This is a genomic window from Kocuria soli (genome assembly GCF_003797835.1).
GTDB lineage: Bacteria > Actinomycetota > Actinomycetes > Actinomycetales > Micrococcaceae > Kocuria > Kocuria soli.
On sequence record NZ_RKMF01000003.1, the window covers coordinates 170,898 to 228,568 of the forward strand.

The following is a 57,671-nucleotide window of genomic DNA, read 5'->3' on the forward strand; positions in this document are numbered from 1 at the left end:
CGTTGCGCCAGGGCGAACTGACCACCCAGGTGGTCCTGGGCCTCGAACAGATCGACCCTGTGCCCGCGCCGTGCCAGGGAAACCGCGCAGGACAGCCCAGCCGGGCCCGCGCCGATCACGGCGATGTGCTTGACCCGCCGGGTCGGACTCAGGATCAGGCTGGTCTCGTTCCCGGCGCGTGGATTCACCAGACAGGTGGCCCGCTTGTGCGCAAAGGTGTGGTCCAGACAGGCCTGGTTGCATGCGATGCACGTGTTGATTTGGTCTGCTCGCCCCGACCCGGCCTTGTCCACCCATTCCGGATCCGCCAGGAACGGGCGGGCCATGGAGATCAGGTCCGCCTGCCCTGCGGCCAGGATCTCTTCGGCCGTCTCCGGAATGTTGATCCGGTTGGAGGCCACCACGGGCACGGAAACGGCCGCCTTCAACTCACCGGTGACTTGGGCGAACGCTGCTCGGGGCACCGAGGTCACGATGGTGGGAACCCGCGCCTCGTGCCACCCGATCCCGGTGTTGAACACGTCCACCCCGGCGCGCTCGAGGTCCCGGGCCAGCGCCACGACATCGGGCCAGCTCTGCCCGCCCTCCACCAGGTCCTGCAGGGAGATCCGGTACATCACCAGGAACTCCGCCGGGACAGCCGTCTTCACGGCCTCCGCAACTGCCACCGGGAATCGGCGACGCCGCTCGGGATCACCGCCCCACTCGTCCACCCGATGGTTGGTCCGCTCCGCCAGGAACTGGTTGAGCAGGTAGCCCTCCGATCCCATGATCTCCACGCCGTCGTACCCGGCCTGGTGCGCCAGTTCGGCCGCCCGGCCGAAGTCGCGAACCGTCCGGTCGATCTGCCCGGGCGTCATTTCCGCGGCGTGATACCGATTGATCGGCGCCTGCGACGACGACGGTGCGACGGCCCCCTCGTGCGCCGCGTACCGGCCGGCGTGCAGAAGTTGCAGCAGAATCTTGCCCCCGGCCTGGTGCACGGCCGAGGTGATGACGTGATGCTCGGCGGCCTCCGCCGTCGTCGTGATGCGTCCGCCACCGGGGTAGAGCACTCCGGCCTCGTCGGGGCTGAAACCGCCCGTGACCATGAGAACCGCACCGCCGCGGACCCGTTCGGCGAAGTAGGCGGCCAGCTCCGGGAACTGGGCGGGGTCGTCCTCCATCCCGGTGTGCATCGAGCCCATGATCACGCGATTTGGGAGGGTGACCGACCCCAGAGTGATGGGCCGGAACAGGTGGGTGTACGTGGTCATCGCGGTCCTGGAAGCCGTGGGGACAATGAAGAACACCACGTCATGGATGTGATGCGAGTCACCACTGTACGCAAGAAATCACAAATAGTGAGACTCCGGGTCTCGATAACTTCCGGTCCCAGGTTGCCGAGTGCGCAGTTTGATTGCCCCTGTGCCATTCAGGGGCGATCAAACTGCGCACTCGGCTGCTCAGGGTCAGGCGATCAGGACTCCCGCGATGGCTGCGCTCATGAGATTGGCCAGGGTGCCGGAGAGCACCGCGAGCAGTCCGAGCCGAGCGATACGGCTGCGTTGGGTGGGGGCCAGCCCACCCAGTGCACCGATCTGAATGGCCAGCGTGGCGAAGTTGGCGAACCCGGTCAGCGCGAACGTGACGATGACCTGCGTCTTGGGGGAGTAGTTGCCGATCTCTGGGCCGAAGGCGCTGAAGGCCACGAATTCGTTGAGGACCAGCTTCTGACCCAGGAAGCTTCCCGCGGCAACGGCCTCGTTCCACGGGACGCCGACGATGAACATCACCGGGGCGAAGATCCAACCCAGGATCTGCTCCATGGTCAGGCCCTCCAAACCGAACAGCCCGCCCACGGCCCCCAGCAACGTGTTGACCAGGGCGATCAACGCAATGAACGCCAGCAGCATGGCGCCCACATTGAGGGCCAGGCCCAGGCCTTCGCTCGCGCCGCGTGCGGCGGCGTCGATCACGTTGGCGGGTTCGTCGTCGCCCTCGGCCTGGTGGGCGATGTCCTCCGCGTCCCGGACCTCCCGAGGGGTGTCCGCGGCGCTCGTGGCGTGAGCTTCTGTGGACGTGGTGACCGTGGAGGTCTCGGCTGCCTCCGGTGCGTCGGGCTCCGGGCCTGTCTGTGATTGCTGCCGGCGCGTGAGTTCAGCCGCTGATTCCGCGGCGGCGCCGCGTTTGCCTCCGCGCTTGAAGAGTCCCATCAACCCCTCACGACGTCGCGGCGGGGCGGCTGCCGGTTGACCGCTGCCGGCGTCGGTCCACTCGGGGCCTTCGAGAGCACCCGCGGGGACGATCAATTTGGCGATGAACAGGGCCCCGGGTGCAGCCATGAAGCTGGCCGCGATCAAGTACCGCAATTCGGCGCCGAGCAGCGAGTACCCCACCATGACCGAACCGGCGACCGTCGCCATGCCGCCGACCATGACGGCGAACAATTCCGAGGTCTTCAAGCGGGGGAGGTGCTGCTTGATGAGCAGCGGAGCTTCCGACTGGCCCAGGAAGATGTTGGCGGCCGCATTCATGGATTCGGCGGTGGTGGTGCCGAAGAGCTTGGACATTGCTCCGCCGATGATCTTGACCACCCACTGCAAGATCCCCACGTAGTGCAGGACTGCGGTCAAGGCCGCGAAATACACGATGACCGGAAGGACCTGGAACGCGAAGACCGAGCCTTCTTCCGGGAGGATCGGTCCGAAGAGGAAGTCGATGCCGGCATTGGCCGAGTTGATGACCGACTGGACGCCCGAGGTCAGCGCCTCCAGTGCCGCGCACCCCGCCGGCACGTACAAGACCAGGACACCGAAGAGCACCTGCGTGAGCAGCGCCAGGGTCACGGTTCTGATGCGAATTTTGCGACGGTCCACTGAGAAGAGCACCGCGATGGCGATGATGAACGCCATCCCGCCCAGGCCCCACAGCACATTCATTCCGGTTTCCACCGTTCGGATCGGGTGCAGGTCGTGTGTCCCACGGTACAGAAGGCTCCGTACGGGGGTGTCGGTTGGGTGCTCGGCGCTGCCCTGGTCGCCGAGTGCGCAGTTTGATCGCCCCTGAGTGAGTCAGGAGCGATCAAACTGGCGTCTCGGCAGGAGGGGGCGGGTGCCCTAGAACGCCATCCCGAAGGCCAGTGGGCCCAGCAGCAGCGTGAACACCGTGATCAGCAGGACGCCCACCACGTTGAGGATCGCGCCGCCGCGCACCATCTCCGCGATCTTCACGTGCCCGGAGGCGTAGACGATGGCATTCGGCGGGGTGCCCACCGGCAGCATGAATGCGCACGTGGCGGCCAGGGCCGCCGGAATCAGCAGGGAGATCGGATCGAGGCCCAGTCCGATGGCCACGCCGCCCAGGATGGGGATGAACGCGGCAGCCGTTGCCGTGTTGGATGTGACTTCCGTGAGCAACAGGACCACCGCGACGACGACGGCCAACAACGCCACGATCGGCAGCGCCCCCAGGCCTCCGACCTGATCGCCGAACCACACGTCCAGCCCGGTGCTGGCCACGGCAGCCGCCAGTGAGAGGCCGCCGCCGAACAGCAGGAGAACTCCCCAGGGGAGCCCTTCCTCGGCGTCTCTCCAGTGCAGGGTCATGTTGCCGCGGTTGTCGCCCGGGATGATGAACAGGAGGACACCGGCGGCGATGGCAACCACCGTGTCGTCGAAGACTTCCAGCCAGGGCCACGCTTCCGCCAAGGACGGGAAGCCGGAGAGAATGCCGGGCACGATCCAGAAGAACGCTGCTGTCACGAACACCGCCAGGACCACCCATTCCCCGCGGGACATCCGCCCGAGGTCATCGATCTCCTTCTGGATCAGTTGCTTGCCACCCGGGATCTCTTTCAGGTTGAAACGGAAGATCACGAACGTCATGAGCAGCCACGAGACGCCGATGAATACGATCACGATCGGAACGCCCAGGAGCATCCACTGCGCGAAGCCGATGGTCTCCCCGAGTTCTTCGCTGATGTATCCGGCCACAATCGCGTTGGGCGGACTTCCCAGAAGCGTGCCCAGGCCGCCGATCGTCGCCGCCCAGGCGATGGAGAGAACCAACGCCACTCCGAACTTGCGGACATCGGGATTGTCGATGACCTCGCTCAAGGTCTCGGTGGCCGTCAGATCTGTGCGAATCGACGCCGTGTCGACGTTCTCGGCCTGGCCGTGCTTCTGGCTGTTCTCGACCACCAGGGTGAGAACGCTCAGGCTGATGGGCAGCATCATCAGCGTGGTTGCGGTGTTCGAAACCCACATGGAGAGGAACGCGGTGGCGATCATCATGCCCAGGATGATCTGGCGCGGTTGTGTTCCCACTGCACGCAAGGTGAGCAACGCAATGCGCCGGTGGAGGTTCCACTTCTGCATCGCTATGGCGATCAGGAACCCACCCAGGAAGAGGAACACGATGGGGTTGGCGTACGGCGCGGTCGCTTCCTCCGGCGTCAGTTCCGTCAGGATCGGGAACAGCACGATGGGAAGCAGGGACGTCACGGGCAGGGGTACGGCCTCGGTCATCCACCACACGGCCATCAGCGAGCCGATCGCGGCCACCGTGCGTGCATCCTGAGAAACGTCTGCGGATCCCAGGAGTAGCCAGACCACGAAGAACACCACCACTCCCAGGAGGCGGTACAGCCAGAGACCGCCGGTTTTCACCCGCGGGGGATGGTCGTCATCGGTGACCGCCGGCTGGTGGTGCACCGGGTGACCATCCAAGGTGTCGGTGGCGGTGTCGTCGACGGGCGGTGGGGAATCAGCATGCGTGCCGGACATGTGATGCACCTCACGGATCGGGGGAAGGTCCCACGAAATTAACAGCCAGCTGTGTGCGTGAGCAATCATGTGGCCGCCAACCGCGCTTTGTGACCGTGCTCACAATGCCCTACGGTTGTCGGACACCCCTCCGCGGCCATCCCTCACCGGCCCGCGACCCCCGGTGGCGGTGGCCCGGAGATCGACCGCAGCCATCCCACATCCTGACTCGAGGAGCACCCTTGTCCGAGATCTCCCTTCCGCGCCTGGTCGAGACCCCGGCCACCGACAACACCACCGATCTCCTGGTGCGTAACGCGCGGAAGGCCAGCGATCCCGCACTGTTCTCCCGCAGGGAGGGGGATCAGTGGGTCGAAATCCCCGCGAGCAAGGCGCTGGCGGACGTGATCGCCCTCGCCAAGGGGTTCGTGGCGGCCGGGGTCCAGCCCGGGGACCGGGTGGCTCTGATGTCCCGCAACCGCTTGGAGTGGTCCCTGTTGGACTTCGCGGTGTGGTTCGCCGGCGGCGTCGTCGTCCCCGTGTACGAATCCTCGGCCCCGACCCAACTTGCCTGGAACCTCTCCGACTCCGGAGCGGTCGGGCTGGTGGTCGAGACCACCGAGCACAAGGGCGTGTGGGAGCGCGCTGCCCACAACGAGGACCTGTCCGGCGTGCACAGCGTCTGGTGCCTGGACGAAGGTGCCGTGGGGCACCTGACCGAGGGTGGCAAGGACGTCCCGGACGAGGAGGTCGAACGACGACGCCGCATCGCGGGCCTGGACGACCTGGCCACCGTCATCTACACCTCGGGAACCACCGGTCGACCGAAGGGCTGCGAACTCACCCACGGGAACTTCGTGGAACTCTCCGAGAACGCGGCGGCCTCGATTCCCGAAGCTGTCCACGAGGGCGCCCGGACGGTCATGTTCCTGCCGTTGGCGCACGTGTTCGCGCGTTTCATCCAGGTCATGGCGGTGGGTGCCGGTGTGAACATCGCCCACACCTCGGACATCAAGAGTCTGCTGGATGACCTGAAGAGCTTTGAGCCGACCTTCCTGCTGGTGGTTCCGCGAGTGTTCGAGAAGGTCTACAACTCGGCGCAGCAGAAGGCGGAGGCCGGCGGGAAGGGAAAGATCTTCGACAGGGCGGCGGCGGTGGCCATCGAGTGGTCCCGTGCCGAGGAGCAGGGCAAGGTCCCCTTGACGCTCAAGGTGCAGCACGCACTGTTCGACAAGCTCATCTACGGCAAACTGCGCGAAGCCATGGGCGGGAAGGTCAAGTACGCGGTCTCAGGCGGCGGGCCACTGGGGGAGCGCCTGGGGCACTTCTTCCACGGCATCGGGCTGCGCGTGCTGGAGGGCTACGGGTTGACCGAAACCACGGCCCCGATCACGGTCAACACCGCCAAGAAGATCAAGATCGGCACCGTCGGCACCGTGTTGCCGGGCAACTCCGTCAAGATCTCCGACGACGGCGAGGTCCTGGCCAAGGGGATCTGCGTGATGCGCGGTTACTGGAACAACCCCGAGAAGACCGCGGAGGCCTTCGACGACGACGGGTGGTTCCGCACCGGCGACCTGGGATCCCTGGACCAGGACGGGTATCTGAAGATCACCGGGCGCATCAAGGAACTGATCGTGACCGCCGGGGGCAAGAACGTGAGCCCCGTTGTGCTGGAGGACCAGGTCAGGGCGCACCCGTTGGTGTCCCAGTGCATTGCCGTGGGGGAGAAGCGGCCCTTCATCGCCGCCCTGGTGACCTTGGACGAGGAGGCTCTGCCGGGGTGGCTGGACGCCCACGGGTTCGACGCGTCCATGACGGTCGCCCAGGCCAGGGAGGACGAGCACGTTAAGAAGGCCGTCGAGGAAGCGATCGAGCACGCCAATCAGGCGGTCTCCCGTGCGGAACAGATCCGAGAGTTCCGGATTCTGGAGCACGACTTCTCCGAGGCGGACGGCACGCTGACTCCGTCCCTCAAGCTGCGGCGTCGTCATGTCCTGGTCAACAACGAGGAACTCATCGACGAGATCTACGGTGGGGCGCTCCAGCACGAGTGAGGCCCTGGATTCGCTGACAGCGAGATCGGGTGTGAGCTTGGGCGACGTCGGGAATCACGGACGGAGTCCGGTGGCTGTTCACGGTGAGACCGCGGGAGTTCCCGCACAGCATTCGTGAAAGGTGTTCCGCCGTGGCTTTGCCGCTGTCAGTTCTGGATTTCGCAACCGTCCGTGAAGGTCACACCGTGGGGGAGGCCTTCGCTGAGTCCGTGGCTCTGGCCCAAGTGGCGGAGGGCCTGGGGTACGCGCGTGTCTGGTACACCGAACACCACAACATGGGCTCCATCGCTTCCGCCGCTCCGGCAGTCCTGATTGCCCACGTGGCCACCCAGACGGAGAAGATCCGGCTGGGCTCAGGCGGCGTGATGCTGCCCAACCACTCTCCGCTGACCATTGCGGAGCAGTTCGGCACCCTGGCCGAACTGCACCCCGGGCGGATTGATCTGGGCCTGGGCCGGGCTCCGGGAACTGACCAGGTAGCAGTGCGCGCCATGCGCCGGGATCCGCGCGCCGCTGAGGAGTTCCCGCAGGACGTCAAGGAACTGCAGGGGTACCTGCGTGACGAGTCCAAACTCCCCGGTCTTCGTGCCGTGCCGGGTGCCGGTACGAACGTCCCTCTGTACATCCTCGGTTCGTCGCTGTTCGGTGCTCGTCTGGCGGCGGCCTACGGGTTGCCGTACGCCTTCGCCTCCCACTTCGCCCCGGACGCCCTGGAGCAGGCGGCCGCCGTCTACCGGTCGGAGTTCGAGCCCTCCGAACAACTCGAGCAGCCGTACATGATGGCCGCCATGAACGTGGTGGCCAATGACGACCCCAACGTGGCCGTTGCCGAGAACGAGTGGTACCGGCGCACCCGGGTCAAGATGATGGCCGGCCGTGGGCGCACCCTGACGGACGAAGAACTGGACCTGGTCATGCACTCGGCGGCCGGGCAACAGATTCTGCACATGATCAAGTACACGGCCGTGGGCAACGGTGAACAGGTCGCTTCCTACGTGAAGGATTTCGCCGAGCGGGCGCAAGCGGACGAATTGATCATTGCCCCCGTGGGCTCTTCGGCGGAAATGACGCAGAATTCATTGAAAGTCCTTCGTGACGCCTGGGGTCGCTGAGGAACAGGCGGTTACCGCATAATTGGTACTCGTGCGTAACATTCTTCAGCCGTTCTCTCTGCCGGATCAGACGGGACGGACATGGTTGGTCACGGGTGCCACGAACGGCCTGGGGAAAGAGGTTGCGGCTGCCGCAGCCGGCGCCGGTGCCCACGTGATCGTCGCCGCGCGTGACACGCAGCGGGCCCAGAGGGTCCAACGTGACCTCGGAAATGCCAGCGTGCTGCCCCTGGATCTCGCCAACCTTTCCTCGATCCGGGCGGCCGCCGATTCCCTGGACCGTCCCGTGGACGTTCTGGTCAACAATGCCGGGACCGTCTCCGGGAATCGCACGGAAACCGCGGACGGTTTCGAACTCATGCTCGGAACCAATGCGTTGGGCCCGTTCGCCCTCACCAACCTGGTGTTGCCCCGGGTCCGTGAGCGTGTGGTCATCGTCGGCTCGGGGGCCCACCGGTGGCGCTCCATGGATTTCGAGGACCCGCATTTCCGACGACGGCGATTCTCGTTCGTCGCCGGCTACGGGCAGTCCAAGTTGGCGGACATGCTGTGGGGGCTGGGCCTGTCCCGGCGGCTTGCTGAGGGCGCGCGGGAAACGGGTACCCAGCGCATCGCAGTCCAACTGGCCCACCCGGGGTGGGCGCAGACGAACCTGCAGAATCACAGCCCGTGGCCGCTGATCAACAAATGGGTGGGATTCGCTGCACATTTCGGTGGCCAGTCCGCATCGGATGGGGCCCAGAACATTCTGGTCGCTGCCACCCGGGACCTCCCGGAATGCAGTTACGTCGGTCCCTCGGGGCGTGGGGAACTCAAAGGGGCTCCGGTCCTGGTGGGGCGCTCGCAGGCGGCCTCCGATCCGGACCTGGCGGAGCGGTTCTGGGCATTTGCCAGTGCTGCGACCGGCACGGATCTTCCCCGCGTTCGTCAATCGTGAGGCAGGTCCGCATACGTGAGGCGGTGCACGCGCGTGCCTCGATCCTCCGTGCGGGGTCTGACAAATCATGCTCAGGAGGCAGCGGCCTCCTGCTTGCGGAGGACGTGCACGGGCCGGGCACGCCCCTAGTCTGAACGCATGATCGAAAGATTCCTCGGACCCGGGAGCAGACGGGGTTGGCTGATCGCGGGGCTGACCCTCACCGCGCTGGTCCTCGGGCCGCTCATCTCCCTGGGCACATATGGGGTCATGGGCTCCTTGGTCGCCGACGGGACCGTGAGCCCCGAGGAGTACCCGTATTCCGAGGAATTCATTTTCGCGTGGATGCTGGTCGACACGGCCGTGGGGCTCGTGGCGGTGGCGCTCTTGCCGATCGCCTTGCGTCGCGCCCCGGAACCGAAGGTCTTGGACGAGGGCCCGGAAGTTGCGAATCTCAGCCTCAAGGAACCGCGGTCCGCCCTGGTCGCGGCCCTGGTGATCGGTGTGCTGGTTGGTGTGTCCGGGGCAGCCTTTCCCGCCTGGTTCATCGCCGTCGTCTCGGTCTGTTCCCGGGGTATCCGGAAGTGGGTGTTCTTCATCCCACCCGTGGCCGTCCTGTCTGCGGTGGGCAGTGTCTTCGTCGTCCCCATGCCGGAGTCCGACATCTGGGTGATCCTCATGGGGATTGCCCTGTCCCTGGCCATGACGGCCGTGCCGGTGCTGATCGGGCTGAACCGGTGGAGTCGGCGTCGTCAGATCAGGGCCCTGCGGTCGGAAGCGGCAACGGCCCGACGTGAGGCCGAGGCCGTGGTGCGCGAGGAGCAGGCACGCGCCGCCAAGACCCGTGCCGAGGAACGGACCCGGATCGCCCGCGAAATGCACGACACCCTCTCGCACCGTCTTGCGCTCATCAGCACGTACGCGGGGGCGCTGGACTACCGCGAGGACCTGGACCGGGACACGGTGCGGTCCACGGCGCGGCTGGTCCAGCAGACCGCGGCCACCGCATCCGCCGAACTGCGCACCGTCCTGGACGTGTTGCGCGACGACCCCACGGACACCCGTCCCGAGCCGGACCTCACCCAGGTCGATTCCCTGCTGGAAGAAGTCCGGGCCACTGGTGCCCAGGTTGAATCCCTCGTTCAGCGGCCCGACCTCGGTCAGATCCCGGGCACCGCCTCCAGGACCCTCTACCGCATGCTCCAGGAGGGTCTGACGAATGCCGTCAAGCACGCACCGGGTGCGCCCGTGACCGTGCGATGGCAGGGTGACGACGACGAAGTGCGGCTGACGGTCACCAACCCGTTGACGCCTTCAGATCACGCCGATTCGGTCCATCCCGCCTCCGGCTTCGGCCTGATCGGGTTGGACGAACGCGCCCGTGCCCTGGGCGGTAGCGTCAGGGCCACCCAGACCCAGAGTGAATTCCGACTGGAGGCCAAGGTCCCATGCCGCAGCTGAACCACCCCGCTGATTTCGATGAGGGTTCCGACGGGGATTCCGAGGTGAGCGGATCCAGCCCGGATCCGGTCCGTGTCCTGCTGGTCGACGACGAGGTGCTCATGCGGGCCGGGCTGCGACTGATCCTGGACGGGGCCGAGAACCTGGTGGTGGTGGGCGAGGCGGGCAACGGGGCCCAGGCGGTGGAGAAGGTCCAGGAACTGAACCCGGACGTTGTCCTGATGGACATCCGGATGCCCGGCACGGACGGTATCGAGGGCTGCCGGAGGGTCCGGGCACTCAGCGACCCGCCTGAGGTTCTGATGCTCACGGCCTTTGACACCGACGCCTTCATCCTGGAGGCGTTGGAGGGTGGGGCCATCGGCTTCCTCCTCAAGGACACGCCCCCGCGGCAGCTCGTGCGCGCTGTCCAGGAAGCTGCCGCCGGAAACGCCACCGTGTCGCCGTCGGTGCTCACACGCCTGATTGTGGTGGCCGCGGAACACGGCCGCCGGTCACCGGCGGGGACGACGACGCCGGTCGCGGCCCAGCCAGGTTTGGAGGAACAGGCATCCGAGGCGGCCGCCGTCCCGAGTCCGCTCAACGTCCTGAGCGATCGGGAGCGGGAGATCGCGGACGCCGTGGCCCGGGGGTTGACCAACACCGAGATCGCCGAGGAGATGTTCCTGTCCATCACCACCGTCAAGACACACGTGGCGCGCATCTTCACCAAGCTGGACGTGACCAACCGGGTCCAGGTGGCGATCCTGGTGCTTGAACACGGTCACCGCTGAGCCCCGGGGCGTCCGCCGACCGGGCCGACTGAGGGGCCGACAGACGCCGAGGAGGCGGTCCTGTCAGCCGCGAGGCTTGAGAACCACGGGCACGACGCGGAAGCCACCCATGGGGGCCGCTTCACGTTCGGAATCACGGGCCGGTTCCGGAATGCCCACGGCCAGGATCGCCCTGGTCACCTCGCGCAGTTCCAGCCGTGCGAGGGGGCGACCCGGGCAGACGTGCGGACCGATTCCGTAGACCAAGTTGTCCTGCGCATTGCCGTCCGGGTCGAAAGCGTCGGGATCGCCGAAGACCGCGGGGTCCCGGTTGGCGTCCGCCCAGTTCAGAATCACCTTCTGGCCACCTGCCACGGGGCAACCGCCGATTTCCGTGTCCGCGGTGGCGACCCGCCGGTTGGACACGAAGGGGTCGTCGATCCGCAGGAACTCCTCCAAGATGGCATCCACCTCGGCATCGGAGGCGCCCTGGGCGATCCGCTCGGCAACCTCGGGGCGGCGGGCCAGGTGATGCAGGATCACGCCCGTGCACTGCGCGATCGAGGCGAGGTCTCCACCGGTCCAGTTGCGCAGGATCGACACGATCTCCTGGTCGGTGAGTTCACCGGCGGCGTCGTCGTGGATGAGCTGATCCGTGACGTCGGCGGTGCCGTCGGAACCGCGCCGCGGCTCGATGATCGAGTGAATGATGCGGTCGAAGTGCTCGGCCACCGCGGCGGTCCGGGCCAATTCTCCGGACCGGGTGGCCTCCTGGTTCGCGCGGACCCAGTCGACCAGTTCCTCGGCCAGGTCGGCCGGCCAGCCCAACCAGGCCGACTGAGCGGCCACGGCGAACGGCATGCCGATCTGCTCCACCGCCTTGAGGGGGACTCCCAAGGGCAGGTTGCGGGCGATGTCGGTCGCGACGGCGCGGCAGGCGGGTTCGAAGTCCGCCATGGCTTCCGGCGTGAAATAGCGGTCGATCAGGGACCGAAACTTCGCGTGTTCCTGACCGTCCAAGCCGTTGGGGATCTGCAGGAACCGGGAAACGGCGCTGGAGAAGGTCCGCGGGTCCGTGGCTGCTTCCCGAACCGCCTCGTGCGAGTGGATTTCGACGATGCCGTCGGCCGTCAATGTCACGGGGGCGGAGGTACGGGAAGTGGTTTCGGGTCCGGGGTTCGGAGACTTCATGCCCCCGAATCTATGCCCGCCCGAGCGGTGATCCCCAACGGGTTCCGGGCGATGACACACCGTTGCAACGGAAACAGTTATGCGTGTCACATTCTGAGTTCGGTCCTAGGGTGTGACAAGGACGCTTGGTCCGCACTCGCGGCGTCGGCAGCCGAACTGGGTTGACGCAACCGGGTGAAGAAGATGACGAAAGGTCGACATCATGGAACTCAAGAACCTTCGACTTGCACCTTTGGCCGTGGCGACTGCTGCCGCATTGGCCCTGGTCGGTTGCGGTGGCGGCGGGGGTGAGTCCGGCGGTGGCTCCTCTGCTTCGGAAAGCGCGTCCGGCTCGAGCTCGGAATCCGCAGGTGCGAGCGAGGGCGCTTCGGGCGGCGCCAGCGAGGGCGCGTCCGAGGGGGCTTCGGGTGGTGCGTCCGACGGTGCCAGCGGCGGCGCCTCTGAGGGTGCCAGCGGTGGGGCTTCCGACGGCGCAAGTGACGGTTCCGGCGACGCTGCTGCGGGCGGTGCGGCCGGTGGCAGCGAAGGCTCCGGCTCGAGCGGCAACGAGGAGATCACCGGCGGTTCGGAATCCGGCTCGGACAGTGGTTCCGGTTCCGGCTCCGGTTCGGGCGAGAGCGGTGGCGCCGCCGCTGGTGGCGACGCGGCCGCGGGCGGCAGCGATGCCGCGGCCGGTGGCGATGCAGCCGCCGGTGCGGGTGCCGGTTCGATCCCCGCGGGCGAGTACGCACTGCAGCCGGGCGACACGCTGGGCTCGATCGCCGAGCGTTCGGGCGTCCCGGTGGCCGACATCGTGGCTGCGAACGGTCTGCCCTCGAGCGACCTGGTCTACGCCGGTGAAACCATCACCATTCCTTCGCTGTGAACGGTGCGGTGACCCGGAACCCATGACTCCCGGGAACCTGCGACCCCCACGGGTCGGCAGCTGAACCGGCCAGTCGGACGGGAACCGGGTCACCGATGCGGCGACCTGACGGAACCGCCGGATTCACGATGCACGACGTCGTGAACCCGGCGGTTCCGTCGTGTTTGCGCTCGAGCGGGTCAAGTGGGGCTTGGCCCGGTCGCGCTGTGAGTCGCATGTCTCCTAGCCTGGGGCGGTGGCCTCTCCGCCCCGAAACGGGCGCGACCCGTGGCAGCGGTCCGTCAGGACTCCGTCACACGCCAGTACTCAGTGATCCCCGAACCAACCGTCAAGGAGTCTCCGCATGACCCAGACCGGTGTCGACCACGTCCCGAACCCGAACACCCGACCCGAGGCCGGTGGATTCGACAGCGCCGACTGGTGGCGGCAGGCCGTCGTGTACCAGATCTACCCCCGCAGTTTCCACGACGCGGACGGGGACGGCCTGGGCGACCTCCGCGGGGTCACGGAGAAGGCCGACTACCTGAAGGACCTGGGCATCGATGCGGTGTGGCTCAGCCCGTTCTACCCCTCACAGTTGGCCGACGGTGGGTACGACGTCGACGACTACCGCGACGTCGACCCTCGCCTCGGGTCCCTGGACGACTTCGATGCCATGGTCCACGCACTGCACGGTCGCCGTATCAAGGTCGTGGTGGACATCGTGCCCAACCACAGTTCCAACCTGCACCGTTGGTTCCGGGAGGCCGTGGCTGCCGGCCCGGGTTCACTCGAGCGTGACCGCTACATCTTCCGAGACGGGCGGGGTGAAAGTGGTGAGCTCCCGCCGTCGGACTGGCAGTCCGTGTTCGGCGGCCCCGCCTGGACCCGGGTCACCGAACCCGACGGGGCACCCGGCCAGTGGTACATGCACATCTTCGCCAGCGAACAGCCCGACTGGAACTGGGACAACCCGGACGTCCATCAGGAGTTCCTGGACACCATCCGGTTCTGGGCGGACCGCGGGGTGGACGGCTTCCGGATCGACGTCGCCCACGCCCTAGCCAAGGATCTGGGCGAGGAATTGGTGGACAGCCACGCCCTGCCCAACGAATTCGAGGAGTTCGGCACCCACCCGTTCTGGGACCGGGACGAAGTCCACGACATCTACGCCGAATGGCGCCGCGCCTTCAACGAGTACGACCCTCCCCGGACCGCTGTGGCCGAAGCATGGGTGCACCCGGACCGGTTGGCGCGCTACGCCAGCCCCGACGGGCTGGGGCAGGCGTTCAGTTTCGACCTGCTGGAGGTCCCGTTCACCGCGGAGAACTTCCGGCGGGCGATCACCAAGAATCTCGACGAGGCTCGGCGCAGCGGTGCTTCCAGCACCTGGGTGTTGTCCAACCACGACGTCGTCCGCCACCCCACGCGCTACGGACTGGACCTGGACACGTTGCTCGAGCGCCTTGAAGAGCGCCCCCTGACGCCGTCGGGTGGAACGGACCTGAGCGTGGCCGCAAAGCAGTGGCTGCTCCTGGGTTCCCCGGAGGACCTGCTGGACCGCGACCGCGGACTGCGCCGGGCCCGCGCGGCCGAACTCTTGGTCCTGGCGCTGCCCGGGTCGGCGTACATCTACCAAGGGTCGGAACTTGGCCTGTACGAGGTCGTTGAGATCGACGACGATCAGCGCCAGGACCCGTCGTTCTTCCGCAACCCCGGCAAGGACCAGGGCAGGGACGGGTGCCGTGTTCCCCTTCCGTGGGAGCGCACCGCGCAGGACTTCGGGTTCGGCGGGCCCGCGCATCTGCCGCAACCCGAGTGGTTCGCCGGTCACGCTGCCGACGCCGAACTCTCCGATCCTGGATCCACGCTCAACATGTACCGCAGTGCCCTGGCCGCGCGTCGTGAGATGCAGGCCGCCGAGGAACTCGAGTGGGGGCCGCTGAACGGTGGCGACGTCGTGCACATCGTGCGGCCCGATGGCTGGGAGTCGATCACCAACTTCGGGTCGGATCCGCTGGAGCTTCCGGAAGGCGGTGTCGTCGTCGTGAGCAGCCAGCCACTGCAGAGCAGCCTGCTTCCGCCGGAAACCACGGTCTGGTTGCGGCACCGAACCGGCGGACGGTGATGCCTGGAGGTGACATGCTCGGCACATGCCGCACCTGATCATCGAGTACACGGCCGACCTCGACCTGCACCCCGACTTCGACGCCCGTGCCCTGTTGGGGGCCGGGTTGCAGGCGGTGAGAGACGCCGGTGTCTACGACATGCCCACTGCTAAGGGCCGGATCCGGCCTCTCGACGTCTTCAGCCTGGACCACCCCCACAGCGGAAAGGCGTTCGTGTCAGTGGTCCTGCGGATTCTTCCGGGTCGGACGGTCGAGCAGCGGCGTGACACGTCCCGGGCGATCACCGATGCCGTCGTGGCGACGCTGCCCGCCGCTGCCGCCGTGACCGTCAGTACAGAAGTGGTAGAGATGGAACGGGAGTCGTACACGAAAGTGGCCGTGGGCGTTCGCCCGGGCACGGAAAGCCGTTGATCAGAGTTCCTTGATCCGGCCCTTCCAGAACGCCCGCCACCGCTCGACGTCGTCGGGGTTCGTCAGGTTCACCTGGGAGGCGGCGACCAGAGTCTTGTCCGCGCTCTTAGGTGAGACGTCCACGTTCCCCCGGCTGCCGTCTGCGAGCGTCACGCCCCAGTGCAGGCGTTTGTCCGTGCCGGAGGTCCTGGGTCCGTCCGTCACGGTCAGTCCGTCGAGTTCGGTCAGGTCCCCGGTCAGCTCACACCATCGGTCGAAGACCTCCCGCATGGTTCCGGGCATGGTCCTGGTGGCCGAGACCTGGAACGTGCCGTCATGCGCCTGGCCGGGGATGCGGCGCCCGATCCACTGCTCATAGGCCACCGCCACGGATTGCGCCCACCACCCCGCGTTGTCCACAGCGGCTGGCATGGCGGCGTGGGCGGCCTGTGCCAGTTCCTTGTGCGGCAGGTCCGCCCCACCCGCGCCGTCGAGAATCTCTGCCCAGCGGCCCCACTCGACACCCGTGGCCTGAGTGATCGCGGGGGCCCGTCCGGGGTCGGCACCGCGCGCGCTCATGCCGAGTGTCCCAACGCCGTTGCGTAGGCGGCATTCATGTTTTCCCAGCCGTAGGCGAAGGCGTCGTAGCCGACCACGCGCTCTGCGTTCTCGCCGCGGGCCAGCACTTCCAGGACGGCGAGGCACACGTGCCAGCCGGCGCCGCAAGCCGCCGCCATCTCCTCCGAGGTGCAGCGCATGACCAGATCCAGCTGCGTGCCCTGGTCCACCCTGGTCAACCGCCAGTCCAGCTGCTCCGGACCCCAGTGATGGATCAATCGAGTCGGTGACTCGGCGACCTCGACGGTTCCGTCCACGGGGTCGTCCTCGAGGTTCTCCTGCAGCGACGCCGGGCCCGGGAAGTCCAGTGCGCGGTCCGGTACGCACGGGGACCACTGCGCGAGTCCCTCCGGGGTGGTCAACAGTTCCCAGGCCCGCTCGGGGATGCACTCCAGCACCCGGGACAGTACGACGACGGTCGACGGCTCGCCGCTCTGAAGGTGGGTGGCCAGCCGGGGTTCATGCGCCTGCACTGCGGCCAACACGTGTGGCTGAACGGGTGCCGGGCTCTGATCTGCGTTCATGTGCGCAAGGATAGATGTGGGGCGCAACCACGAACGGTCGTGATTGCGCCCCACAGCTCGCCTCAACGCTTGGCGGTGCTCAGATCCCCCAGAACCAGGGCCTCCGTGCGAGAGGTGTGCAGGTTGTCGATGTCGTCGAGCGTGCGGTTCTTGGTCTCCGTCGCGGTGAGCGCGGCGACGCCGGAAATCACGCAGGCACAGGACACCATGATCGCCACGGCCACCCAGTTGGTGCCGTCTTCACCGGCGAAGAAGGAAGCCAGCGGCGGCGCGAAGCCGCCCGAGAGGGCGAAGCCGACCTGGGTGCCGAGTGCCAGCCCGGTGACGCGAACCCGGGTGGGGAACATCTCCGCGTAGAAGGACGGCCAGATGCCGTTGGCCATCGAGTAGAAGAACCCGGCCATAGTCGCGCCGAGCACGAAGATCAGAGTCCAGTTCCCGGAGGACACGGCCGCCAGGTACGGGTAGGTCATGATCGCGGACCCCACGGCACCGGCGATGAACACGGGGCGTCGACCGATGCGGTCGGCCACCATGGCGGCCAAGGGGATCGCACCCAGTGCCACGCCGTTGGCCAGAACGGCAACGAGCAACATGGTGGAACGGTCCAGGCCCACCACGGAAGTCCCGTAGGACAGCGCCCAGACCTGGAACACGATCAGGACGGTGTTGATCATGGCCGCGCAGGCGATGCGGATGACGGGGGCCTTGTGGAAGCGCAGAAGGTGGCTCAGAGGAGTGGCCTGGTCCTTGTGCTCCACGGCCTCCTTGAACTGGGGAGGTTCCTCCAGGGTCCGCCGAATGATGTAGGCGGCCACCACCACCAGCGCGGACATCCAGAACGGGATGCGCCAGCCCCAGGAGAACAGCTGCTCCTCCGTGAGGATGGAGGTGAAGGGGATGAAGACAGCGGTGGCCAACAGAGTGCCGAACTGGGTGCCCTGCAGCGTCCAGCTGGTGGTCAGCGCCCGGTGCCGTTCGGTCGAGTGCTCTAGGGACACCGAGATCGCAGAGGCCTGTTCCCCGGACGCGGACAGACCCTGGATGACACGACACAGGACCAACAGGGCGGGTGCCAGGAGGCCTACCTGGTCATAGGTTGGCAAGCAGCCCACCAGGAATGTTGCCCCGCCCATCAAGAACAGGGTCAGCATCATCACGAAGCGTCGACCGTACCGGTCTCCCAACGGCCCCATGATCAAGGCGCCCAAGGGGCGTACGACATACGCGATGCCCACCGTCGACATGGACAGCAAGATCGCCACCCCGGCGGATGCGTCCTCGGGGAAGAAGAGGTGATTGATCACCAGCGCGGCCGCGGTGCCGTAGACCGCGAAGTCGTAGTACTCGAGTGCCGATCCGACCCAGGCAGCCAGAGCGGCCTTCTTGGGTGTCTTGCGTGGTCCGGCCTGGGCCGTGGTTTCGGACATTGATCTTCCTTCAGGTCAGGGTGCGGGCCGTGTCACTCGACCGGCCGTTGAGCCTGCAGCCACCGATGCCGTCGTAGTTTTCACTATGTGGCAACTGTTGCCGAATAACTGTCGGACAAGCATGATGTGTGTCACACAGGTACGTCAAGTGGCAACGTGTGCGGTCACCGCACATCCATTGGGAGCCCGAGGGACCGGAGCGCATTGGACGGAAAAACCTGGGAAGGGAGGGGTCGTGGTCGGAACGTCGGGGACCGTTCGGAAGGGTCTTGAAGTCCTGCGGGTCCTCGGCGATGCCCCGCAGGGTGCCACGGCGGCGGAAGTCACAGAATCCACGGGGTTCCCTTTCAGTACGGCCTACCGTCTGCTGGCCACCCTCGTGAGTTCGGATTTCGTCGAGTACGACGACGCCACGAAGCGCTACCACCTCGGACTGCGAGTCTTCGAGCTCGGCCACCGGGTGGCAAGCGCCAGGGGGTACGACGGCGTCGCCCTCACCGTGCTCAAAGAGGTCACGGAGCGTACGGGAGAGAGCACTCTCCTGGCGGTGCTGGACGGTGACCATTTCCTCACCGTGCACACGGTGGACGGGCCCCAGTTCAGAACGACGACGGACCCGGGCGATCGCGGTGAGTTGCACACCTCGGCTCTGGGCAAGGCGCTGCTTGCCTTCATGCCCGGCGCTGATCGGGAGCGGCTGGTGGAGTCCCTGGATCTGTCACCGCGCACCGAGGAATCACTGACCGATCGCGAAACATTGCGCAAAGAAATCGCGCAGACCCGTGAAAGAGGCTGGGCGGCTCAGCAAGGTGAGCACGACGACGGGATGGGAGCTGTGGCGGTTCCGGTGGTGACTCCGAATGGTCACCTCCTGGCGTCACTGGCACTGGCGGCCCCTGTGTTTCGCTGCGATCGGGCGGAATTGGAGGCGCAGGTGCCCGTTCTGAAAGAGGCTGCAGCTCGGCTTGCAGTCCAGCTTCCCGTGCGGTGAGTGCCACGGGGTGGCCGCAGTATGAACTACGGCTCCGTGAGGAGTGGGAACTTTCCGTAAGAACTAAGGAATCTTAGGTTTCGGCGTGACCTGGCTCGCTTTAGAAGCTACGTTTACTTGTGGATTGCGAAGCAGTCTGAGCGTTTGCAGTCACAGCCCTACTCCGGCGGTGACGTGCGGGCGCTCTCCTGCTCTCATGGGCTGAGGGCGGGTATGAGCAACGAACAGGAGTCATCATGGCCACCTTCAACATCGAAGAGCTCGAAAACGGCACTGTCTACGACCAGGACGGAAGCAAGGTGGGCAAGGTTGCCCAGCTCTACCTGGACGATGCCTCCGGCGAGCCCAACTGGGTCACCGTCAACACCGGTTTGTTCGGCTCCAACGAGACCTTTGTCCCGCTGGACCGTGCTCGTGTGAACAACGGTGAGATCCACGTGCCTTACACCAAGGACTTCATCAAGGACGCCCCGAACCTGGATGCCGACGCACACATCGACGAGCGTCAAGAGGACGACCTGTACCGCTACTACGGTATGGGTGGCGGTTCCGGTGACCGCGACGACCTCCTCGACCGCGACAACGATCGCAACGACGGCCGCGGCCGCAACGCCGCTGCAGCCGGCACTGCAGGCGCCGCAGGTGCTGCCGGCGGCATCGCGGGTTCGCGTCAGGACCGTGACGTCGAGGACGATCGTGCCCGTCTCGGCCACGACACCGGCGTCGGCGGAACCGGCCAGTACCCCGACGAGCGCGGCGACCACACGCGTGAGGGCAACCGCGGCCAGTACGGCCTGGATGCCGATTCCCGCGCCAACGCCGAAGGCGATGTGCGTGGCGACCGCGACGGCTCCGGCGAGTCCGTGGTGCGTCACGAAGAAGAGCTGAACGTGGGCACCGAGCGAGTGCAGACCGGGCGTGCCCGTCTGCGCAAGCGCGTGGTCACCGAGCAGGAAACCGTGACCGTGCCGGTCGAGCGCGAAGAGGTCGAGGTCGTTCGTGAGCCGATCTCGGGCGGCGAAGCTCGCGGCGGCACTCTGAGCGAAGAGGACGTCGAGGTGACGCTCTCCGAGGAACGCCCCGTGGTGGACAAGAACGTTGTTGCCAAGGAGCGCGTCGGCCTGGACAAGAACGTCGTCCAGGACCAGGAGCGCATCCAGGCCGAGGTCGGCCGCGAAGAGGTCGAGGTGGTCGAGGGTGACGAGGGCCGCGACGGCCGCGACGATGACGGCCGCGGCCTGGGAGGTCGCAACCGTCGTTGATCGCAGGCGCCCGCGTGGCGCTGCGGCAACGGCCTTTTCCCCGGTGACGTCCGTGGTCGGGGAGCGTGCCCTGGGCTGAGGAACCAGCCCCTCACCTGTGGGGTGTCCGGTGGTGGACCGGACACCCCACGGTCATGCCCGGAGCACTCACCCGCTCCTGCGGGTGAGTGCTCGTGAGCCGACCGACCGTCAATCCACGGCAGGCTCAAGGTGCAGCCGCAGGCCCTTCCAGCGGTGGCGGACCCAGCGATCGTGGGTACAGAGGATCACCGTCCCGGGCCAGTCCTCGAGTGCGATCTCCAGGTCCTCGACCAGGCCCAGGGCCAGGTGGTTGGTGGGTTCGTCCAGCAGCAGCAGGTCCGGCGGATCGGCCAGGATCGCCTGGAGCTGGTCGCGTCGTCGTTGCCCGGGGGTCAAGGGTTGGCAGGTGGCGGACGTGCGGCCGGCGTCGGTGGCGAGTTCGACCTCCTCCTGCGTCAGGGTGGCGACTCGGAGTTCCGGGTCCACCCACAGGTGCCCCGTGTCCAGTGCGAGGTCCCCGCTGAGCATGTTCAGCAGTGTCGATTTCCCCGCCCCGTTCGGTCCCGTCAGCAGCAGGTGATCGCCCGGTTTCAGGGTGAACGTCGTCGGAGCAAGACGGTTCGCGAGGCCGAGATTCGTGGCTCGCACGGCCACGGGACGATCCGCCGTGGCCTCGCCCGCTTCCGTCCCTGTCCCGGCCAAGGCGAACGGCCCGAAGTGCAACGGTCGGGGTGGGGGCAGGATGGCGTTGCGTTCCAACTCCTCCAACCTGCGCCGGGCGTTGCGGGAACGGCGCGTGAGCGTGGCCGCGGCCCGATCCGAATAGAACTTCTGGGCGATTCGTGCCTCCGACTTCGCGGTGGTCCGGTGGAAGACGTCGGAGGACTCCAGCGCGGCTTCGGTGCGCCAGCGCTGCAGCTGCTCTCCCTGGTCCGCGAACTGTTGCTCCCAGGTGCTCCGGAGCGCCTGGCGTTGTCGCAGGTAATCGCTGAAGTTGCCTGAATACACGGTCCCTTGGGTCCCGCCGCCGCGGCCGTTGGGGGTCCAGGGACGGGTCCAGATCCACCAGTTGATCTGCCGCATGATCCAGGAACCAGCGATCGTGGCTGGCCACCAGAACGGGCCCGGCCCATCGCCGGAGTTCACCGGTCAGGAAGTCCGCCGCGTCGTCCAGGTCCCACAGGCCGCGGGCATCAGCAGCGGCCAGCGTGCGATCCCAGGCTTCGGCCACCGTCGGGTCGTCGGGCCGGGCGGCCATGCCTTCTGCCAGTTCCTGAAGCTGCGTCTCGAGTGCGCGCACCGGGGCGACGGCGCGTTCGATCGCCGTCGTGACCGTGCCCCGGGATCCGCCCGCGGGGCGTTGGGACAGGTACCGCAACGACGGCGGTGCGGTGACCATACCTGCCGTCGGAACCAGGTCGCCGGCCACCAGGGCCAGCACCGTCGATTTCCCGGCGCCGTTCTCGCCGATCAGGCCCGTGACCTGGCCGGCCGCGGCCGTGAAGGACACATCGGTGAGGGTCGCCGCCGGGGCGGTGGCATAGGTGAACGAGACACCATCGAGGTGAATGTGGTCTCCACGGTGGCGGTTCGTCAGAGGTGAAGGAGGAGGTGAAATCTGCTCGGGCACGTTGCTCCCGGGTGAAGTGTGGGAGCCCCGCCGGGCATGGGCTCCGTCAACCGATTTGACCCCACCGCGTGGGGGAGCCTCGGAACGGAACGCCGCGGACGCGGGGCGTGGTCACCTTCACAGCTTCATGCCCATCACCCTAGACCAGGGTGTGGAGCCGTGCCAGGGAGTTGGTCACACGCGCGCGACCGGCACCATCCGGGCGCGTGCGTTCGAGGAGGAGACCACCTGCTTGCCGAATGGGAAGCAGGTCACCGGGATGAGCTTGAGGTTCGCCCAGGCCAACGGGAGGCCGATGATCGTCGCGGCCTGCGCCACGGCCGTCACCACGTGACCCACGGCCAGCCACAGTCCGGCGACCAGGAACCAGATGACGTTGCCGATCGTGCTCAGGCCGGTGGGCGGGCCGACGTCGACGACCTCGCGCCCGAACGGCCACAGCACGAAGTTCGCGATGCGGAACGAGGCCAGGCCGAAGGGAATCGTGACGATCAGCAGGCAGGCGACGACGCCGGCCAGGACGTACCCGAGGAACAGGACCCACCCCGCGGTCACGAGCCAGACGATGTTCAGGATCAGCGAGATCAGTGAGCGCACGTGTCAACCATACGCAGACCCGGCGGGTGCGGTCAGGGGCTGGTGACGGTTACTTCGCGCTGTCAGCGAACGCGGTGCTTCTGGCGGTGCTTCTGGCGGCGGGAGACCAGCGCGCCCGTGATCACCAGGACCACGACCAACAGCGAGGTGGCCACGATCTGGAACCGTACGTCGGGGACGGTCAGACCGAGCCCGATGATGGCAACCACGACCACCAGGGCCACGATGTTCGTCCACGGGAACAACGGTGCGGCGTACGGCCACGGCGTTGACTCCCGGTGCGCACGACGGCGCAGGATCAGGTGGGAGACCAGGGTGGCCAGCCAGGTCACGATCAGCGTGGAGCCCACGATGTTCAGGAGGATGCCCAAGATCTCCTCCGCCCACAGGTAGTTCAGTCCCACGCAGATGAAACCGAAGGCCGTGGAGGCCAGGACGGCCGGAACCGGTACGCGACTGGAGTTGGTGCGTCTCATGACTCCGGGGGCCAGCCCGCGCTCGGCCAGGGAGAAGATCATGCGTGATGCGCCGTAGAGGTTGGCGTTGAGGGAGGACAGCAGGGCGATCACGATCACGATGCCCAGCACCGCCCCGAGCCCGGGGAGCCCCGCGGCATCCAGCGTGGCCACGAACGGCGAGGAAGCCAGGGCCTCGGAATCCCAGGGCAGGGCGATGACCATGATGGCCACGGAGCCCATGTAGAACAGCAGGATGCGCCACACGATGGTGCGCACCGCCCGCGAAACGTTCCGAGCGGGGTCGGCCGTCTCGGCTGCGGCCACCGCCACGATCTCGATGCCGCCGAAGGCGAAGGCCACCACCAGCAGCCCCGCAGCCACACCGCCCAGACCCATGGGGAGGAATCCGCCGTGTTCGGTGAGGTTGCTCAGGCCGGGGGAGTCCGCCGGGGTCCCGCCGAACAGGAACACGAGTCCCACGATCAGGAACGCGACCACCGCGCCGACCTTGAGCAGGGAGAACCAGAACTCGAACTCGCCGAACTTCCCCACCCCCAGCAGATTGATGCCCGTGAACACGATCATGAAGACCAGGGCCAACAACCACTGCGGGAAGACCGGCCACAGGACCACGAGCAACTGCGCGGAGGCGGTGGCCTCGGCGGCAATGACCAGACACAGCTGGATCCACCACAACCAGCCCACGGTGAACCCCACCGCCGGACCCATGGCGCGCTCGGCATACACGGAGAACGCGCCTGAGGCGGGTGCTGCGGCGACCATCTCGCCCAGGGAACGCATGACCAGGATGACCACCAGGCCGGCGATGGCGTACGAGAGCAGAACGGCCGGTCCCGCCGCGGCGATCCCGCCGCCCGACCCGATGAACAGTCCCGCGCCGATGGCCGAGCCCAGACTCATCATCACCAGGTGCCGCGCCTTCATGGACGTGCCCAGGTGGTGGCTGATCTGGGGGGACTGTGCTCCGGAGGGCTCGGTGGTCTCCGGTCCGGAACTGCGCGTGGTGGTGTTGTGGGGATCGCTGGCGGGGGAACTCATTGGGTGAACTTAGCACTGCCCTTGAGCCGCACCCGCACCGCCTGTGACTATAGGTGTTCTGGATCACAGTCAGGGTGAGTCTTCAGCTCGGCGATATGAGTGGGGAGTGGGCATGAAGGATCGGAAAGTTGCAGTCGTCGGCGCCGGTATCGGGGGTCTGACACTCCGGATCGAGCTGCGCCGCCGCGGCGTCGACGTCGAGATCTGGGAAGCCACGCACGAGCTGCGGGAGGTCGGGGCCGCCGTCGCGCTCTCGGCCAACGCAACCCGTTTCTACCTGGAGCGCTTCGGGCTCGAGCGCGAACTGAACGCCGACGCCGCGGAGGTCGACGGCCTGATCCACCGTGACGGGCGCACGGGTGAGGTGGTCGGGCGACATCACACCAAGGAGAGCTACCGCGAACGCTTCGGCGCCCCGTACTACGGGATCCACCGGGCGGATCTGCAGCGCATCCTCTCGGGAGCCTTCGGCCGGGACGGCCTCCACCTGGGCAAGCGCGTGGTGGGTGTCGACGACGGTGCGGACCGTGCCAGGCTGCGTTTCGAGGACGGTGACACGGCCGAGGCCGACCTGGTGATCGGGGTCGACGGCGCCCGGTCGGGCATCCGCAGGCAGCTTCTGGGCTACGACGACGCCCTGTTCTCCGGGACTGTTGCCTCCCGTGGCATCGTCAGCCCGGAATCCCTGGACCTGCTGCCGGATCCGGAGGCTATTCAGTTCTGGATGGGTCCCGGGGCGCACCTGCTGCACTACCCGATCGGCTCGGGGGAACAGAACTTCTTCCTGGTCCAGCGGGTGCCCTCGCCGTGGCCGCACACGGGCTGGGTGGCCCCGGTGGAGGACGGCACGCACCTGGCCGGTTTCGAGGACTGGCACCCGGCGGTCCGACAGATGATCTCCGCCGTACCCGTCACGCAACGCTGGGCCCTGTTCCATCGACCGCCGCTGTCCTGCTGGTCCCGGGGGCGTGTGACGCTGTTGGGGGACGCGGCACACGCACTGGTCCCGCACCACGGCCAGGGGGGCCAATCAATGCATCGAGGACGCGATCGTGCTCGCGGACCAACTCACCGGGACCGCGGACTGGGACGCCTCGCGTCGTCGGTACGAACAACTCCGCCGCGGTCGGACCCGCAAGGTCCAGTCCGCCTCCATCATCACCGCGGACGTCCTGCATCTGCCGGACGGGCCGCGGGCCGATGAACGGAACGCGCAGCTGGCCTCGCCGGGCATGTTCGACCGTCACCTGAGCTGGATCCACGGGTTCCGCGCCGATGTGGACACCCCCGACGACGCCGGCGGCGGGACCTGGCTGTGAAAGCGGGCTTCATTCCCGGCGCTTGAGATAGATCTCGCGGCGGACGGTGGCCACTGTCTGCCCGTCGTCATCGATCAGGTCCGTGCTGAACCAGCGCAGGACGCGCTCGCCGGTGTCCGCGGCGGCAAGCAGCTCCTCCAAAGTGCCCTGGTCCAGCGCGAATTCGGCGTGGAGGTGTCCGTGCCCGGGGCGACGGAAACGAGCCACCACCTGGCGGTCCCAGACGATGTACTCCGACCCCAGGTTCTTCATCAGGATCAGCATCCAGAACGGATCCGTGGCCGAGAGCATGGTCCCGCCGAAGACCGTGCCCACGTAGTTCGACGTCCACGGGCGTGCACGGATCGTCACCCGGACGCGGCGCCAGTCCGGGGCGATCTCCCGGACCTGCACGCCGGCCCCCAGGAAGGGTGGCCAGAGTGACATCCCCATCGCCAAGGCCTTGGGGGATTTGAGTGCCCGCTTGACCGGGCCGACAGATTGCTGGGTGGCGCTGCTACGGGCCATGACCTACCTCACGTCGTCGTGATGTTGCACGCTGTGCAAATACTTGGCACGATCTTATCCCGTGGACCTCACCCCCAGCGCTCCGCCGAGCGACAAACGCGAAGCCCTCAAGTGGTACAACCGCCGGGCGATCGTGGTGGCTGCCGCTGCCCTGGCGCGCGAGCGGGGACTGAGCGGGTTCACCGTCAATGACCTGGCCAAGGAGGCCGGGGTCTCCCGTCGGACGATCTTCAATCACTTCTCCGGGACTGAGGATGCGGTGCTCGGGTCCTTCACGGACAGCGTTTCCGGGCTCTACGGGGACTTCAACGACCTGATCGGTGCCCGGCGATTCCCCGACCTGTCCGCGGCCCTGGACGCCTTTGCCGATGCGGCCGCGCAGCTGGACGTGATCGGCACCGTCTGCCAGGCCGTCTTCCCGTTCCTGCCGAACACCTTGACGGAAGCTTCTGCCCCGGACTCTCCGACCTGTGTGCCCCGTCGCCCCCGGAAGCTTCCGGCCGAGGGCTCCGATGAAGTCGGGCTGGTGGCACTGCGGGCAACGGACTCCGTGAACCGGGAAATCGTGGGGCTGCTCAACAACCGCGTCGACGACGCCGACCCCTTCGAGGCCCACCTCCTGGGCGAGTACCTGACCACCACCATGACCGTGTGCGTGGACCGTTGGTTCGCGGCCACCGGTGGCGACCTGACGGACCAGACCCGCAAGCTCTGGCAGGACCTGCTCAGCCATGCCATGGACTCCCTCCGAAGGGGCTTCGGCCCCTGAATCGTCCTGGCCACCCAGGACCACTCGGCGGCCTGCACCGCCTCCCGATCCAAGAACCTGATTCACCGCAAGACAGACACGAAAGGTCTTCCCCGTGGCAAAACTCCTCTACCGCCTGGGGCGCGCAGCCGCCCATCGCGCCTGGTTGGTGATCACCGCCTGGCTCGCGATCCTGGCGCTGTCCGTGGGCGCCTTCCTGACCTTCGGCGGCACCTTGAGCTCCCAGTTCGAGATCCCCGGGACCGAGACGCAGCGCCTGGCCGACCAGCTCTCCGACGAGCTGCCATCGGCCAACGAGGGCGTGGGCACCATCGTGTTCAGCACGGAGGACGGCTCCGAGTTCACGGACGCGCAGAAGAAGGAGATCGGCGATGCCCTGAACCAGGCCGGTGAGGTCTCCGGGGTGTCAGCCGTGAGCAACCCGTTCCAGGCGCAGGACGACCTGGAATCCCAGCAACAGCAGATCGACGACGGCGCCGGACAGCTCGATCAGCTGATCCAGCTGCGGGATTCGGGGCAGCTGGAGGCGGCCGTGGCCTCCGGTGCGGTGCCGGAGGGCGTGACGCCGGAGTCCGTGGACCAGCAGGAGGCCCAGCTGGAAGTGGGCCAGCGCAGCATGGACCTCATGGGGGACTACGGCTTCGTGTCTCCTGACGGATCCACCGCCATCTCCACCGTGAACTTCCACGCGGCACAGCCGGAGATCGAACCCGAAGACCAGAAGGGCGTCATGTCGGCTATCGACGACGCCGACATCGACGGGGTCCAGGTCAACTACTCGACCGAACTCGCGCAGAGCATGGAGATCTTCGGCGCCGGGGAGGTCGTCGGACTGATCGTGGCCGCGATCGTCCTGTTCATCATGCTGCGCACCTTCGTGGGGGCCGCGCTGCCGGTCCTGACCGCGCTGGTGGGGGTGGGTGTGGCCGCAACCGCGGCGCTCTCCCTGTCCGGAGTGGTCCAGATGGCCTCGGTGACCCCGGTGCTGGGGCTCATGCTGGGTCTGGCCGTGGGCATCGACTACAGCCTCTTCGTGCTCAACCGGCACCGACAGAACCTTCGTAGCGGCGTCGAGATCCACGAGTCCATCGGGCTGGCCACCGGAACCGCCGGCGCCGCCGTCGTCTTTGCGGGCACGACCGTGGTCATCGCCCTGGTTGCCCTGGGGATTTCCGGGATCCCGTTCCTGGGTCTCATGGGTGGGGTGGCTGCGTTCTCGGTCCTGGTGGCCGTCCTTATCACGATCACCCTGACCCCTGCCTTGTTGAGCGTCGTGGGACTGCGCATCCTGCCCAAGAAGCACCGGGAGCAGATCCGAGCGGGCCACGTGGTGGAAGAGGTGGCCCACGTCAAGACCCCGCGGGCCGTGCGGCACCCCCTGCTGACCGTGATTGCGGGTTCCGCCGTGCTGATCCTGCTGGCCATCCCGGTGCTGTCCATGCGCCTGGGCCTTCCGGACGGCTCGTCGGAACCTGCCGACTCGACGCAGTACCAGGCCTACCAGATCGTCGACGAGACCTTCGGTGCAGGGCGCAACGGCCCCATGACCGTCGTGGTCGAATACCCCGAGGAGCTCTCCGAAGCGGAGGCCAATGACCTCCAGCTGAAGGTCGGTGAGGAGATCGCCGGGCTCGACGACGTCAAGAACGTTGTCCCCGCCCCGCTGGAGGACGGCACCAACCTGGCTCTGCTCCAGGTGGTCCCCGAATCCGGACCGGCGGATCCCGCCACCGAGACCCTGGTCGACGAGATCCGTGCCCTGTCCCCGGACTACCAGTCCTCCGACGACGCGAGCGTGGGCGTTGCCGGTACCACGGCCGCCAACATCGACATCAGCCAGGTGCTGGCCGACGCTCTGCCCCTGTACCTGGGGGTGGTCATCGCGATCTCCCTGCTGCTGTTGATCCTGGTCTTCCGCTCCATCGTGGTCCCCGTCATCGCCTCCCTCGGCTTCCTGCTCTCGCTGGCGGCCGGTATGGGCGCCCTGGTGGCGGTCTACCAGTGGGGCTGGCTGGGCGGTCTGTTCGGGGTCTCCGACCCGGGGCCGATCCTCAGCTTCCTGCCCACGTTGATGGTCGGCATCCTGTTCGGCCTGGCGATGGACTATCAGCTGTTCATCGCCACCGGGATGCGTGAGGCCTACGTGCACGGTCACCCGTCGCGGGTCGCCGTCGTACGAGGTCTGGTGGGGGCGCGGGCCGTGGTCACGGCCGCGGCGATCATCATGACCTCCGTGTTCTCCGGCTTCATCTTCAGCCACCTGGCCATGATCCGGCCCATGGGCTTCGGCTTGGCCGTCGGCGTTCTCCTGGATGCCTTCGTGGTGCGCTTGACGATCATGCCGGCGCTCATGACCCTGCTGGGGGACAAGGCGTGGTGGCTGCCCAAGTGGCTGGACCGCATCCTGCCCAACGTGGACGTGGAGGGCGACTCCTTGCGCAAGGACAGCGCTCCGGTGGAATCCCCGGACGCCAAGCTGGAACGCGAGGCCCGGGAGAGCGTGGACACGGAGGTCGCCGCGGCCCTGGCTGGGAAGCGGTCCCGGTCGGCGCGCTGAGGGCTCGGGGCCACCTGTCGGCGAACACCGTTTACTTCGGGTCATGCGGTGGAGATGATGGGGGTATCCAAGCCATCAGCACGCTGAGCATGTGTGCTTCGGTTCGACGGAAGGGGTCATCATGGCCGGCAAGAACACGAACAAGACCGCCAGCAAGAACACCACCAAGAACACCGGCAAGAGTGCGGCGGCGGTTGCCCACTACACCGTCCCGGGTCTGAGCGATCAGCAGGGCCTGGAACTGGCATCGGTCCTCCAGGGTCGCCTGCATGCCCTCAACGACCTGCAGCTGACCCTCAAGCACGCGCACTGGAACGTCACGGGCCGCGGCTTCATCAGCGTCCACGAGATGCTGGATCCCCAGGTGGAGCTGGTCCGCGGGTTCGTCGACGAGGTCGCCGAGCGCATCGCCACCCTCGGCTATTCGCCCAACGGCCTGTCCGGGGCGATCGTGGCCGAGCGGACCTGGGACGACTACTCGATCGGTCGCGCGGGTGTCTACGAGCACCTTGCGGCTCTGGACCTGGTCTACACGGGGCTGCTCGAGGACCACCGTGCGGCCCTGGAGACCGCGGGGCGGATCGATCCCGTCACGGAGGACATGCTGATCGGCCAGGTGCGGGAACTCGAACTGTTCCAGTGGTTCGTCCGCGCGCACCTGGAGAACAACAGCGGTGAACTCGAGACCGCCGGCGCCCGCACGGAGAAGGGCGCTGCCGGCAAGGTCCGCGGCCGTAAGCGCTGATGCGGTACCGGCGAACCCTGTCTTGACGGGCAGGGTTTCGTCACCCGAGTTGACGACGGCGGCCGGCCCCCTTTGGTGGGCCGGCCGCCGTCGTATTGCTCACAGTCACTTACGGGACACTTCACGAAGTTGTACGCTTCCAGGCGCTCCGGGTTGCTTACCCGTTGAGCCCGCCTTTCGTTCGTTCAGGAGCACCATGTCCGTCACCTCGACCGGATCCTTGCCCCAGGTCCCGCAGAAATCCCCCGAAGCCCCCGCCCAGGTCGGCGAGACCACCCCAGACCTGGCCCCGCAGCGCGTCCGGACCCTGCTGGCGGTCCTGATCGTCTCGGCCTTCGCCGTGATCCTCAACGAGACCGTCCTGTCCGTGGCGCTGCCCGATCTCATGGCGGACCTGCACGTCCCGGCGACCACGGCTCAGTGGTTGACGGCGGGCTTCATGCTGACCATGGCCGTGGTCATCCCGACCACGGGCTTCCTGCTGGAGCGCCTGCCGCACCGCGTGGTGTTCATGACCGCCATGGTCCTGTTCACAGCGGGCACGGTGCTGGCCAGTATGGCCCCGAACTTCCCGGTCCTCATGACCGCCCGGGTGGTCCAGGCCTCCGGCACGGCGCTGCTGCTCCCGCTGCTCATGACCACTGTGCTGACCGTGGTGCCCGCGGAACGCCGCGGCTCCTTGATGGGACTGATCTCCGTGGTCATCTCCGTGGCCCCGGCGGTGGGCCCCACCATTTCAGGCATCATCCTGGGCGCGCTGTCCTGGCGGTGGCTGTTCCTGATCATGCTGCCGATCGCCGTCGCCGCTTTGGTCATCGGCGCGTGGCTCATGCCCTCCATGGGGGAACCGCGCAAGGTCCGCCTGGACCTCCTGTCCGTGGTCCTCTCCGTCCTGGGCTTCGGTGGCCTGGTCATGGGCCTGAGCGGGTTCGGCAGCCACGGCAGCGGTGCGGGGGAGAGCGGCGGAAGCGTGCCGCCGGTCCCGGCCCTGGTGGTCGGGCTGATCGCCTTGTCCTTGTTCGTGTGGCGGCAGGTGCGGTTGCAACGAGAGGACCGCGCTCTGCTGGACCTGCGACCCTTCACCCACCGGACGTTCACGATCTCCCTCGGCATGATGATCGTGGCCATGGGCACGCTGTTCGGCATCGTGATCCTGCTGCCGATCTACATGCAGTCCATCCTCGGCCACTCGACGTTGACCACGGGTCTGAGCATGCTGCCCGGTGGCCTGATCATGGGGCTGCTGGCACCGTTCGTGGGGCGGCTCTACGACCGTCACGGCGCCAAGGTCCTGGTGATCCCCGGTGCGTTCGTGCTGAGCGCCGCCCTGTGGAGCTTTGCCGCGCTGGGTGCGGACGCCCCGCTGTGGCGGATCGTGGCCTCCCACATCGTCATGAGCTCCGGTCTGGCGCTGCTGTTCACTCCGCTCATGACCTCCGCCTTGGGCAGCCTCCCGCAGTCGCTGTACTCCCACGGCAGTGCCGTGATGAACACGTTGCAGCAGGTGGCCGGTGCGGCCGGTTCGGCGCTGTTCATCACCCTCATGGCCTTGGGGACCGCCAGCGCCATGTCCGGGGGAGCGGATCAGACCGCGGGTCAGGCGCACGGGATTCACGTGGCCTTCCTGGTCTCGGCCGCGATCTCACTGGTGACCATCGTGTTCGCGTTCTTCGTGCCCAAGCGGGCCGAGGGTTCCTCCGCGCGGCACGAGGTCTGAGCAGCTGCTCACCGGTCGGGGCGGTCCTCCGGCGCCCGGGTGGCGCGTTCCAGGTACTGCAGGATGTGCCGGTAAGAGCGTCCGGTGGCCTGGGTCATGCCCAGTTCGCACGTGCGGTTCAGCGACGCGTACGCGTCGAACTCCCGTGCGGTGACCTCGGCGGATTCGCGCGCCGTCGCTGACTCCGTCAGCTCGGGATGGAGCATTCCGCGATCCCCCGCGTATCCGCAGCAGTTCCAGGCGACCGGCGTGGTCACCTCCTGGGCCACGGCCTGCGCCAGGGTGTCCAGGGCGGTGTTGAGTCCCAGCTGCGTGGACGAGCACGTGGGGTGCAGGACCATGGACCCGACCCGTTGATGCACGGTGAGTGAGGGAAGCAGGGTCTCGGCCGTGAACTCCACGGCGTCCAGGAAGGTCAGCTCACGGTAGCGGGGGTCGGCGCCCGCCTTGGATGTCATGACCTCCAACCCCTCCGTGCAGGAGGACGCGTCGCACACCACCGGCAGTCGTCCGTGATCGGTGGCCTCCCACAGCATCGGGAGGGTCACCCCGGCCATGGTCGAGTACCCGTCCACCATGCCCTTGGACTTCCACGGGGTTCCGCAGCACGCCGCCTGCACGCCCTCCGGGATCCGGACGGCCACTCCCGCTCGTTCGCACAGTGCCAGGAAGGCCTGGGACGACGACGGCCCCATCGCCCCCGGCCCGCCCTGCCCCGTGCTGTCCGCCGTGTCGCCGTCGTCGCTGTCCTGCCCGAACATGGAGGACACGCAGGCCGGGAAGAAGACGACCACGGGTTTTTGGGGGTTCTGCGCCCCGGGCCGGTGTTCGCCACCGCGGGGAAGGAACGCGTTGTACTGAGGGACCCGCTGCTCACCCATGAGCAGTCGACCCAGTGAGGTCGCGCTTCTGGGGAGTGCGGTGGGGAAGGCCTTGGCCACGGTCAGCGCCGTGGAAGCGACGCGCACGGCCCCGCCCCAGTTCGCGGCGGCACGGTCCCAGATCTTGGCCTCCGTGCGGTTGGCGTCCTCGGACCGGAGCCGACGCACCAGGTCCCCCGTGTCGATGAACACCGGACAGGCCGTGGAGCACATCCCGTCGACCGCGCAGGTCTCCTGGCCGTGGTAGTCGTACTCCCGCGCCAGGGCTTCTGCGGTGTTGTCGTCGTTCTTGGCCCTGGCGTCGGCGATCTCGCGGCGACCCACGATGCGTTGCCGCGGCGTGAGCGTCAGATCCTTGGAAGGGCACACGGGCTCGCAGTAGCCGCATTCCACGCAGCGGTCCACCTCCGCTTCGACCGTGGGAGCGACCTTGAGATCCTGGAGGTAGCAGCGGGGGTCCTCGTTGAGGATCACGCCGGGGTTGAACATCTGGGCCGGATCGATCAGCCGCTTGAGTTCGCGCATGACCTCGTAGAGCTCGTCGCCGTACTGCCGCCGCACGTAGGGCGCCATGATCCGTCCCGTGCCGTGCTCGGCCTTGAGGGACCCGTCGTTGTCCAGGATCAGGTCCACCATGTCCTCGGTGAACCGCTCGTAGCGCTCCAGGAGCACGGGATCCGCGAAGTCCTCGTTGAGCAGGAAGTGGACGTTGCCGTCCTTGGCGTGACCGAAGATCACGGACTGTTCGTATTCGTGCGCCGTGAAGAGTTCCGTGAGGGCTTTACACGTGGCACCCAGGGACGGAACGGGAACGACGACGTCCTCGAGCAGCGCGTTCGTCCCGGACGGACGATTGCCCGCGACGGCGGCGTACAGGCCCTTGCGCACGGTCCACAGGGCCGCGCGCCCGGCCGCGTCCCGGGTGAGTTCCGGCGTGGTGGCCAGCGGGAGCTGCCCGAAGAGCTTGCCCGCGGAGTCGACGCGCTCACCCAGCTCGTCCTGGTCCGTGCCCTGGTACTCGACCAGCAGGGCGGCGTGGTCCTGGACCTGGATTCCGGCGATCTGCAGCGGAGCCTTTCCGGAGGCCTGGGCCACGCGCAGGGACGTGGCATCCATGAGTTCGACGGTCGCCGACTCGGCCTCCACCAGGGCGGGGACCGAACCCGTGGCCGCGAACAGGTCGGGGAAGACCAAGAGCCCCGTGGCCACGTGCGGCTGCACCGGGACGGTGCGGAACACCGCCTCGGCCACGAATCCCAGGGTGCCTTCGGACCCGATCATCAGCCGTTCCAGGATCTTGACGGGGGAGGACTGGTCCAGGAAGGCGTTGAGGCCGTACCCCATGGTGTTCTTCATGCCGAACAAGCGGCGCACGGTGGCCACGGACCGCGGGTTGTCCAGGACCCGTCTGCGCAGCCGCAGGAGTCCCTCGTGCACCGAGGGTTCCGCGTCGCGCAGCTGCTGGTCGGCGTGCGGATCGGAGGTGTCCAGGACCGTGCCGGCCGGAGTCACCAGGATCATCGATTCGAGCGTCCGGTAGGTGTTGAACTCCGTGCCGCAGTGCATACCGGACGAGTTGTTGGCGATCACCCCGCCCAGGGTGCAGGCGGATTCGGAGGCGGGGTCCGGGCCGAGCTTGTACCCGTGACGGGCCAGGGCGGAGTTGACCTCCCGCACGGTGGTTCCGGGCCGCACCCGTACCCGGGCGCCGTCGTCGAGAATCTCGAAGCCCCGGAAGTGCCTGCGGACGTCCACCAGGACCTGATCGGTGACGGCCTGACCAGAGAGGGAGGTGCCCCCGGAGCGCAGCGTCAATCCGACACCGTGGCGTTGCAGGATCCGCAACAGCGAGCCGACTTGGGAAGCCGAGTGGGCCCGGACAAGTGCGCGCGGGTGCAGCAGGTAGTGGGAGGCGTCGTGCGCCGTGGTGACGCGTTCGAGGTCCGAGGCGACGGTGTCCCCCGGCCAGGCCCGCAGGTCGTCGAGCAGGGGGTCGCGGGGTTGTTGCTGGAACCTGCGATGACCGCGACGAAGCGCTGGCACTGGACCTCCCGGGAGCGTTGCATCCGCTGCCTCTTCGCAAGCGGACCGTGTTTCCCATGGTAGGACCACGCAGCGTTCAGCAGCCGGGTTGAACGTGACGAAGATCGTGTTGCCGGTTCCCTCGAACTTTTGTTGTCAAGCACCGGGACAGGGGAGCATGGTGCAATGCACTCACTGCCCGCCGGAGCCGCGTCCGGCCTGTCGTCCACGCCCGCACCGGACCGGCCGTCGGATCTCAACAACACCACTGCCGTGGTGGAAGCAGCCAAGGCGGGGGCGCTGCAGCACCTGGAGGCGTTGGTCGCGGCCGGCACGGTCCAGGAGCCCGAGGCCCTGGACTTCCTCCGGCGCTTCGACCTCCACTACCCGGCCCTGATCGACCTGGTCCGGCGCACGTACGGCTCCGACGGTCACGTGGCCTCCGTGATGGTCGACCTGGGCGCGGCACTGGCCCGGTCCTGGGGTGAGCGGTCCGCGGACCTGCGTGCCCTGGACCGACGGCGCAGTGACGCCCCGGACTGGTTCCTGGCCCGCGACCAACTGGGCGGGGTCTGCTACGTGGACCGTTGGGCGGGGAACCTGGCGGGTCTGCGGGAGCGCATCCCGTACCTGGAGGAACTCGGGCTCACCTACCTGCACCTCATGCCGGCCTTCGCGGTCCCCGACGGCAACAACGACGGCGGGTACGCGGTCTCCTCCTACCGACACGTGGATCCCCGCGTGGGCACCATGGAAGAGTTGGCTGAACTCTCGGGTGACCTGCGGGAACGGGGCATCAGTCTGGTGGTCGACTTCGTGCTCAACCACACGGCCAACGACCACGAATGGGCCAAGGCCGCGCGTGCGGGGGATCCCAAGTACCAGAACTACTACTGGATCTACCCGGACCGGCAGATGCCGGATGCCTTCGAACGAACCACCCGGGAGATCTTCCCGGACGACCATCCCGGGTCCTTCACACCCGTGGCTCCCGGGGATCCGCGGTGGGTGTGGACCACGTTCCATGACTTCCAGTGGGACCTGAACTGGACCAATCCGGAGGTCCTGGCGGCCATGGCCGGGGAGATGTTGTTCCTGGCCAACCAGGGTGCCGAGGTGCTGCGCTTCGATGCCGTGGCCTTCCTGTGGAAGGAGCTGGGCACGTCCTGCGAGTCCCTGCCGCAGGCGCACTGGATCGTGCAGATGCTCAACCGGGTCTGTCGCATCGCCGCGCCCGCCACGATCTTCAAGTCCGAGGCGATCGTCCACCCCGATGAGGTGGTGCAGTACATCCACCCGGACGAGTGCCAGATCTCCTACAACCCGTTGCAGATGGCGCTGACCTGGGAGGCGCTGGCCACGCGCAAGGGCGTGCTGCTGAACGACGCGATCGCCGAACGGCACGGCCTGCCGCCCGGCACGGCATGGGTCAACTACGTGCGCAGCCACGACGACATCGGCTGGACCTTCTCCGACGAGGACGCGGCCCGCCGTGGCATCGACGGTTACCACCACCGCCGCTTCCTCAACGACTTCTACACGGGGCGCTTCCCGGACTCCTTCGCCGACGGCGTCGCCTTCCAGTACAACCCCAAGACCGGCGACGCCCGGGTCTGCGGCACCACCGCCTCCCTGGCCGGCACGACGACGGATCACCCCTCCGACGGTGTCGACCGGGTCCTGCTGGCGCACGGGATCGCCATGTCTACGGGAGGACTGCCGCTGTTGTACCTGGGCGACGAACTGGCCCAGACCAACGACCCCGACTGGCGTCTGGACCCCGCCAACGGCAACGACTCCCGGTGGGCACACCGCCCGTACTTCCCGGAGACCGGTTACGCGCAGCGCACGGATTCCACGACTGTTCCCGGGCGGGTGTTCCAAGGACTGAAGCACCTGCTGACCGTGCGTGAACAGGTCACGGAGTTCGACGGCGCCGACCTGATCGGCTTCGACCCCCGCAACGAACACCTGGTGGGGTACCAGCGTCCCGGCCTGGACCCGGAGGGCTGGCCGTCGGTCGTGCTGTGTCTGGCCAACGTGGACGACCACCCCCACAGGGTGGAGGCCCTGACCCTGTCCGGTTTCGAGCGGGAGGCGGTGTCCCTGCTGGACGACAAGATCCTCGACCTGGCCCAGGGCGTGGACCTGCCGTCCCACTCGATGGTGTGGTTGCGCGTCTACACCCGCTGACCCGCTCGCCCTCACCCCACCCTCACCCCACACTCACCCCCGCGGAGTGTCCGTTTCGGGTCGCTTTGGAGGCCCCGGGGCGACCCGAAACGGACACTCGGCAGGGGTGTCAGGGGTGTCAGCGGACGCGGGGCTCGGACTCCCAGGCGTGCGTGATCAGGGCGAGCAGAACGTCGTCGTCGACGTCCTCGAGCTGGTTGACGTAGACGCAGCTGACCGCCGTGCGGTGCTTGCCCAGGCGGCTCAGGAGTTCGTCCGAACGCGGGTGGTTCTGCAACCCGTACAGGCTGATGGCGGCCTTGCGGGGGCTGAAACCGATGCGGAAGGTGTCGCCCTCACGGCCGGTCGCGTAGCGGTAGTGAGCCTGCCTGTAACCGATCATCGACGGGCCCCACATCACGGGTGCCTCCCCCGTGGCGGCGCCGAACAGCGACAACAGGCGGTGCCCCTGCTCCACGCGTCGCGGCCAGGGCAGGGAGGCCACGAACTCCGCCGGGTCCACCGCGGTGGCATGGGTCTTGAGATCGGGGGCGTTGGAGCCCGTGTGCGAGTCCGTCACGACGGCGCTGCGGTCGGTGCGCGCCGGAGCGTCCGTCAAGGATAGCCCCCGCTCGACCAGGGCCGCTTGCACTCGTTCCAATCCGCGGGCACCCACGCCGTGGAGGGCGAGCAGGTCCCGGTGGGCAACCCCGTTCAGGTCCTCCAGCGTCGAATACCCGGCCTCCCGGAGGGCCCGTCGTGCCGGATTCCCCAGGCCCGCGACGTCGTCGAAATCCGTGGTCATGGGCAGGAGCTTAGGGGATGGCGGGATGGTGCGCTGAGGTGGGGCAACCACCTGCACCCGCACGCAAGACGAGTCGAATAAGGTCATAATGGACTAGCCCAATTTGGCGCAGTTGAGACCTGGGAAGGAACGAGGCCATGAGCTGCGGTTGCTCGCACGTCGGTGTGGAAGCGTCCGGGAACGTGGCGTTGGACCTGGATGCACGGTTCGCGTGCGTCAGCAAGGTCCCCATTTTCCGTGACCTGCCCATCCAGGAGCGGCGCAGCATCGCGGCACGCGTGACCACTCGTGCGGTGGGCAAGGGCCAGGTCATCCAGGCGCAGGGCGCCATGCCGGCACTGCAGATCGTGCACCGCGGTCAGGTCAAGCAGGTCCGCCTGGGCGCTGACGGGTCCGAACGCCTGTTGCGCATCCTGGGGCCGGGGGAGTTCATGGGCGAGCACTCGGTGTTGACGGGATCGCCCGCCCCGCGAATGGCCACCACGGTCACCGATGCCATGGTCTGCACGCTGTCGCGGATCGATGTCCAGCAGTGGCTCGAACAACGGCCCCAGATGGCGGTCAACATGCTCCAGGTGGTGACGCAACGGCTGGAGGAGACGGAGGCGCAGTTGGCCGCTCTGGCCGACCGGACGGTGGCCCAGCGACTGGGCGACTACCTCATGACGGCCTCGGACCGGCCCGTGGGGGACACCTTTGAACTGCCCGTGAGCAAGAAGGACCTGGCCAGCCTGATCGGCACCACGCCCGAAACCCTGTCGCGGCGACTGCGAGCCCTGGCGGACCGGGGTGTCCTGGCGCTCGGTCCCGGACGACGCATCACCATCCTGGACGAACAGGGCCTCCAGGAGGCCTGAGCCTCCCTTGCGGTGGCCCCGGCACTCCGAGGTCCCTTAGAGCCCCAGGAATTCCTTCCACCTCGGTAGCTCCCGCTGCGCCTGTGCGTACCCGGCGGCATAGGCGGCCTGGAGGCGCGCCACGCGGCGTTCACCGTTGGAGACCGGCATGCGATCGGGGGTGAAGATCATCGCCTGGCCCGCCGACTGCAGGTCGTAGAGCTCCTCCCGGGTGCGGTTGTAGTTGGCGGGTCGCGCATCCAGGGCTTCGACGACAGCCGGGTGGTCCCGGAACTGCCGCTGGTACACCCGGGCGAAGCGTTCCGGTTCCTTGATGTAGTCGCGCTCGCGGGTCAGGATCACCAGGAACTTCCGGTATCCGTCGGCACGGGCCGCGTCCAGGGCGATCCCGCCCGTGGGACCGAGCGCCCCGTCCACCCAGACCGAGTCCCGATAGTACACGGGAGGCATCAGCACGGGCATGGACGACGACGCCCGGACCTGGAGCATCAGGTCGTCCTGAGTGGGTGCGTCTTCGTTGGTGAAGTAGGTCTGTTCACCCGTGACGGCGTTGAACGCACCGATGCGGTAGCGCGCCGGGTTGGCGCGGAAGCGGTCGAAGTCGAAGGGCAGGGACGCGTCCGGCAGGCTGGCGTGCTGGTAGATGTACTCGGCATTGAACAGCCCCTGGCCCCGGGCGAAGGTCCGAAGGTTGCCGAACTGCGGGTCTCCCGCGAAGTCCACGAAGGTCCTGCGCGCCCGGGAGGCGTCCCGGCAGATGTAGTTGCCGGTGTGGGACGCCCCGGCGGAGATTCCGCCCACCCAGTCGATGTGGATCCGGGCGCCCAGCAAGGTGGTCACGGCCCCGGCCGTGTAGCTCCCGCGCATCCCGCCGCCTTCGAAGATCAGGGCGGTGTCGGTGACGTTGCTGCGCAGTTCGGTGGTGGAACTGCCGGAGGGTGTTGTCTCGGTCAAGCCAGGACCTCCATGTGGAGCTGATAACGGTCCGCCCGGTACACGGACACGGAGTAGTCGATCGGGCGTTCGGATCCGTCCGGATTCGCGCTGAAGGACCGGCGGTGAAACGCCAGCACCGGGGCCCCGGGCTCGATGCCCAGCAGGGCAGCGTCCTCCGGAGATGCCGCCTCCGCCTGGACGGTCTGTTCGGCCCGTGTGATGCCCGCGCCCGCGGCGGAGAGCATCCCGTACAGGGAGGTCTCCCAGTCGGCCTCCAACGGAAGCAGACCGGGGTGAACCCAGCAGTCGTCCACACTGACGGGAACGCCGTCGCCCAGGCGAAGTCGCCGCACCCGCAGGGCGCGGTCGGATCCCAGATGCGCGACGGCTTCCGGGGGAGCGTCCTGTTCGGCCACCACGTCCACCCGCGTGGAGGGGGAGAGGCCGGCCGCGCGCATGTCCTCGTGGAAGGAGGCCAGGTGCAACCGTGACTGCGCCATCCCGTGGGCGACGAATGTTCCCCGCCCGTGTTTGCGCACCAACAGGCCCTCGGAGACCAGTTGGGCGATGGCGTGCCGGACGGTGATCCGGGAGACGCCGAACTGCTCCACCAGTCGCCGTTCACCGGGCAGTTGATCTCCCACGGACAGCTCCGTGCGGATCATCTCGGCCAACGCGTCACGTAGTCGGACGTGTTTGGCGGCGGGCAATTCGGTCACCCGGTGATCTTAGTCAGTGCCCTCAGTCAGTGCCCTCAGTCAGTGCCCTCAGTGAGGATCCTGAAGAGAGTTGCACCGTCGGACACCGGCCCGCCCGCCTGCTCTGCCACGTCGTCGGACTTGCCGTCCATGACCACCACGGGGCTGCACAGGTTGTAACCCTTCGCCCGGACCGCAGCCGCGTCCACTCGCAGCAGTTCCTGGCCCGCGGTCACGTTCTGCTTCTTCTCCACCAGGACCTCGAAGCCCTCGCCCTTGAGCTCCACGGTGTCCAGGCCCACGTGGACCAGGACGCCTTGGCCGGCCTCCGTGACGACGGCGACGGCGTGCGGCATCGCCTTCATGACGGTCCCCGCAACGGGTGCGACGACGGTCAGCTTCGCCGCGTCCTGGGCCGGAACCACCGCGGCGCCCGGGCCCACCATGCCCTGCGCGAAGACCGGATCCGGGACCTCCGTCAGTGGGACGGCCCGGCCCGCGAATGGAGTGCGGACTGTGGTGCTCACAGCAGGTCCTGGATGTCTTCGGCCAGGTTCTCGGCCTCCGGGCCCACCACGACCTGCACCACGGTGCCGGCCACGACGACGCCGTGCGCACCCAGTGCCTTCAGGGCGGCCTGGTCGACGAGCGATCCGTCCACGACTTCCGTGCGCAGGCGCGTGATGCAGCCCTCGATCTCTTCGACGTTGTCCGCGCCACCCAGGGCGGAGAGGATCTCTTCGGGCTTGGACATGGGCTCCTCCTTGCGGGAATTGCTGAGTTGTTTCACAGGTTGTTGACAGTTTTGCACGATTCGTCCACAGTGACTGGCAACACTGGTTATAACCAGTTGAGATCACTCTACGGGAGAGAGAAAGGACGGGTCCATGGGCCGGGCAAACGTGGGAGCGAGCGCAGATGCTGCTCGGGAGCAAGGCAAGCAACCCTCAAAGGCGCTGATCGTGCTGCAGCGCTTCGGTCGCAGCCTCATGCTGCCGATCGCCAGCCTTCCCGCGGCGGCGCTGCTGCTGCGTTTGGGACAGGACGACCTGCTGGGTCGCTTCGACGGTTTGCACACGGTCGCGGCTGTGTTCGCGGGTGCGGGCAACGCTCTGTTCGAAAACCTCGGTCTGCTCTTCGCCGTAGGTATCGCCTTTGGGTTCGCCAAGAAGGGTGACGGGTCCACCGCGCTCGCCGCCGTCGTCGGGTATCTGGTCCTGACCAATGTCTTCGATGCGATGGCCCCGGTCGTCCTTGGCCCGGGCACGGAGGAGGAGCCACCCGTCATCAACTACGGGGTGCTCGCGGGCATCCTGGTCGGATTCATCACCGCCAAACTCTGGGAACGGTTCCACCGAACCAAGTTGCCCGACTGGCTGGGCTTCTTTGGCGGCCGTCGGCTGGTGCCCATGATGGTGGCGGTGGTCTGCCTGGTCCTGGGCGTCCTGCTGGCCTTCCCGTACCCCCTGTTCTCGAGCTTCCTGACCTGGGCCGGTGAGACCGTTGCGGAGAACGACGTGCTGGGTGGCGGCGTCTACGGTGTTGCCAACCGTCTGCTCATCCCGTTGGGCCTGCACCACCTGCTCAACTTCTTCCCGTGGTTCCAGCTCGGTGATTTCAACGGGTCCCACGGGGACATCGCACGATTCTTCGCGGGGGATCCCGCCGCGGGGACCTTCATGACGGGGTTCTTCCCGATCATGATGTTCGCGTTGCCCGCAGCCGCGTTGGCCATCACCCACGAGGCGAAGCCCGAGAACCGGAAGGCAGTCGGTGGCGTGATGCTTTCGGTCGGTCTGACCTCGTTCGTCACGGGGATCACCGAGCCGTTGGAGTTCGCGTTCATGTTCGTGGCCTGGCCGCTGTACCTGGTGCATGCCGTGCTGACCGGTACCTCCATGGCGCTGGTCAACGCGTTGGACATTCACATGGGGTTCGGCTTCTCGGCCGGTGCGATCGACTACCTGCTGAACTTCGGCATCGGTCAGCGCGCGTGGCTCATCATCCCCATCGGTCTCGCCTACGCGTTGATCTACTACATCGTCTTCCGTTTCGTGATCCGACTGTGGAACCTCCGGACCCCCGGCCGTGAGGAAGAAGGCGAGATCTCCATGGCCGTTGACGACGAACTCCAGAAGGACACGTCTAAGAAGACCAAGGGTGCTCGAGGCACCGAAACCGCAACGGAGGCCTGAGCCATGGAAGTCGTCATTGTCGAATCACCGGAGCGGGCCGGGCGGCTGGTTGCCGACGCCGTCGGAGAACTGATCGCCCGCAAACCGGACGCGGTCCTGGGCGTGGCCACGGGGTCTTCGCCCGAGGCCGTCTACCGGGAACTCGCGAACCGGGTCCAGGCGGGTGAACTGAGCCTCAAGGATGCGCGGGCCTTCATGCTCGACGAGTACGTGGGGCTGTTACCGGAACACCCTCAGCGCTACCGGGCGGTGATCGACCGCCAATTGGTCGAGCCCACGGACATCCAGGCGGAGAACGTGCACGGCCCGGACGGGACGGCCTGCGACCTCCCCAAGGCCTGCGCCGACTACGAACAGGCCATGCGGGACGCCGGTGGCGTGGACCTGCAGATCCTGGGTGTCGGCTCGGACGGTCACGTGGCCTTCAACGAACCCGGGTCTTCCTTGGCCTCCCGGACCCGCTTGAAGACCCTCACGCGTCAGACGCGCCAGGACAATGCGCGGTTCTTCGGAGACGACCTGGAAGCCGTCCCCAAGCACTGCCTCACCCAAGGAGTGGGCACCCTGATGGAGGCCCGCCACCTGGTGCTCCTGGCCTTCGGGCAGGCCAAGGCGGAAGCCGTCCACCACATGGTCGAAGGGCCTGTTTCAGCCATGTGGCCAGCGACGGCCTTGCAGTTCCACCCCCACACCACGGTGATCCTGGACGAATCCGCGGCCTCGCGCCTGCAATTGGCGTCCTACGCTCGACAGGCTTGGGAGTCCAAACCGAAGTGGCAGGGGCTGTGACAGGCAACGTGAGCGCCGACGGGATGGCGGAGCAGGTCCTGCATGCCCGGCGGGTCGTGTTTCCCACGGGAACGCCGAAGGAGGGCTGGGTCAGGGTCCGCGGCGGCGTCGTCGTCGATCTCGGCACCGGGGCCGCTCCCGCCGGTGCCAAGGAGCTGGGTGATGTCTACCTGACCCCGGGGTTCGTGGACGGCCACTGCCACGGTGGCGGGGGCGCCGCGTTCACCGAAGGTGCCGACGCCGCGCGAGTGGCCTTGAGCGCCCACCGAGCCCACGGAACGACGACGATGGTCGCCTCGCTGGTCACGGACACGATTGAGGAACTCGAACGACAAGTCGCAGCCCTGGCCGATCTGGTCGAGACGGACGAGTTGGCGGGCATCCACCTGGAAGGCCCCTGGCTGGCCGAGCGACGCTGCGGGGCCCACGATCCCGGGCTGCTTCGCGATCCCGCGGTGGAGGAGGTGAGCCGCCTGCTGGACGCCGGCCGGGGGGCGGTGCGCATGGTGACGTTGGCACCCGAGCGTCAGGGCGCGCTGGAGGCGATCCGCCACATGAGCGACCGCGGTGTGCTGGCCGCCGTCGGCCACATGGACGCCACCGACGACCAGGTGCGCGCCGCCGTGCGCTCCGGGGCCAGGGTGGGCACCCACGTCTTCAACGCCATGCCGCCCATGCACCACCGGGAACCCGGTCCTGTTCCGCGTCTGCTCACGGAGCCCTCCGTGGTGGCCGAACTGATTGCCGACGGCGTCCACGTCCACCCCTCCGTGCTCCGGATGGCCGCCGATGCGGCCCGGGGGCGATTCGTGCTGATCACGGACGCGATGGCCGCGGCAGCCCACCCGGACGGGTCCTACCGGCTGGGGCCGCTGGACGTCGACGTCGTGGAGGGAGTGGCTCGGATCCGCGCCACCGGGGCCATCGCCGGGTCGACCCTGACCATGGACAAGGCCGTGCGGTTCGCCGTCGAACGGGTGGGGTTGCCCGTGGAGCAGGCACTGCGCGCAGCCTCCCAGGGACCGGCCGATCTGCTCGGCCGCCTGGACATCGGGCGGATCGCCCGCGGTGCGCAGGCCAACCTGCTGGTGCTGGATCGCGCCCTGAACGTGCGTGAGGTGCTGCATCACGGCCGAGTAGTGGGATGATCGGAGACATGTCTGACGTGCCCACACCCGTGCAGTTCCCCGTCTCCTCCCGCTACGCCGGGGTGACCTCCACCGCCGTCCGAGACCTGTTGGACGTCCTGTCCCAGGGCAACGTGATCTCCTTCGCGGGGGGAGCCCCGGCGGCGGAGTTCTTCGCGGCGGAGGACATCCGGGCCTGCTTCGACTGGGTCTTCGCCAACCGCCCGGCCAAGGCGCTGCAGTACTCCTCCACCCCTGGTGAGCCGGAACTGCGGGAACAGGCGGCCTTGCGGGTCTCGCGCTCGATCCCGACCACACCGGACCAGATCCAGGTGACCACGGGTTCGCAGGAAGCCATCTACCTGGTGGGCAACGCCATGCTCAACCCGGGCGACGTCGTCCTGGTCGAGCGCCCCACGTACCTGGCCGCGGTGCAGGCCTTCGCCTCCTCGGGCGCGCGCATGATCGGCATTCCTTCGGACGACGACGGCGCCCGCCCCGATGCGCTCGAGGAGCTGATCCGCGAGCACAACCCCAAGTTCGTCTACCTGATCCCGACCTTCCAGAACCCCTCTGGCGTGTGCATGCCGCTCTCCCGACGGGAAGAGATTGCAGACGTCCTGCGCCGCACGGGGGCGATCCTGGTCGAGGACGACCCGTACGGCGAACTGCGGTTCTCCGGCGAGTTCATCCCCCAGATCTGTGCCTTGCCGGGGCTGGCACACCAGTCCCTGCTGCTGAACTCGATCTCCAAGATCATGGCACCGGGCATCCGCGTCGGGTGGATCCGCGGCGAAGGCCCCATCATGAACACGCTGTCCATCGCCAAGGAGGCCGTGGGGCTGCACTCCTCCGTGGTCGACCAACTGGCCGTGGCGCGCTACCTGGAGGCCTACGACGTGGACGAGCACATCCGCACCGTCGTCCAGGTCTACAAGCAGCGGCGTGACGGGATGCGGAAGGAACTGATCGAGATCCTGCCCGAGGGCGCCACGGTGACCTCGCCCGACGGCGGCATGTTCCTGTGGGCCGCACTGGGCAACGGGATCGACACGACGGCTCTGCTGCCCATCGCAGTCCAGGAGGGCGTGGCGTTCGTTCCCGGGGAGTCCTTCTACGCGCACGACCCGGACCGTTCGACCATGCGGTTGTCCTACGTGACCAACCCGCCGGAGGTCATCAGCGAAGGGCTGCACCGGTTGCAGCGAGCACTGCAGCGGTGGCACGGCTGATCCGGGTCACTGCACCGGGGCCGATGACCGTGGGCGCGGTGACCACGTCCCCGTGCTCGGTCGGGGCCGGGACGTGAAACCTCCACACCGGAAAGTCGGTCTGATCCTGGTGGTGGTGCTGGGTGGTTTCCTGGGCGCCGCCTGCCGGGGCCTGGTGTCCACCGGATTGCAGGGAGAGGTGGGTGGCTGGCCGCTGGCGACCCTCTTGGTGAACCTGGCCGGGGCTTTCGGCTTGGGTGTCCTTCTGGAGGCGCTGGCCGCGGCCGGTTCCGAAGGGCCCAAGCGGCGGCTGCTCCGCCTCGGGCTGGGAACCGGATTCTTCGGTGGCTTCACCACCTATTCCGGCTTCGCCCTGGACCTCGTCCAGCTGGCGGCAAGTGGCCGCGTTCCGGTTCTGGTCGGGTACGTCCTGGTCACCCTGGGTCTGGGACTGCTGGCCGCACACCTGGGGGCTGCCACCGGTGCCCGGTGGGGACGACGACGCCACCCGGGGGACCTCCTGCGGGGTGAGCGATGACGCCCATCCTGGTGTCTGCGGTGGCCGGCGGGGTGGGTGCCGCCGCCAGGTTCGTGCTGGACGGTGAGATCCGTGTGCGCTGGAGGGGAGGCGTCCCGCTGTCCACGTTGCTGATCAACGTGTTGGGCTCCCTGGTCCTGGGCCTGGCAGTGGGTCTGGCAGTGGGGTTGGCGGCGCCGTCGTCGGGGTCCTTCACGGTCCCCGCGGACCCCGGCCCGTGGGTGCTGGTGGCCGTGGGGTTCTGCGGCGGCTTCACCACGTTCTCGACCGCGATGTTCGAGACCCTACAGCTGCTCTACGAGCGTCAACCATGGGCCGCGTTGGCCTACCTGTGGGGTACCGCGGTAGCCGCCGTCGTCGCCGTGGGTCTGGGTCTGGCCGCGGGTCTGATCCTGGTGTGAGGGCCACGGAGTGAGCGCCATGAAGGTGCGAGACGGCTCTCCGGCGTCCGTGGCGGGCGCCGGAGACTCGTCCGTCAGAGACCGGGTGCGCGGGTCCGCTCGGGAGGCGGCCCGGTGACGACCAGGTCCAGATCCGGATTGGCCTTGATGCCGCCGATCACCACGGACGGGTCGATGAGACCCTCGGTGTAGACGTGGTCCTCCGTGTCCACCCCCGTGACGTCGAAGAACGGTTCGAAGACGTTGCCCGTGAGCACCCCGAGCATGCGCGTCTGGTGGGCCGCGAAGGCGAAACTGTGCACCGTTCCGGCAGGGGCGTGGACGTAGTCGCCGGCCGTCAGCAGGATTTCCTCTCCGTTGACCCACAGCCAGATGCGGCCGGAGAGGCAAAAGAAGTTCTCCGTGTGGAGCTGGTGGAAGTGCCGGATGATGTAGGGCGCGGGCGCTCCCAGGGTGGCCACGGAGAAGTACCGGCCGCCCGTCGTGCGCCCGCGTGAGCTGAAGGCGTTGAGCGAGTCCGGCCAGCCGCGGCGGTCTCCCTCCAGTCCGCGGATCATGTAGGGCTCGTTGCCTTCGGGGAGATCCGCGTCCCAGGCGTCGTCCGCGCCGAGCAGTTCCAGGTCTCCTTGGGCTACCGACCCCAGTGGCGGGAGGGCGAGACCGGCGTCCGTGGTCGTCCCCGCTGCGCCGGCCGGGTACAGGTGATGTTCCACCTGATCCTCGCCGCTGATCAGCTCGTCCAGGGCCCCACCCGGTGCGCTGAAGAGCAGGAGCTTGGACAGGTGGCCGAGCAGGCGGTAGGCGATCGGTGTGCCTTCCGGGACGTGTACGGAGTCCCCGGGGCCCAGAACACGGCTGCGGCCGGGGAGCCAGACCTGAACCTGGCCCTCGAACACGTAGTAGGACCGCTGGTGCCGCGGGAGGCTGTGGGCTGCGGCCCCGGTGCCGCGCGGTCCGCGGATGAATGCCGCATCGAAGGAACCGCCGGTGTCCCCGGCCCGGGCGATGATCGTCCAGAGTTGGCCGTCCCGCTCGAACCGCAGCCCTTCGCCGTTGGCCACGTAATAGGGCAGCGGTTCACCCGGGAGGGCGTTGAAGAGTGGCTTGGCTTCCTGAACGGTTTGGATGCGCGCCTCATCGGGTTGGGTCACGGTGTGTCTCCTGTCGGGTTGGAGTTGGGTTCACGTCGGGTTCGGGCAGGTTCGAGCGGGTTGGGGTCGGGCGGCTTGGAGTCAGGTTCGAGCGGATATGGAAAGCACTTGGTCCAGGCCGGTCACGGCCGCCCGAGGTGCCGCCGGAAGAAGTCGTCCACGGTCGGGAAGCCGAAATCAGCCGGTACGGGCTCCGCACCGCTCGGGCCGTGGAAGGTTCCGGGGGCCTCACCGGCGGCTTCCAGGCGGCCGTCGTCCATGACCTCCGCCATCCGGACGTCCAGCCGTCCCGGGGGATTGAGGAACCCGTGCTTGTATCCGTCCAGGAGGTAGAGCTCGCTGGTCACTCCGGCGTTCGTCAGGGCTTCGTGCAGTTCCAGCGACTGACGGTGCGTGACCAGGAGGTCGCCGGTCCCGTGCGAGAGCTGGACCGGTGGGCATTCGGGCGTCACACGATGCAGCGGGCTCGCCTCCCGGGCCTGCTCGGGGAGGGATTCGGGGGTTCCGCCGATCAGCCGGGCCTCGGGCGATCCGGGATCGACCTCGCCCGCGGGTGAGCCGTTGACGGGCACGGTCAGGTCCACGGGCGGGTAGGACGCGGCCACGGCCTGCATGTCCGCGCGGACAGGTCCTGACGACGGCGGCTGGTCGCCCTGTCCGTCGTCGTCGACCTCCCCCGGGAGTCGTTCCAGGTGACCGGTCAGTGCGGTGAGCAGCGCGAGGTGACCGCCCGCGGAGGCTCCCCAAGTTCCTACGCGGGCGGGGTCGATGCCGTACTCGGCGGCGTGGGTGCGCAGATGCCGCACCGCGCTGCGTACGTCGTGGAGTGGGGCGGGGAACAGTGCCTGCCCGGAGAGCCGGTACTCGATGCTGGCGAAGGCCATACCGGTCGCCTGTGCCCGCTGGGTCAGGTCCGGTGCCAGCGTCCGGTCGCCGGTGAACCAGCCTCCGCCGTGCAGCCAGAGCACGACGGCGGGAGGTTCGGCGCTGTCAGCGGTGCGCTCGGGCAGGTAGAGGTCGAAGAGGAGGTCCTGACCGTCGCGGTGGGTGTGGACCAGATCTCTGTGGATCGTGACTCGCGGATGGGGCATGCAGCCCATGGTGTGACAGGAGCCACTCGATCACCAGACGGAAGTTCGGGACGATCCTTCGGATGAACTGGACAATCCCTCGAGGCCTGGGTGAACCCGCGAGTTCAGGCCTGCTCGGTGCCGCGCCCCGGGAAATCATCCGTCGGTGCCAGGGCCGCCCGGACGAAGTGGGCAACGACCTCGGAATCGTCCTCGGCCCGGTGGCTCAGATACGTGGTGGCCCTTGGCCCGTCCTGGATCGGGACGAAGCGGACCCCGGCATGGGCGTGGGTCTCCCGGACGGACTCGGCGGCCACGTTGACCCCCAAGCCGGCACCGCACAGTTCCAAGGCCTCGTCGAAGGTCGCTGCGTGGTGCCGCACGTCGAGTGGCCCGTACCCGTCGAGCCACCCGCTCACCCGGTCCCCGTTGCTCACGGGTGCGATGAATGCCAGACCCACCACTTCCGCCATGGCGACGGCGGCACGGTCGGCCAGGGGATGATGCGCGGGCGTGACCAGAACGCAGTCCTCCTCCCGGACGGCGTGGGAGGTGAACTCTCGGGGCGGTTCGCCTTGGGTTCGTGCGGTGAACAGGCAGTCCACCGTCCCGTCGCGCAAGGCGTCGTAGCTGTTGAGGAATCCGAGGTGTTTCACCTTCCAGCGGGTTCCGGGCATGGTGGTGGTGGCCCGCGCCAAGACGTCACGGAACCCGAGGCCCGGGACCATCAGGCCGATGGTCAGCTCCGTCGACTCCTGCGAGCGGGTCCACGCCACGACGTCGTCGTGGGCGGCAACCGCGCGTTGTGCCAGGTGAACCAGCTGGACCCCGTGGGGTGTGAGCTGCACGCTGCGCGAGGTGCGGTGGAACAGGGCGCGGCCGGTGCGTCGTTCGACGGTCTTGATCTGCTCGCTGAGCGCCGACGGGCTCAGGTTCAGTTCGCGCGCGGCGGCACCGAAGTGCAGGGTGTGGGCCACCGCGAGGAAGCAGCGCAGCTGGTGGGTGGTGATGTCCACGCGCGGGTCACAACCGGTTGTTGGCCAGCACCGGGATGGAGTCGCGGACCGTTGTGACCTGGGCCAGATCCAGGTCCACGGTCACCTGGTCTTCTCCGCCGTCGAGCCGCACGACGTCGCTTCCGTCCGGTGCGATCACGGCACTGTGCCCCACGCCCAGGGGAGTCTTGGTGGCCTCACCTTCGTGCGCGAGGTCGCGCACCGCTTGCCCACAGGCGACCACGTAGGAGGTCGAGTCCAGCGCCCTGGCACGAGTCAGCAGATCCCACTGCCGGGCCTTGCCGGGCCCGTCCCCCCAGGATGCGATCACGACGACGACCTGCGCGCCGTCGCGGGCCAGCCGCGTGAACAACTCCGGGAAGCGGAGGTCGTAGCAGATCGCCAAACCCACCTGAGTGCCTCCGACGTCCACGGACACGGGTGTGCTGCCCGGGACGATGCCCTTGGACTCCTTGAAGCCGAAGGCGTCGAACAGGTGGATCTTGTCGTAGGTGACCGGGTCCTGACCCGGCCTGAAGACGAACAAGGTGTTGGCGGTGCGCTCGTCCGAGGCGCTGGGCGTGAACGACCCCAGGATCACGGCCACCCCGTGTTGGTCGGAGGCATCTTGCACGCTCTTGTGGAAGCGGTCCGCAGAGGTCCGTGCGAAGTCGGCGAACTTGCCGTCGAACGAGCACGCGGCGGCCTCCGGGAACACCACCAGGTCGGCACCGTCACCGGCGGCCTGTGCGACAGCGGCCAGCACGCACTCGAGGTTCTGGTCGACGTCCGGGGTGGAGTTCAACTGGGCGATCGAGATCTTCATGCGTGCTGTACCGCCTTCCACGTGGTGCGTCACAACGGGTGGTCTCTGGTGCGAGCCGTGTGGGTGCTCGTTTCGTGCCACTGAGCCGCACCGTGCGCAATGCCGAGCCCCTGTCGGGTTCGCTTGTCCACGATGCTCCCATGATCTGGCCACCTCGGCCCACCCGGGAGGCAGGTGCGTGCCGGGTGGGCCGTTCCAGTACCCCGCGCCTGCCTCCGTGTCTGTGTTGCCCGTACCTGCGCCTCTGTCTGCCTCGGTACGGGACGTTCAGAACGGCGGGGGATCGTCAGGTGCGGCACCGGCCCGGAGTAGCGGCGGGCCCGTTGCCGCGGTCCCGCCCGCAAGCCACTCGGTGGTGGCTGAGGTAGCAGCTCCCGGGACCGTTCGACGGACCACGCCCGTGGGCGATCGCCATTCCAGAACCCCGTGGCCCAGGTGCTGCACCCGCCAGGCCCCAAGTGCACCGTCGTCGTGCTTGATGCGGTGGTGGTGTCGGCACAGGTGGGCCAGATTCTCTGCATCGGTGCTGCCACCGTCCTCCCAGGCGACCGTGTGGTCGACGTCGCAACCCGTGGCGCGACGCCGACAGCCCGGGAACCTGCAGGTATGGTCGCGCTCCGCGAGCAGACGGCGCAATCCGGCGGGAACGGTGTAGGTGGCCCGGCCGTGTTCGATGACCACTCCGGTGTCCGGGTGGGTCAGCAGGCGTTTCCAGGACGATGAAGCCGCCGCGATCCGCAGGGGGTCGCCCGGGCTGATCGGCCCGTAGCCCTGGAGGTGTGCCCCGGATTCTTCGACCTGAACACGGGTCGCGACTCCGAACAGGTCAGGGTCGTGAGCGACGAGATCCGCCGCGGGCACCGTGATCGAGACCTGTCCCCTGATCCCGCGCGGAATGCCGGAGCCCTCCGGAAGCTCTCCGTCCAGCAACAGATCGCCCAGTACATCTGCCCGTTTCTCTCCGACCAGTCGGTGATCGTCGTCGAGGGTTCGGGCCATGGTGTCGAGTCGGGTCTTGATCGCTGTGGCGACGGAAGCGTCCAACACGGCGTTGAGGTAGGCCAGGCCGTCATCCGCGGGCGTGACCCACACATTGCGGTGCCGACGGGCGCTCGCGCACGCGCGCCGGTGGGCGGCGGACCCCAGCTTGGCTCGGCGGCGTCGGGCGTGGTCACCCAATTGCGCCACGCTCGTGTGAGGCGCCCGAGTCAAGAGTTCTTGCACGAGTTCCTGCGCCTCCCGCCGAGCTTCCGCGGGGGAGGTGACCGGAGGCAACTCGTCTTGGGTGGTCGCGGTTTCGATCTGGGCGGCGGTCGCGGAGTCTTCGGTGCCCACCCCGTCCAGGAGCGCTCGCCAGGTGCGGAGAAGAAGGCGGGCGTGCGCCCAGGTGATCCGGCCTTCCTCCAATGCCTCCAAGGTCTCCGGCAGATCGCCGGCCAGGACCAGGGCTTCCTCCACGGTGGCACGGGCGGTTCCGGAGGGAAGCATGAGGGCCACGCCCACCTCGGCAGCGACGTCGCGCAGCACCAGGTCCGTGCTGGACTGCGCCAACGCGGTTGCCACGGAGGCCACAGGCCCGACCTGGGCCCTGGGGCCCTTGGTTCGGGTGAGCTCGTGGATCCAGGCGTGCTCGGTGTCCCCACGGCGGGCCAACGCGTAGGCGTACAGCTCCGCAACCCTTCGCAGGACCCGGCCACGTGATGCTGCTTCCGTGCGCGAGGCCTCCCGTAGATCGTCCACCAGGTGGGCCGCCGGTTCCCCGTCGATGTGAATGAGTTCGGAGCAGGGCGCAGGGTCTTCCGGCCAGGAGGGGTCGGGCTCGTAGTCCTCCGCACCGTCCCATGCGGGCAAGGCTTCGACTCCCTGGGGCGCGGACCACTCAGGCGTCGTGTGGTTCAGCGGGGCCAATGCGCAAGGACCAAGTTCGACGAACGTCGGCACCGGGTAACGCGACGGCAGGGAACGGGGCGGCAGGACATCGGATGGCTGGGAGCTGGAAAGCACGGAATAGGGAAGCGGGGAATGGGCCGACAACGATTCCCCACCGTCGCTGAATCCGACGGTGGACTGGTGCTGTACGAGGGACAAAAACCCCCGCTGACCTGCCCTTTCCATGACCTGAGTCTTCCACGGGGGTCAGACAACACAAGGCGCCTACTCCCGCCCCACCGACCGGAAGAACCACGTGTAGAACGCACCCCACTCCACCAGGAACACCGCCTTCTCCGCCCGTTCGGGCGTCATCCACGGCAGGCGTGACAGCCCCCGGCCCGGGTCAGTGATCCCGGAACGGCGGGCAACGGAGGCCAGGGCCCCCACCGCCCCCGTGACCATCACGAACCGCGTCATCCTCGTCGGGACGGACCAGGTCAGGAACCCGGGAAGCCCCAACCCCTGGACACCGGCCGACCGCGCGTAGAGCTTGTACGGCGTCCCCGTGAAGGGGCCGATCATCAGTGCCGGGAGCCCGTGCTCGCTCATCTGCCGGTCCACCTTGGCCACCATGGCGACGCTGATCGCGGGGATCCTGCGCGCCAGGTCGGCTGAGCGTTCAGGCGGAGTCCGTGCCGCCCACCCGTGGACCACGCTGCCGCCGAGCAGAGCGCCGGCCGTGGCGCTCGCCGTCGTCGCGAACCCACGACCGGGCCTGCGCAGCGCCAGATAGGAGGTCCAGGCGTCCGGGACCACGAAGAACACGGTCGCCTCCGCCACGCCCCACCCGAAGGCCACCGCGTGATCCCTGGCGCAATGTCGCAGAACCATGACCCACCCTCTCGAGTATTTGCGTATGTGAAGCATATGCTGAAGGTGCCCTCTGAGCACCACCCGCGGGAGAGGATCCACCGTGACGCAGCATCCCGGGCCCGATTCCCGGCCCGATTCCCAGCCGGACGACGGCGAACGCACCATGCGCCGCGTGGTCCCCCAGCGGACCACATCCTGGGCCCGCCGCGCGGCCGTCACCCTGCAACGTGTGGGGCTGACCCCCAACATGATCTCCGTGGCCTCGGTGGTCGTGGCCGCCGTGGGTTGCGTAGCCCTGGTTCTCGCAGGGATCCACGACGGCGGAGTCACTCGCGTCCTGCTCCTGCTCACCGCCGCCGTGTGCGCACCGCTGCGCCTGCTGGCCAACATGCTGGACGGCATGTTGGCCGTGGAAGGTGGCATGAGTTCACCCGTGGGCGACCTCTACAACGAACTTCCGGACCGGCTCTCGGACATCCTGTTCCTGGCCGGGGCGGGTTATGCGCTGGCCGAGCTGCCGGGTGGCGTGGCACTCGGCTGGATCGCGGCCACGCTCGCCGTCCTGACGGCCTATGTCCGTTCCCTGGGCGCGGCGCAAGGGCTGTCCAACCACTTCGAGGGCCCCATGTCCAAGCCCCGGCGCATGTGGCTGTTAGGGCTGGGTTGCCTGGTCGGGACGGTGGAGACCGTGCTCCCCGGGCAGCTTCCCTGGGGATTGGGCCTCATGGTCGCTCTGGCCTTGATCGCGCTCGGCTCGCTGGTGACCGTCCTGATCCGGTTGCGCATCATTGCCCGTGAACTCAACGCAAGGGCTGCCCGATGACCTGGGTGAGTGAATTGTTCGCCGGAAGCCAGCACATCGGCATGGTCTCCGGACAGTCCGCGTGGCTGCTGGGAGGTGCCGTCGTAGCGCTGGTCCTGGCCACCTCTGTCGTCACTGCCATCACCGCACGTCTTCCGGAGGCCAAAGCCACGTTCTCCAAGGAACTGCGGCAACGCACCTGGGCGTGGTGGATCATGATCGGCGCACTCGGAGCGGCGCTGCTGGCGGGGGAGACCGCCGTCGTGGTCCTGTTTGCCGTCCTGTCCCTGATCGGCTTGCGGGAGATGGCCGAGTTGCTGCCGGAGCGTCGCCAGGACCGCCACACCATCATGTGGCTGGCAGTCATCACCCCGCTGCACTACTGGTTCCTGTGGGAACACTGGTACGGCATGTTCGCGGTGTTCATCCCCGTGTACGCGTTCCTGTTCCTCCCCGCCCTTGCCGCGTTGCAGGGGCGAACGGAGAACTTCCTGTCCCGGGCAGCCAGCGTCCAGTGGGCCCTCATGGTGTGCGTGTACGCCGTGTCCTACGTGCCCGCGTTGCTGCAGCTGCCCATCGCCATGGAGTTCGGCCGCGCGCGGGCGGAGGGGTCCGCGCCCGGCCTGGGTGGCGGGCAGGGAGCCGCCCTCATGCTGTTCCTGGTCATCGTGGTCCAGGGCTCGGACGTCCTCCAGTACGTGTGGGGCAAGTCCCTGGGCAGGCACCCCGTGGCGCCGTCGGTGAGCCCGAACAAGACGTGGGAGGGGTTGATCGGTGGGGTCCTCACCGCCACCGCGCTGGGCGCCCTGTTGTGGTGGGCCACTCCGTTCACGCCGTGGCAGGCGGCGGTCCTGTCCTTCATCTCCTGCGCGATGGGATTCCTGGGCGGGCTGGTCATGAGTTCCATCAAACGTGACCGCGGGGTCAAGGACTTCGGCTCCGCCATCCCCGGTCACGGCGGCATCATGGACCGGTTCGATTCGCTGGTGTTCGCCGCTCCCGTGTTCTTCCACCTGGTGCGGTTCTTCTTCGCCTGACGCAGGTCTGGCGCGTCTTTGACTGTGACGCGACGTCACGGCGCACCATGTGCACATGAGGATCAAGGAGGCGGCGGAGCTGACCGGCACCACGGTCCGCACCATCAGGTGGTACCACAGGGAAGGACTGGTCCCGATCCCGCCCGTGCGCGGCGGCTACCGGGACTACCAGATCGAGCACGTCGCTCGAGTCCTACGGGTGCGATGGCTGGCGCAGGCCGGTCTGTCCCTCAGCGCCGTCCGTGACCTCCTGGCGCAGGACCCCGCGGACGACGTCGACGACGTTCCCGAGGCTCCCGGTGCCCAGCGCCCCGCGGATGGCCCGGCTCTGGGCGACCTTCACGCCGCCCTGGAGAACATCGACGGGGCCATCGAGGAACTCCACGGGCAACGGGAACGCATCCTGCAGTTGATCGACTCGGCGGAGTCCGGGAAGGGCCTTTCGTCGGTCCCCGCCGAGATCGGCGTCGTCTACGACCGACTCGAAGCGGCCATTCCGGATGATCCGCACATCCAACGGGTACTGCGCCGCGAACGCCGCATGGCCGAGATGCTCACCCAGCGCGGGTTCATCAAGAGCGACGTGATGCAGAAGCTCTCCATGGACACCCGAACCATGGACGAGTGCGCCGACTTCCTGGTCCGTTTTGTGGCCATCCGGGACGTACCGGCACCCGAGCTGGAAGCCAGCATCCAGGCGTTCGTCGACGAGGTACTGACGTGGTGCAAGGCGCACGGCGACCTGATGAGCCTCTACCTGAGCGTGGTTCCCGGGTGGGCCACTCCGGCGGTCCGCTCCGTGGTCATGCGCATGGTCATGCTCGAGTACCGCGATCCCCGCCAGCGCGAAGTCATCAAACGACTCCTCGAGGGCCTCAACGACCTCGTGGACGAAGGCCATTTCGCGGTACCCCCGCACATCGATTCCCCACTGCCTGTCACCGAAATCGGACCGGTGGAGCCCGGCTCCCTCAGCAACCAACAAGCAGGAGCGCTCAAGTGAGTCACGTTGCAGCCACACCGAATTCCCTCGGCCAGGGCGCCGGGATCTCCTCGCCCACCGCGGCTGAAACCCCGGTCCAGGTCACGGGTCTGGTCAAGAGCTTCGGCTCCCTCAACGCCCTGGACGGTATCGATCTCACCGTTCGGCGCGGCAGCATCCATGGCTTTCTGGGCCCCAACGGGGCGGGTAAGTCCACGGCCATCCGCGTGATGCTCGGGCTGTACCGCGCCACCTCCGGTTCCGTGCGCGTGCTGGGCATGGATCCGGGGCGCCAACCCGCGGAAGTCACCAGGAAGGTTTCATACATTCCAGGGGACTCGGCGCTGTGGCCCAATCTGACCGGCCACCAGGTGCTGGACGTCCTGGCCGGGCTCCGCGGGGCCCGGGACAAGTCCCGCGAAACCGAGTTGATCGAGCGGTTCTCGCTGGACCCCACAAAGAAGGTCCGTTCCTACTCCACCGGCAACCGACGCAAGGTGATGCTCGTGGCCGCCTTCTCCGCGCCCACGGAACTACTCATTCTGGACGAGCCCACCTCTGGCCTGGACCCGCTCATGGAGCAGGTGTTCCAGGACTGCGTCAAGGAGGCGGCGGCGGAGGGCCGCACCGTGCTGCTGTCCTCCCACATCCTCAGCGAGGTCGAACGGCTCTGTACGGACGTCACCATCATCAAGGACGGCCGGGTCGTGGAGTCCGGCACCTTGAGCCACCTCCAGCACCTGGCCGCCGTCGAGGTCACGGTCCACGACGACGACGAAACCCTCACCCGCCTGGCCGCAACCCTGCACGCCCGCGGGGTGGATCCCAAGGCGTCCGCGGCTCGACCCGCCGCCGGCGTGCTGGACTTCCCGGTCGAACGGGACCTGCTGCCCCAGGTCCTGGCCGAGGTCGCGGCGGCGGGGTGTACGGACGTCACCGTCGCCTCCGCGTCGCTGGAAGACCTCTTCCTGCGCCACTACGAGGTGGACGCGCGATGACGCGGGGCCGCTTCGGACTGTGGCCGGCCACCCGGTTGATGCTCCGGCGCCATCGCGTGGCCCTGGTGGCCTGGACGCTGTCGCTGCTCCTGCTGGTGGGCATCACGGTGCCGTCCTACCAAACGACGTACCCGGGCCTTGAAGAACGCGGCCCGTTGGTCCAGCAGATGCAGAACACGGACGGCATGCGCCTCATCTACGGGATCATGCACGGCCCCGGCAGACTGGGGCAGTTGTTCGTGTGGGAGGTCGGCGCCTACGTCATCCTGCTGACCTGCATCATGGCGCTGCTTCTGGCCGTGTCCTGCACCCGTGGCGAAGAGGACGCGGGGACCTTGGAACTCGTCCGGGCCTCCGGTGTCCGCACCGTGACGCCGTTGATCGCAGGCATGGTGTTGGTCTTCACGGCCTGCCTGCTGGTCGGCGGCGGATCCGCAGCGATCCTGTTGGCCCAGATGGCCTCGACCTCGGAACTCACCACCCAGGGTGCCTTGGCTTTCGGCGGCGTGACGGCCCTCTCCGGGTGCACGGTCGGCTTGGTGGCCATGGTCTTCGCCCAGCTGCGCGGGGAAGCGAGGGGGGCCCGTGCCTGGTCGTTCCTGTTCGTCGGCGTGACGTTCCTGCTCCGGATT

51 protein-coding genes and 1 pseudogene (2 of these 52 cut by a window edge) are annotated in these 57,671 nt (G+C 67.7%); 28 read left to right on the plus strand and 24 right to left on the minus strand.

Features of this window, described 5'->3' with window-relative positions:
- The 3 genes from EDL96_RS03600 to EDL96_RS03610 form a co-directional block, all read right to left on the minus strand.
- Positions 1-1,256, minus strand: the 5' portion of a protein-coding gene (locus tag EDL96_RS03600; protein ID WP_123824448.1) for an NADPH-dependent 2,4-dienoyl-CoA reductase. It extends 787 nt beyond the left edge of the window; only the first 1,256 of its 2,043 coding nucleotides appear in the window; it begins with the start codon at positions 1,254-1,256; its stop codon lies beyond the left edge, outside the window.
- A 195-nt stretch (positions 1,257-1,451) separates the two neighbouring features.
- Complete coding sequence (locus EDL96_RS03605) at positions 1,452-2,921, minus strand: NupC/NupG family nucleoside CNT transporter (RefSeq protein ID WP_123824449.1); 1,470 nt, start codon at positions 2,919-2,921, stop codon at positions 1,452-1,454.
- Between the two features lie 177 nt (positions 2,922-3,098).
- A complete protein-coding gene (locus EDL96_RS03610) occupies positions 3,099-4,766 on the minus strand; it encodes an SLC13 family permease (protein WP_123824450.1) in 1,668 nt (555 codons plus the stop codon).
- Positions 4,767-4,987: 221 nt separating this feature from the next.
- Here EDL96_RS03610 and EDL96_RS03615 point away from each other — a divergent pair, with 221 nt between their 5' ends.
- The 5 genes from EDL96_RS03615 (at position 4,988) to EDL96_RS03635 (ending at position 11,064) form a co-directional block, all read left to right on the plus strand.
- Positions 4,988-6,802, plus strand: coding sequence for an AMP-dependent synthetase/ligase (locus EDL96_RS03615; RefSeq protein ID WP_123824451.1), 1,815 nt, complete (start codon positions 4,988-4,990; stop codon positions 6,800-6,802).
- 131 nt (positions 6,803-6,933) lie between these two features.
- Positions 6,934-7,914 carry an LLM class flavin-dependent oxidoreductase gene (locus tag EDL96_RS03620; protein ID WP_123824452.1) on the plus strand — a complete coding sequence of 327 codons (981 nt, stop codon included), beginning with the start codon at positions 6,934-6,936 and terminating at the stop codon, positions 7,912-7,914.
- A gap of 31 nt (positions 7,915-7,945) precedes the next feature.
- Positions 7,946-8,851: an SDR family NAD(P)-dependent oxidoreductase gene (locus EDL96_RS03625; RefSeq protein ID WP_123824453.1), complete on the plus strand. Its 906-nt coding sequence runs from the start codon at positions 7,946-7,948 to the stop codon at positions 8,849-8,851.
- Positions 8,852-8,989: 138 nt separating this feature from the next.
- Positions 8,990-10,291 carry a sensor histidine kinase gene (locus EDL96_RS03630; protein ID WP_123824454.1) on the plus strand — a complete coding sequence of 434 codons (1,302 nt, stop codon included), beginning with the start codon at positions 8,990-8,992 and terminating at the stop codon, positions 10,289-10,291.
- Positions 10,279-11,064, plus strand: a complete 786-nt coding sequence (locus EDL96_RS03635) for a response regulator (RefSeq protein ID WP_123824455.1) — start codon at positions 10,279-10,281, stop codon at positions 11,062-11,064. The genes EDL96_RS03630 and EDL96_RS03635 overlap by 13 nt, the downstream gene beginning before the upstream one ends.
- Positions 11,065-11,127: 63 nt before the next feature.
- Here the strand turns inward: EDL96_RS03635 and EDL96_RS03640 are convergent, their stop codons facing one another.
- On the minus strand, positions 11,128-12,234 hold the full coding sequence (locus EDL96_RS03640) for a cytochrome P450 (protein WP_123824456.1): 1,107 nt from the start codon (positions 12,232-12,234) through the stop codon (positions 11,128-11,130).
- 202 nt (positions 12,235-12,436) lie between these two features.
- Between EDL96_RS03640 and EDL96_RS13870 the strand changes: the two genes are divergently transcribed.
- From EDL96_RS13870 to EDL96_RS03655, 3 genes are all read left to right on the plus strand, one after another.
- Positions 12,437-13,099 carry a LysM peptidoglycan-binding domain-containing protein gene (locus EDL96_RS13870; RefSeq protein WP_123824457.1) on the plus strand — a complete coding sequence of 221 codons (663 nt, stop codon included), beginning with the start codon at positions 12,437-12,439 and terminating at the stop codon, positions 13,097-13,099.
- 343 nt (positions 13,100-13,442) lie between these two features.
- A complete protein-coding gene (locus tag EDL96_RS03650) occupies positions 13,443-15,206 on the plus strand; it encodes a glycoside hydrolase family 13 protein (RefSeq protein WP_123824458.1) in 1,764 nt (587 codons plus the stop codon).
- A gap of 25 nt (positions 15,207-15,231) precedes the next feature.
- Positions 15,232-15,618, plus strand: a complete 387-nt coding sequence (locus EDL96_RS03655) for a 5-carboxymethyl-2-hydroxymuconate Delta-isomerase (RefSeq protein ID WP_123824459.1) — start codon at positions 15,232-15,234, stop codon at positions 15,616-15,618.
- Here EDL96_RS03655 and EDL96_RS03660 read toward each other — a convergent pair whose 3' ends face one another.
- From EDL96_RS03660 to EDL96_RS03670, 3 genes are all read right to left on the minus strand, one after another.
- Entirely contained in the window at positions 15,619-16,176 is a 558-nt protein-coding gene (locus EDL96_RS03660) for a hypothetical protein (RefSeq protein ID WP_123824460.1), read from the minus strand. It lies immediately after the preceding gene.
- Complete coding sequence (locus EDL96_RS03665; RefSeq protein ID WP_123824461.1) at positions 16,173-16,739, minus strand: SRPBCC domain-containing protein; 567 nt, start codon at positions 16,737-16,739, stop codon at positions 16,173-16,175. Before EDL96_RS03665 ends, EDL96_RS03660 begins: the two co-directional genes overlap by 4 nt.
- Before the next feature lie 62 nt (positions 16,740-16,801).
- Positions 16,802-18,169 (minus strand): MFS transporter, encoded by a 1,368-nt coding sequence (locus EDL96_RS03670; protein ID WP_123824462.1) that lies wholly within the window; start codon positions 18,167-18,169, stop codon positions 16,802-16,804.
- Between the two features lie 235 nt (positions 18,170-18,404).
- Between EDL96_RS03670 and EDL96_RS03675 the strand changes: the two genes are divergently transcribed.
- Complete coding sequence (locus EDL96_RS03675) at positions 18,405-19,160, plus strand: IclR family transcriptional regulator (RefSeq protein WP_233568660.1); 756 nt, start codon at positions 18,405-18,407, stop codon at positions 19,158-19,160.
- Between the two features lie 236 nt (positions 19,161-19,396).
- Positions 19,397-20,422, plus strand: coding sequence for a DUF2382 domain-containing protein (locus tag EDL96_RS03680; RefSeq protein ID WP_123824464.1), 1,026 nt, complete (start codon positions 19,397-19,399; stop codon positions 20,420-20,422).
- A 189-nt stretch (positions 20,423-20,611) separates the two neighbouring features.
- Here the strand turns inward: EDL96_RS03680 and EDL96_RS13635 are convergent, their stop codons facing one another.
- The 4 genes and pseudogenes from EDL96_RS13635 to EDL96_RS03695 all read right to left on the minus strand — a co-directional run bounded on the left by EDL96_RS13635 (position 20,612) and on the right by EDL96_RS03695 (position 24,187).
- Entirely contained in the window at positions 20,612-21,526 is a 915-nt protein-coding gene (locus EDL96_RS13635) for an ATP-binding cassette domain-containing protein (RefSeq protein WP_233568661.1), read from the minus strand.
- Between the two features lie 367 nt (positions 21,527-21,893).
- Positions 21,894-22,073: pseudogene (locus tag EDL96_RS14005) on the minus strand (hypothetical protein); the annotation flags it as partial.
- Positions 22,074-22,247: 174 nt separating this feature from the next.
- Positions 22,248-22,670 carry a YccF domain-containing protein gene (locus EDL96_RS03690; protein ID WP_123824465.1) on the minus strand — a complete coding sequence of 141 codons (423 nt, stop codon included), beginning with the start codon at positions 22,668-22,670 and terminating at the stop codon, positions 22,248-22,250.
- A gap of 62 nt (positions 22,671-22,732) precedes the next feature.
- A complete protein-coding gene (locus EDL96_RS03695) occupies positions 22,733-24,187 on the minus strand; it encodes an amino acid permease (RefSeq protein WP_199732523.1) in 1,455 nt (484 codons plus the stop codon).
- A gap of 112 nt (positions 24,188-24,299) precedes the next feature.
- Here EDL96_RS03695 and EDL96_RS03700 point away from each other — a divergent pair, with 112 nt between their 5' ends.
- A complete protein-coding gene (locus tag EDL96_RS03700) occupies positions 24,300-25,391 on the plus strand; it encodes an FAD-dependent monooxygenase (RefSeq protein ID WP_199732524.1) in 1,092 nt (363 codons plus the stop codon).
- Positions 25,392-25,515: 124 nt separating this feature from the next.
- Here the strand turns inward: EDL96_RS03700 and EDL96_RS03705 are convergent, their stop codons facing one another.
- Positions 25,516-26,013: a DUF4442 domain-containing protein gene (locus tag EDL96_RS03705; protein WP_233568662.1), complete on the minus strand. Its 498-nt coding sequence runs from the start codon at positions 26,011-26,013 to the stop codon at positions 25,516-25,518.
- A 61-nt stretch (positions 26,014-26,074) separates the two neighbouring features.
- On the opposite strand from EDL96_RS03705, the gene EDL96_RS03710 reads away from it, so the two are divergent.
- From EDL96_RS03710 to EDL96_RS03725, 4 genes are all read left to right on the plus strand, one after another.
- A complete protein-coding gene (locus EDL96_RS03710; protein ID WP_158609488.1) occupies positions 26,075-26,782 on the plus strand; it encodes a helix-turn-helix domain-containing protein in 708 nt (235 codons plus the stop codon).
- Positions 26,783-26,876: 94 nt separating this feature from the next.
- The gene (locus EDL96_RS03715; RefSeq protein ID WP_123824467.1) at positions 26,877-29,339 is read left to right on the plus strand and encodes an MMPL family transporter; all 2,463 of its coding nucleotides are present in this window, start codon (positions 26,877-26,879) and stop codon (positions 29,337-29,339) included.
- A 121-nt stretch (positions 29,340-29,460) separates the two neighbouring features.
- Complete coding sequence (locus EDL96_RS03720) at positions 29,461-30,084, plus strand: Dps family protein (RefSeq protein ID WP_123824468.1); 624 nt, start codon at positions 29,461-29,463, stop codon at positions 30,082-30,084.
- 196 nt (positions 30,085-30,280) lie between these two features.
- Positions 30,281-31,801 (plus strand): MDR family MFS transporter, encoded by a 1,521-nt coding sequence (locus EDL96_RS03725; protein ID WP_123824469.1) that lies wholly within the window; start codon positions 30,281-30,283, stop codon positions 31,799-31,801.
- An 8-nt stretch (positions 31,802-31,809) separates the two neighbouring features.
- On the opposite strand, the gene EDL96_RS03730 is transcribed toward EDL96_RS03725, so the two are convergent.
- Entirely contained in the window at positions 31,810-34,725 is a 2,916-nt protein-coding gene (locus EDL96_RS03730) for an FAD-binding and (Fe-S)-binding domain-containing protein (protein WP_123824470.1), read from the minus strand.
- 165 nt (positions 34,726-34,890) lie between these two features.
- Between EDL96_RS03730 and EDL96_RS03735 the strand changes: the two genes are divergently transcribed.
- The gene (locus EDL96_RS03735; RefSeq protein ID WP_123824471.1) at positions 34,891-36,897 is read left to right on the plus strand and encodes an alpha-amylase family protein; all 2,007 of its coding nucleotides are present in this window, start codon (positions 34,891-34,893) and stop codon (positions 36,895-36,897) included.
- 118 nt (positions 36,898-37,015) lie between these two features.
- On the opposite strand, the gene EDL96_RS03740 is transcribed toward EDL96_RS03735, so the two are convergent.
- Positions 37,016-37,681 carry a DUF1801 domain-containing protein gene (locus EDL96_RS03740; RefSeq protein WP_123824472.1) on the minus strand — a complete coding sequence of 222 codons (666 nt, stop codon included), beginning with the start codon at positions 37,679-37,681 and terminating at the stop codon, positions 37,016-37,018.
- 137 nt (positions 37,682-37,818) lie between these two features.
- Here EDL96_RS03740 and EDL96_RS03745 point away from each other — a divergent pair, with 137 nt between their 5' ends.
- A complete protein-coding gene (locus tag EDL96_RS03745) occupies positions 37,819-38,538 on the plus strand; it encodes a Crp/Fnr family transcriptional regulator (protein WP_123824473.1) in 720 nt (239 codons plus the stop codon).
- A 36-nt stretch (positions 38,539-38,574) separates the two neighbouring features.
- Here EDL96_RS03745 and EDL96_RS03750 read toward each other — a convergent pair whose 3' ends face one another.
- The 4 genes from EDL96_RS03750 to EDL96_RS03765 are packed head-to-tail and all read right to left on the minus strand — an operon-like array spanning position 38,575 to position 40,962.
- The gene (locus tag EDL96_RS03750) at positions 38,575-39,492 is read right to left on the minus strand and encodes a patatin-like phospholipase family protein (RefSeq protein WP_267900135.1); all 918 of its coding nucleotides are present in this window, start codon (positions 39,490-39,492) and stop codon (positions 38,575-38,577) included.
- Positions 39,489-40,193, minus strand: coding sequence for a GntR family transcriptional regulator (locus tag EDL96_RS03755; protein ID WP_233568663.1), 705 nt, complete (start codon positions 40,191-40,193; stop codon positions 39,489-39,491). The genes EDL96_RS03750 and EDL96_RS03755 overlap by 4 nt, the downstream gene beginning before the upstream one ends.
- Positions 40,194-40,228: 35 nt before the next feature.
- The gene (locus tag EDL96_RS03760; RefSeq protein ID WP_123824474.1) at positions 40,229-40,699 is read right to left on the minus strand and encodes a PTS sugar transporter subunit IIA; all 471 of its coding nucleotides are present in this window, start codon (positions 40,697-40,699) and stop codon (positions 40,229-40,231) included.
- Positions 40,696-40,962 (minus strand): glucose PTS transporter subunit EIIB, encoded by a 267-nt coding sequence (locus tag EDL96_RS03765; RefSeq protein WP_267900136.1) that lies wholly within the window; start codon positions 40,960-40,962, stop codon positions 40,696-40,698. The genes EDL96_RS03760 and EDL96_RS03765 overlap by 4 nt, the downstream gene beginning before the upstream one ends.
- A 97-nt stretch (positions 40,963-41,059) precedes the next feature.
- Between EDL96_RS03765 and EDL96_RS03770 the strand changes: the two genes are divergently transcribed.
- The 6 genes from EDL96_RS03770 to EDL96_RS03795 all read left to right on the plus strand — a co-directional run bounded on the left by EDL96_RS03770 (position 41,060) and on the right by EDL96_RS03795 (position 46,433).
- Complete coding sequence (locus EDL96_RS03770) at positions 41,060-42,367, plus strand: PTS transporter subunit EIIC (protein ID WP_123824476.1); 1,308 nt, start codon at positions 41,060-41,062, stop codon at positions 42,365-42,367.
- A 3-nt stretch (positions 42,368-42,370) separates the two neighbouring features.
- Positions 42,371-43,156: a glucosamine-6-phosphate deaminase gene (gene nagB / locus EDL96_RS03775; protein WP_123824477.1), complete on the plus strand. Its 786-nt coding sequence runs from the start codon at positions 42,371-42,373 to the stop codon at positions 43,154-43,156.
- Positions 43,153-44,304 (plus strand): N-acetylglucosamine-6-phosphate deacetylase, encoded by a 1,152-nt coding sequence (gene nagA / locus EDL96_RS03780; protein ID WP_233568664.1) that lies wholly within the window; start codon positions 43,153-43,155, stop codon positions 44,302-44,304. Before nagB ends, nagA begins: the two co-directional genes overlap by 4 nt.
- Before the next feature lie 8 nt (positions 44,305-44,312).
- A complete protein-coding gene (locus EDL96_RS03785; protein WP_123824478.1) occupies positions 44,313-45,515 on the plus strand; it encodes an aminotransferase-like domain-containing protein in 1,203 nt (400 codons plus the stop codon).
- 73 nt (positions 45,516-45,588) lie between these two features.
- On the plus strand, positions 45,589-46,032 hold the full coding sequence (locus EDL96_RS03790) for a fluoride efflux transporter FluC (RefSeq protein WP_123824479.1): 444 nt from the start codon (positions 45,589-45,591) through the stop codon (positions 46,030-46,032).
- On the plus strand, positions 46,029-46,433 hold the full coding sequence (locus EDL96_RS03795; RefSeq protein WP_123824480.1) for a fluoride efflux transporter FluC: 405 nt from the start codon (positions 46,029-46,031) through the stop codon (positions 46,431-46,433). The genes EDL96_RS03790 and EDL96_RS03795 overlap by 4 nt, the downstream gene beginning before the upstream one ends.
- A gap of 74 nt (positions 46,434-46,507) precedes the next feature.
- On the opposite strand, the gene EDL96_RS03800 is transcribed toward EDL96_RS03795, so the two are convergent.
- The 6 genes from EDL96_RS03800 to EDL96_RS03825 all read right to left on the minus strand — a co-directional run bounded on the left by EDL96_RS03800 (position 46,508) and on the right by EDL96_RS03825 (position 53,238).
- A complete protein-coding gene (locus EDL96_RS03800; protein ID WP_199732525.1) occupies positions 46,508-47,584 on the minus strand; it encodes a cupin domain-containing protein in 1,077 nt (358 codons plus the stop codon).
- Between the two features lie 122 nt (positions 47,585-47,706).
- Positions 47,707-48,675, minus strand: a complete 969-nt coding sequence (locus EDL96_RS03805) for an alpha/beta hydrolase (protein ID WP_158609490.1) — start codon at positions 48,673-48,675, stop codon at positions 47,707-47,709.
- A gap of 104 nt (positions 48,676-48,779) precedes the next feature.
- Positions 48,780-49,670 carry a LysR family transcriptional regulator gene (locus tag EDL96_RS03810; protein WP_123824482.1) on the minus strand — a complete coding sequence of 297 codons (891 nt, stop codon included), beginning with the start codon at positions 49,668-49,670 and terminating at the stop codon, positions 48,780-48,782.
- Positions 49,671-49,677: 7 nt separating this feature from the next.
- Positions 49,678-50,475, minus strand: a complete 798-nt coding sequence (locus tag EDL96_RS03815; RefSeq protein WP_123824483.1) for a carbon-nitrogen hydrolase family protein — start codon at positions 50,473-50,475, stop codon at positions 49,678-49,680.
- 267 nt (positions 50,476-50,742) lie between these two features.
- Positions 50,743-52,326 (minus strand): HNH endonuclease signature motif containing protein, encoded by a 1,584-nt coding sequence (locus EDL96_RS03820; protein ID WP_158609492.1) that lies wholly within the window; start codon positions 52,324-52,326, stop codon positions 50,743-50,745.
- A 303-nt stretch (positions 52,327-52,629) separates the two neighbouring features.
- The gene (locus tag EDL96_RS03825; RefSeq protein ID WP_123824485.1) at positions 52,630-53,238 is read right to left on the minus strand and encodes a hypothetical protein; all 609 of its coding nucleotides are present in this window, start codon (positions 53,236-53,238) and stop codon (positions 52,630-52,632) included.
- An 82-nt stretch (positions 53,239-53,320) separates the two neighbouring features.
- Here EDL96_RS03825 and EDL96_RS03830 point away from each other — a divergent pair, with 82 nt between their 5' ends.
- The 5 genes in view from EDL96_RS03830 to EDL96_RS03850 are tightly spaced (at most 55 nt apart) and all read left to right on the plus strand, a layout consistent with a single transcriptional unit that may run on beyond the window.
- The gene (locus tag EDL96_RS03830; protein ID WP_233568665.1) at positions 53,321-54,043 is read left to right on the plus strand and encodes a CDP-alcohol phosphatidyltransferase family protein; all 723 of its coding nucleotides are present in this window, start codon (positions 53,321-53,323) and stop codon (positions 54,041-54,043) included.
- A complete protein-coding gene (locus EDL96_RS03835; protein WP_123824486.1) occupies positions 54,040-55,059 on the plus strand; it encodes a phosphatidate cytidylyltransferase in 1,020 nt (339 codons plus the stop codon). Before EDL96_RS03830 ends, EDL96_RS03835 begins: the two co-directional genes overlap by 4 nt.
- Positions 55,060-55,114: 55 nt before the next feature.
- Positions 55,115-56,062: a helix-turn-helix domain-containing protein gene (locus EDL96_RS03840; protein WP_123824487.1), complete on the plus strand. Its 948-nt coding sequence runs from the start codon at positions 55,115-55,117 to the stop codon at positions 56,060-56,062.
- Entirely contained in the window at positions 56,059-57,039 is a 981-nt protein-coding gene (locus EDL96_RS03845; protein ID WP_233568666.1) for an ABC transporter ATP-binding protein, read from the plus strand. The genes EDL96_RS03840 and EDL96_RS03845 overlap by 4 nt, the downstream gene beginning before the upstream one ends.
- Positions 57,036-57,671, plus strand: partial view of an ABC transporter permease gene (locus EDL96_RS03850; protein ID WP_123824488.1) — the start only. The gene runs 1,068 nt beyond the window's last position; only the first 636 of its 1,704 coding nucleotides appear in the window; it begins with the start codon at positions 57,036-57,038; the stop codon falls past the right edge of the window. Before EDL96_RS03845 ends, EDL96_RS03850 begins: the two co-directional genes overlap by 4 nt.

Coding starts and splice junctions, on each gene's coding strand:
- EDL96_RS03610 (WP_123824450.1), bottom strand. CDS start 4,766: ATGTCCGGCACGCATGCTGATTCCCCACCGCCCGTCGACGACACCGCC.
- EDL96_RS03630 (WP_123824454.1), top strand. CDS start 8,990: ATGATCGAAAGATTCCTCGGACCCGGGAGCAGACGGGGTTGGCTGATC.
- EDL96_RS03725 (WP_123824469.1), top strand. CDS start 30,281: ATGTCCGTCACCTCGACCGGATCCTTGCCCCAGGTCCCGCAGAAATCC.
- EDL96_RS03805 (WP_158609490.1), bottom strand. CDS start 48,675: ATGCCCCATCCGCGAGTCACGATCCACAGAGATCTGGTCCACACCCAC.
- nagB (WP_123824477.1), top strand. CDS start 42,371: ATGGAAGTCGTCATTGTCGAATCACCGGAGCGGGCCGGGCGGCTGGTT.
- EDL96_RS03745 (WP_123824473.1), top strand. CDS start 37,819: ATGAGCTGCGGTTGCTCGCACGTCGGTGTGGAAGCGTCCGGGAACGTG.
- EDL96_RS03785 (WP_123824478.1), top strand. CDS start 44,313: ATGTCTGACGTGCCCACACCCGTGCAGTTCCCCGTCTCCTCCCGCTAC.
- EDL96_RS03695 (WP_199732523.1), bottom strand. CDS start 24,187: ATGAGTTCCCCCGCCAGCGATCCCCACAACACCACCACGCGCAGTTCC.
- EDL96_RS03720 (WP_123824468.1), top strand. CDS start 29,461: ATGGCCGGCAAGAACACGAACAAGACCGCCAGCAAGAACACCACCAAG.
- EDL96_RS03640 (WP_123824456.1), bottom strand. CDS start 12,234: ATGAAGTCTCCGAACCCCGGACCCGAAACCACTTCCCGTACCTCCGCC.
- EDL96_RS03655 (WP_123824459.1), top strand. CDS start 15,232: ATGCCGCACCTGATCATCGAGTACACGGCCGACCTCGACCTGCACCCC.
- EDL96_RS03770 (WP_123824476.1), top strand. CDS start 41,060: ATGGGCCGGGCAAACGTGGGAGCGAGCGCAGATGCTGCTCGGGAGCAA.
- EDL96_RS03835 (WP_123824486.1), top strand. CDS start 54,040: ATGACCTGGGTGAGTGAATTGTTCGCCGGAAGCCAGCACATCGGCATG.
- EDL96_RS03825 (WP_123824485.1), bottom strand. CDS start 53,238: ATGGTTCTGCGACATTGCGCCAGGGATCACGCGGTGGCCTTCGGGTGG.
- EDL96_RS03605 (WP_123824449.1), bottom strand. CDS start 2,921: ATGAATGTGCTGTGGGGCCTGGGCGGGATGGCGTTCATCATCGCCATC.
- EDL96_RS03700 (WP_199732524.1), top strand. CDS start 24,300: ATGAAGGATCGGAAAGTTGCAGTCGTCGGCGCCGGTATCGGGGGTCTG.
- EDL96_RS03635 (WP_123824455.1), top strand. CDS start 10,279: ATGCCGCAGCTGAACCACCCCGCTGATTTCGATGAGGGTTCCGACGGG.
- EDL96_RS03660 (WP_123824460.1), bottom strand. CDS start 16,176: ATGAGCGCGCGCGGTGCCGACCCCGGACGGGCCCCCGCGATCACTCAG.
- EDL96_RS03795 (WP_123824480.1), top strand. CDS start 46,029: ATGACGCCCATCCTGGTGTCTGCGGTGGCCGGCGGGGTGGGTGCCGCC.
- EDL96_RS13870 (WP_123824457.1), top strand. CDS start 12,437: ATGGAACTCAAGAACCTTCGACTTGCACCTTTGGCCGTGGCGACTGCT.
- EDL96_RS03670 (WP_123824462.1), bottom strand. CDS start 18,169: ATGTCCGAAACCACGGCCCAGGCCGGACCACGCAAGACACCCAAGAAG.
- EDL96_RS03815 (WP_123824483.1), bottom strand. CDS start 50,475: ATGAAGATCTCGATCGCCCAGTTGAACTCCACCCCGGACGTCGACCAG.
- EDL96_RS03680 (WP_123824464.1), top strand. CDS start 19,397: ATGGCCACCTTCAACATCGAAGAGCTCGAAAACGGCACTGTCTACGAC.
- EDL96_RS03705 (WP_233568662.1), bottom strand. CDS start 26,013: ATGGCCCGTAGCAGCGCCACCCAGCAATCTGTCGGCCCGGTCAAGCGG.
- EDL96_RS03650 (WP_123824458.1), top strand. CDS start 13,443: ATGACCCAGACCGGTGTCGACCACGTCCCGAACCCGAACACCCGACCC.
- EDL96_RS13635 (WP_233568661.1), bottom strand. CDS start 21,526: ATGCGGCAGATCAACTGGTGGATCTGGACCCGTCCCTGGACCCCCAAC.
- EDL96_RS03735 (WP_123824471.1), top strand. CDS start 34,891: ATGCACTCACTGCCCGCCGGAGCCGCGTCCGGCCTGTCGTCCACGCCC.
- EDL96_RS03840 (WP_123824487.1), top strand. CDS start 55,115: ATGAGGATCAAGGAGGCGGCGGAGCTGACCGGCACCACGGTCCGCACC.
- EDL96_RS03740 (WP_123824472.1), bottom strand. CDS start 37,681: ATGACCACGGATTTCGACGACGTCGCGGGCCTGGGGAATCCGGCACGA.
- EDL96_RS03665 (WP_123824461.1), bottom strand. CDS start 16,739: ATGAACGCAGATCAGAGCCCGGCACCCGTTCAGCCACACGTGTTGGCC.